57 protein-coding genes (2 of these 57 running past the window's edge) are annotated in these 55966 nt (G+C 69.9%); 29 read left to right on the top strand and 28 right to left on the bottom strand.

What is annotated here, in order from left to right; translation table 11 throughout:
* Positions 1-476: the end of a BTAD domain-containing putative transcriptional regulator gene (locus ABZU76_RS28695; RefSeq protein ID WP_354874901.1), read on the top strand. It extends 2239 nt beyond the left edge of the window; 476 of the gene's 2715 nt are visible here — the last part of the coding sequence; the start codon falls outside the window, past its left edge; its stop codon occupies positions 474-476.
* Here the strand turns inward: ABZU76_RS28695 and ABZU76_RS28690 are convergent.
* The 3 genes from ABZU76_RS28690 to ABZU76_RS28680 form a co-directional block, all read right to left on the bottom strand.
* A complete protein-coding gene (locus tag ABZU76_RS28690; protein WP_354874899.1) occupies positions 462-863 on the bottom strand; it encodes an SRPBCC family protein in 402 nt (133 codons plus the stop codon). The genes ABZU76_RS28695 and ABZU76_RS28690 overlap by 15 nt on opposite strands.
* 11 nt (positions 864-874) lie before the next feature.
* A complete protein-coding gene (locus ABZU76_RS28685; RefSeq protein WP_354874897.1) occupies positions 875-1702 on the bottom strand; it encodes an LLM class F420-dependent oxidoreductase in 828 nt (275 codons plus the stop codon).
* Between the two features lie 148 nt (positions 1703-1850).
* Positions 1851-2648 carry a CDP-alcohol phosphatidyltransferase family protein gene (locus tag ABZU76_RS28680; RefSeq protein WP_354874895.1) on the bottom strand — a complete coding sequence of 266 codons (798 nt, stop codon included), beginning with the start codon at positions 2646-2648 and terminating at the stop codon, positions 1851-1853.
* Positions 2649-2717: 69 nt separating this feature from the next.
* Between ABZU76_RS28680 and ABZU76_RS28675 the strand changes: the two genes are divergently transcribed.
* From ABZU76_RS28675 to ABZU76_RS28665, 3 genes are read left to right on the top strand one after another with little or no spacing between them, the layout of a single operon-like run.
* On the top strand, positions 2718-3692 hold the full coding sequence (locus ABZU76_RS28675) for a zinc-binding alcohol dehydrogenase (RefSeq protein WP_220244494.1): 975 nt from the start codon (positions 2718-2720) through the stop codon (positions 3690-3692).
* Positions 3693-3719: 27 nt separating this feature from the next.
* Positions 3720-4118: a 6-carboxytetrahydropterin synthase gene (locus ABZU76_RS28670; RefSeq protein WP_354874893.1), complete on the top strand. Its 399-nt coding sequence runs from the start codon at positions 3720-3722 to the stop codon at positions 4116-4118.
* 5 nt (positions 4119-4123) lie between these two features.
* Positions 4124-4858, top strand: a complete 735-nt coding sequence (locus tag ABZU76_RS28665) for a class I SAM-dependent methyltransferase (protein ID WP_354875087.1) — start codon at positions 4124-4126, stop codon at positions 4856-4858.
* A 22-nt stretch (positions 4859-4880) separates the two neighbouring features.
* On the opposite strand, the gene ligD is transcribed toward ABZU76_RS28665, so the two are convergent.
* Complete coding sequence (gene ligD, locus ABZU76_RS28660) at positions 4881-5840, bottom strand: non-homologous end-joining DNA ligase (RefSeq protein ID WP_354874891.1); 960 nt, start codon at positions 5838-5840, stop codon at positions 4881-4883.
* 41 nt (positions 5841-5881) lie between these two features.
* A complete protein-coding gene (locus ABZU76_RS28655; protein WP_354874889.1) occupies positions 5882-6679 on the bottom strand; it encodes an oxygenase MpaB family protein in 798 nt (265 codons plus the stop codon).
* A gap of 312 nt (positions 6680-6991) precedes the next feature.
* Between ABZU76_RS28655 and ABZU76_RS28650 the strand changes: the two genes are divergently transcribed.
* Positions 6992-8452 carry a SulP family inorganic anion transporter gene (locus tag ABZU76_RS28650; protein WP_354874887.1) on the top strand — a complete coding sequence of 487 codons (1461 nt, stop codon included), beginning with the start codon at positions 6992-6994 and terminating at the stop codon, positions 8450-8452.
* Here ABZU76_RS28650 and ABZU76_RS28645 read toward each other — a convergent pair.
* Positions 8449-9324, bottom strand: a complete 876-nt coding sequence (locus ABZU76_RS28645; protein ID WP_354874885.1) for a LysR family transcriptional regulator — start codon at positions 9322-9324, stop codon at positions 8449-8451. The genes ABZU76_RS28650 and ABZU76_RS28645 overlap by 4 nt on opposite strands.
* Before the next feature lie 70 nt (positions 9325-9394).
* Here ABZU76_RS28645 and ABZU76_RS28640 point away from each other — a divergent pair, with 70 nt between their 5' ends.
* The 3 genes from ABZU76_RS28640 (at position 9395) to ABZU76_RS28630 (ending at position 13406) form a co-directional block, all read left to right on the top strand.
* Positions 9395-10537: an FAD-binding oxidoreductase gene (locus tag ABZU76_RS28640; protein ID WP_354874883.1), complete on the top strand. Its 1143-nt coding sequence runs from the start codon at positions 9395-9397 to the stop codon at positions 10535-10537.
* Between the two features lie 110 nt (positions 10538-10647).
* On the top strand, positions 10648-11076 hold the full coding sequence (locus tag ABZU76_RS28635; RefSeq protein WP_354874881.1) for a hypothetical protein: 429 nt from the start codon (positions 10648-10650) through the stop codon (positions 11074-11076).
* A 290-nt stretch (positions 11077-11366) separates the two neighbouring features.
* Positions 11367-13406 (top strand): alkaline phosphatase family protein, encoded by a 2040-nt coding sequence (locus ABZU76_RS28630; protein WP_354874879.1) that lies wholly within the window; start codon positions 11367-11369, stop codon positions 13404-13406.
* A 49-nt stretch (positions 13407-13455) separates the two neighbouring features.
* On the opposite strand, the gene ABZU76_RS28625 is transcribed toward ABZU76_RS28630, so the two are convergent.
* Positions 13456-13671: a hypothetical protein gene (locus ABZU76_RS28625; RefSeq protein ID WP_354874877.1), complete on the bottom strand. Its 216-nt coding sequence runs from the start codon at positions 13669-13671 to the stop codon at positions 13456-13458.
* A 120-nt stretch (positions 13672-13791) separates the two neighbouring features.
* Between ABZU76_RS28625 and ABZU76_RS28620 the strand changes: the two genes are divergently transcribed.
* Entirely contained in the window at positions 13792-14943 is a 1152-nt protein-coding gene (locus ABZU76_RS28620) for an acyltransferase (RefSeq protein ID WP_354874875.1), read from the top strand.
* Positions 14944-14958: 15 nt separating this feature from the next.
* Here the strand turns inward: ABZU76_RS28620 and ABZU76_RS28615 are convergent, their stop codons facing one another.
* The gene (locus ABZU76_RS28615; RefSeq protein WP_354874873.1) at positions 14959-15363 is read right to left on the bottom strand and encodes a nitroreductase family deazaflavin-dependent oxidoreductase; all 405 of its coding nucleotides are present in this window, start codon (positions 15361-15363) and stop codon (positions 14959-14961) included.
* 122 nt (positions 15364-15485) lie between these two features.
* Here ABZU76_RS28615 and ABZU76_RS28610 point away from each other — a divergent pair, with 122 nt between their 5' ends.
* Complete coding sequence (locus ABZU76_RS28610) at positions 15486-15941, top strand: MarR family winged helix-turn-helix transcriptional regulator (protein WP_220244507.1); 456 nt, start codon at positions 15486-15488, stop codon at positions 15939-15941.
* Here ABZU76_RS28610 and ABZU76_RS28605 read toward each other — a convergent pair.
* Positions 15922-16485 carry an oxidoreductase gene (locus tag ABZU76_RS28605; protein ID WP_354874871.1) on the bottom strand — a complete coding sequence of 188 codons (564 nt, stop codon included), beginning with the start codon at positions 16483-16485 and terminating at the stop codon, positions 15922-15924. The genes ABZU76_RS28610 and ABZU76_RS28605 overlap by 20 nt on opposite strands.
* Positions 16486-16534: 49 nt before the next feature.
* Positions 16535-17203: a GNAT family N-acetyltransferase gene (locus ABZU76_RS28600; RefSeq protein ID WP_220247163.1), complete on the bottom strand. Its 669-nt coding sequence runs from the start codon at positions 17201-17203 to the stop codon at positions 16535-16537.
* Between the two features lie 52 nt (positions 17204-17255).
* Between ABZU76_RS28600 and ABZU76_RS28595 the strand changes: the two genes are divergently transcribed.
* The gene (locus ABZU76_RS28595; protein ID WP_220244509.1) at positions 17256-18104 is read left to right on the top strand and encodes a PaaX family transcriptional regulator C-terminal domain-containing protein; all 849 of its coding nucleotides are present in this window, start codon (positions 17256-17258) and stop codon (positions 18102-18104) included.
* Here ABZU76_RS28595 and ABZU76_RS28590 read toward each other — a convergent pair.
* Positions 18094-18486 carry a RidA family protein gene (locus tag ABZU76_RS28590; RefSeq protein ID WP_285972211.1) on the bottom strand — a complete coding sequence of 131 codons (393 nt, stop codon included), beginning with the start codon at positions 18484-18486 and terminating at the stop codon, positions 18094-18096. The genes ABZU76_RS28595 and ABZU76_RS28590 overlap by 11 nt on opposite strands.
* A 68-nt stretch (positions 18487-18554) precedes the next feature.
* On the opposite strand from ABZU76_RS28590, the gene ABZU76_RS28585 reads away from it, so the two are divergent.
* Genes ABZU76_RS28585 through ABZU76_RS28575 form a run of 3 tightly spaced genes read left to right on the top strand, consistent with a single transcriptional unit; the run spans position 18555 to position 22834 of the window.
* Positions 18555-20906, top strand: coding sequence for a bifunctional salicylyl-CoA 5-hydroxylase/oxidoreductase (locus tag ABZU76_RS28585; RefSeq protein WP_354874868.1), 2352 nt, complete (start codon positions 18555-18557; stop codon positions 20904-20906).
* On the top strand, positions 20903-22042 hold the full coding sequence (locus ABZU76_RS28580) for an acyl-CoA dehydrogenase family protein (RefSeq protein WP_354874866.1): 1140 nt from the start codon (positions 20903-20905) through the stop codon (positions 22040-22042). Before ABZU76_RS28585 ends, ABZU76_RS28580 begins: the two co-directional genes overlap by 4 nt.
* Positions 22043-22102: 60 nt before the next feature.
* Positions 22103-22834 (top strand): dienelactone hydrolase family protein, encoded by a 732-nt coding sequence (locus ABZU76_RS28575; RefSeq protein WP_354874864.1) that lies wholly within the window; start codon positions 22103-22105, stop codon positions 22832-22834.
* Positions 22835-22839: 5 nt separating this feature from the next.
* Here the strand turns inward: ABZU76_RS28575 and ABZU76_RS28570 are convergent, their stop codons facing one another.
* Positions 22840-23565, bottom strand: coding sequence for a decarboxylase (locus tag ABZU76_RS28570; RefSeq protein ID WP_354874862.1), 726 nt, complete (start codon positions 23563-23565; stop codon positions 22840-22842).
* Between the two features lie 9 nt (positions 23566-23574).
* Entirely contained in the window at positions 23575-24288 is a 714-nt protein-coding gene (locus ABZU76_RS28565) for a DUF2306 domain-containing protein (RefSeq protein WP_354874860.1), read from the bottom strand.
* Between the two features lie 339 nt (positions 24289-24627).
* Between ABZU76_RS28565 and ABZU76_RS28560 the strand changes: the two genes are divergently transcribed.
* Together ABZU76_RS28560 and ABZU76_RS28555 are read left to right on the top strand one after the other, a co-directional pair.
* Complete coding sequence (locus ABZU76_RS28560; protein WP_354874858.1) at positions 24628-25116, top strand: helix-turn-helix domain-containing protein; 489 nt, start codon at positions 24628-24630, stop codon at positions 25114-25116.
* Positions 25117-25157: 41 nt separating this feature from the next.
* A complete protein-coding gene (locus ABZU76_RS28555) occupies positions 25158-26018 on the top strand; it encodes an enoyl-CoA hydratase/isomerase family protein (RefSeq protein ID WP_354874856.1) in 861 nt (286 codons plus the stop codon).
* 99 nt (positions 26019-26117) lie between these two features.
* On the opposite strand, the gene ABZU76_RS28550 is transcribed toward ABZU76_RS28555, so the two are convergent.
* From ABZU76_RS28550 to ABZU76_RS28520, 7 genes are all read right to left on the bottom strand, one after another.
* Positions 26118-27524, bottom strand: coding sequence for a GH1 family beta-glucosidase (locus ABZU76_RS28550; protein ID WP_354874854.1), 1407 nt, complete (start codon positions 27522-27524; stop codon positions 26118-26120).
* Between the two features lie 13 nt (positions 27525-27537).
* Positions 27538-28554, bottom strand: coding sequence for an ABC transporter ATP-binding protein (locus ABZU76_RS28545; protein ID WP_354874852.1), 1017 nt, complete (start codon positions 28552-28554; stop codon positions 27538-27540).
* A complete protein-coding gene (locus ABZU76_RS28540) occupies positions 28551-29549 on the bottom strand; it encodes an ABC transporter permease (protein ID WP_354874850.1) in 999 nt (332 codons plus the stop codon). Before ABZU76_RS28540 ends, ABZU76_RS28545 begins: the two co-directional genes overlap by 4 nt.
* A gap of 3 nt (positions 29550-29552) precedes the next feature.
* Positions 29553-30533 (bottom strand): ABC transporter permease, encoded by a 981-nt coding sequence (locus tag ABZU76_RS28535; protein WP_220244519.1) that lies wholly within the window; start codon positions 30531-30533, stop codon positions 29553-29555.
* Complete coding sequence (locus ABZU76_RS28530; protein ID WP_354874848.1) at positions 30530-31633, bottom strand: ABC transporter ATP-binding protein; 1104 nt, start codon at positions 31631-31633, stop codon at positions 30530-30532. Before ABZU76_RS28530 ends, ABZU76_RS28535 begins: the two co-directional genes overlap by 4 nt.
* A 21-nt stretch (positions 31634-31654) precedes the next feature.
* On the bottom strand, positions 31655-33325 hold the full coding sequence (locus ABZU76_RS28525; RefSeq protein ID WP_354874846.1) for an ABC transporter substrate-binding protein: 1671 nt from the start codon (positions 33323-33325) through the stop codon (positions 31655-31657).
* Between the two features lie 202 nt (positions 33326-33527).
* A complete protein-coding gene (locus ABZU76_RS28520) occupies positions 33528-34724 on the bottom strand; it encodes an ROK family transcriptional regulator (RefSeq protein WP_354874844.1) in 1197 nt (398 codons plus the stop codon).
* A 121-nt stretch (positions 34725-34845) separates the two neighbouring features.
* On the opposite strand from ABZU76_RS28520, the gene ABZU76_RS28515 reads away from it, so the two are divergent.
* The 5 genes from ABZU76_RS28515 to ABZU76_RS28495 all read left to right on the top strand — a co-directional run bounded on the left by ABZU76_RS28515 (position 34846) and on the right by ABZU76_RS28495 (position 42538).
* Positions 34846-36096, top strand: a complete 1251-nt coding sequence (locus ABZU76_RS28515) for an ROK family transcriptional regulator (protein WP_354874842.1) — start codon at positions 34846-34848, stop codon at positions 36094-36096.
* 365 nt (positions 36097-36461) lie between these two features.
* Complete coding sequence (locus ABZU76_RS28510; protein WP_354874840.1) at positions 36462-37706, top strand: family 16 glycosylhydrolase; 1245 nt, start codon at positions 36462-36464, stop codon at positions 37704-37706.
* A 467-nt stretch (positions 37707-38173) separates the two neighbouring features.
* Positions 38174-39280, top strand: a complete 1107-nt coding sequence (locus ABZU76_RS28505) for a ricin-type beta-trefoil lectin domain protein (protein WP_354874838.1) — start codon at positions 38174-38176, stop codon at positions 39278-39280.
* A 2-nt stretch (positions 39281-39282) separates the two neighbouring features.
* Positions 39283-41154 carry a ricin-type beta-trefoil lectin domain protein gene (locus ABZU76_RS28500; RefSeq protein WP_354874836.1) on the top strand — a complete coding sequence of 624 codons (1872 nt, stop codon included), beginning with the start codon at positions 39283-39285 and terminating at the stop codon, positions 41152-41154.
* A 19-nt stretch (positions 41155-41173) separates the two neighbouring features.
* Positions 41174-42538 carry a ricin-type beta-trefoil lectin domain protein gene (locus ABZU76_RS28495; protein ID WP_354874834.1) on the top strand — a complete coding sequence of 455 codons (1365 nt, stop codon included), beginning with the start codon at positions 41174-41176 and terminating at the stop codon, positions 42536-42538.
* A gap of 611 nt (positions 42539-43149) precedes the next feature.
* Here the strand turns inward: ABZU76_RS28495 and ABZU76_RS28490 are convergent.
* Positions 43150-43857, bottom strand: coding sequence for a GntR family transcriptional regulator (locus tag ABZU76_RS28490; RefSeq protein WP_354874832.1), 708 nt, complete (start codon positions 43855-43857; stop codon positions 43150-43152).
* A gap of 123 nt (positions 43858-43980) precedes the next feature.
* Between ABZU76_RS28490 and ABZU76_RS28485 the strand changes: the two genes are divergently transcribed.
* From ABZU76_RS28485 to ABZU76_RS28460, 6 genes are all read left to right on the top strand, one after another.
* Positions 43981-45255 (top strand): MFS transporter, encoded by a 1275-nt coding sequence (locus ABZU76_RS28485; protein WP_354874830.1) that lies wholly within the window; start codon positions 43981-43983, stop codon positions 45253-45255.
* The gene (locus tag ABZU76_RS28480; protein ID WP_354874828.1) at positions 45252-46046 is read left to right on the top strand and encodes a putative hydro-lyase; all 795 of its coding nucleotides are present in this window, start codon (positions 45252-45254) and stop codon (positions 46044-46046) included. The genes ABZU76_RS28485 and ABZU76_RS28480 overlap by 4 nt, the downstream gene beginning before the upstream one ends.
* On the top strand, positions 46037-46786 hold the full coding sequence (locus ABZU76_RS28475; protein WP_354874827.1) for a 5-oxoprolinase subunit PxpA: 750 nt from the start codon (positions 46037-46039) through the stop codon (positions 46784-46786). Before ABZU76_RS28480 ends, ABZU76_RS28475 begins: the two co-directional genes overlap by 10 nt.
* Positions 46786-47385: a 5-oxoprolinase subunit PxpB gene (gene pxpB / locus ABZU76_RS28470; RefSeq protein ID WP_354874825.1), complete on the top strand. Its 600-nt coding sequence runs from the start codon at positions 46786-46788 to the stop codon at positions 47383-47385. Before ABZU76_RS28475 ends, pxpB begins: the two co-directional genes overlap by 1 nt.
* Complete coding sequence (locus ABZU76_RS28465; RefSeq protein ID WP_354874823.1) at positions 47385-48251, top strand: biotin-dependent carboxyltransferase family protein; 867 nt, start codon at positions 47385-47387, stop codon at positions 48249-48251. The genes pxpB and ABZU76_RS28465 overlap by 1 nt, the downstream gene beginning before the upstream one ends.
* Positions 48252-48666: 415 nt before the next feature.
* Positions 48667-49254, top strand: coding sequence for a helix-turn-helix domain-containing protein (locus ABZU76_RS28460; RefSeq protein ID WP_354874821.1), 588 nt, complete (start codon positions 48667-48669; stop codon positions 49252-49254).
* Here the strand turns inward: ABZU76_RS28460 and ABZU76_RS28455 are convergent.
* From ABZU76_RS28455 to ABZU76_RS28430, 6 genes are all read right to left on the bottom strand, one after another.
* The gene (locus tag ABZU76_RS28455) at positions 49223-49843 is read right to left on the bottom strand and encodes an alpha-ketoglutarate-dependent dioxygenase AlkB (RefSeq protein WP_354874819.1); all 621 of its coding nucleotides are present in this window, start codon (positions 49841-49843) and stop codon (positions 49223-49225) included. The genes ABZU76_RS28460 and ABZU76_RS28455 overlap by 32 nt on opposite strands.
* 216 nt (positions 49844-50059) lie before the next feature.
* Positions 50060-51115 (bottom strand): alcohol dehydrogenase catalytic domain-containing protein, encoded by a 1056-nt coding sequence (locus ABZU76_RS28450; protein WP_354874817.1) that lies wholly within the window; start codon positions 51113-51115, stop codon positions 50060-50062.
* Between the two features lie 261 nt (positions 51116-51376).
* The gene (locus tag ABZU76_RS28445; protein WP_354874815.1) at positions 51377-51706 is read right to left on the bottom strand and encodes a transcriptional regulator; all 330 of its coding nucleotides are present in this window, start codon (positions 51704-51706) and stop codon (positions 51377-51379) included.
* 74 nt (positions 51707-51780) lie between these two features.
* The gene (locus tag ABZU76_RS28440; protein ID WP_354874813.1) at positions 51781-52602 is read right to left on the bottom strand and encodes an LLM class flavin-dependent oxidoreductase; all 822 of its coding nucleotides are present in this window, start codon (positions 52600-52602) and stop codon (positions 51781-51783) included.
* Between the two features lie 88 nt (positions 52603-52690).
* Positions 52691-53374: a metal-dependent transcriptional regulator gene (locus ABZU76_RS28435; protein ID WP_354874811.1), complete on the bottom strand. Its 684-nt coding sequence runs from the start codon at positions 53372-53374 to the stop codon at positions 52691-52693.
* A gap of 110 nt (positions 53375-53484) precedes the next feature.
* Positions 53485-53925, bottom strand: a complete 441-nt coding sequence (locus ABZU76_RS28430) for a GNAT family N-acetyltransferase (protein WP_220244535.1) — start codon at positions 53923-53925, stop codon at positions 53485-53487.
* A 45-nt stretch (positions 53926-53970) separates the two neighbouring features.
* Between ABZU76_RS28430 and ABZU76_RS28425 the strand changes: the two genes are divergently transcribed.
* Complete coding sequence (locus tag ABZU76_RS28425) at positions 53971-54300, top strand: hypothetical protein (protein ID WP_354874809.1); 330 nt, start codon at positions 53971-53973, stop codon at positions 54298-54300.
* Between the two features lies 1 nt (position 54301).
* Here ABZU76_RS28425 and ABZU76_RS28420 read toward each other — a convergent pair whose 3' ends face one another.
* Positions 54302-55903, bottom strand: coding sequence for an amidohydrolase (locus tag ABZU76_RS28420; RefSeq protein ID WP_354874807.1), 1602 nt, complete (start codon positions 55901-55903; stop codon positions 54302-54304).
* Between the two features lie 47 nt (positions 55904-55950).
* Between ABZU76_RS28420 and ABZU76_RS28415 the strand changes: the two genes are divergently transcribed.
* Positions 55951-55966, top strand: the start of a protein-coding gene (locus ABZU76_RS28415) for an enoyl-CoA hydratase/isomerase family protein (protein WP_354874805.1). The gene runs 728 nt beyond the window's last position; only the first 16 of its 744 coding nucleotides appear in the window; the start codon lies at positions 55951-55953; the stop codon falls past the right edge of the window.

Here is a 55966-nt window from a genome sequence, read left to right as displayed (position 1 = left end):
GCGACTTCGACGGCGCCCTGCACCACACCGCCGTCGCGCTGGAGCACTACCGCGCCACCGACAACGGCCTGCGCCAGGCCGACGCGCTGAACACCCTCGGCTGGTACTCCGCACAGCTCGGGTTCCTGGCCGAAGCCCGCGAGCACTGCGAACAAGCGCTCGTGCTGTGCCGCAAGCACAACCACCACCGCGCGGAGACCGTGACGCTCGACAGCCTCGGGTACATCGCCTCGGCGATGGGCGAGCGCGAGGAGGCGCTGGCGCACTACACCGCCGCCCTCGCACTCGCCCGCGACACCGAAGACGCCTACGACGAGCCCGTGATCCTCGGCAACCTCGGCGACACCCACGCCGCTCTCGGTGACCTGGCCGCCGCCCGCGACGTGTGGGCCCGGGCGCGCGAGCTGTTCCAGGCCCACGGCCGCACCGGCGACGTCGAGCGCATGGCGGCGAAGCTCGCGTCAGCCGAGCAGTGACGCGAGGTTGTCCAGCGCCGCTTGGAAAGTCGTCTCGACGTACGGGCGCACGGCGTCGGGCGCGGTGAAGGTGCCCGTGTACTCCAGGACGGCGCCACCCTCCGGCGCGGCGTGGACGACGAACGTACCGACGTAGTCGCGGATCGGCCCGTTGTCGCCGAGCACGCGCCAGCGAAGGGTGCGCGTGTCGGCTGAGGACTCGATGAGCTCCTCGAACACGACGGCACCGGTTTCGGTGGTCAGGCGGCGCGTGTCGAGGAGGCCCGGCGCCGGTTCGCTGAACTCGGTGGCGGGGAACCAGGTGTGGACGTTGTGGAAGTCCGCGATCCGCTCCCACACCACGGCCGGGTCGGCGGTCATCCGCTTGCGCAGCTGCACGGTGGTCATGGCCGGCCCCTTCAGTACTTCGAGACGAACTCGGCCAGCTTGTCCAGCTCCACCAGCGACTCGTCGCGCGAGAGCGTGGGCAGGATCAGGGCGACGCGCTCCACGCCGAGGTCCTCGTAGGCGTGGATCACGCCGGCGTCGGTCGGGGTGTAGGTGACGGTGACGGGCACCGGGTGGCCCGCGCGTTCGCGCAGGTCTTGGGTGTAGGCGCGCATGGCGTCGACGGGCAGGGGCGGCGCGAGCCAGCCGTCGCCGCGCTCGACGGTGCGGCGCGCGGCCGCCTTGCTCCAGCCGCCGATGTAGATCGGCGGGTGCGGCCGCTGCACGGGCTTGGGCCAGCTGTAGATCGGGTCGAAGTCGACGTATTCGCCGTGGTACTCGGCCTTTTCCTGCGTCCACATCGCCTTCACGGCGTCAATGCGCTCGTCGAGGACCTTGCCGCGCTCGGCCGGGGTGACGCCGTGGTTCTGCAGCTCGTCGAGCACGTTGCCCGCGCCGACGCCGACGATCAGGCGGCCGCCGGACAGCTCGTCGAGCGTCGCGGCTTCCTTCGCGAAGACGATCGGTTCGCGCTGCACCAGCAGCGTCACGGCGAGGATGAGCTTGAGCCGCTCGGTCACCGCGGCCACCGCGCCGAGCGAGACGAACGGGTCGGGCATGCGGAACCACGTCGGGTCCATCTCGGCGCCGTTGCCGTCGAGCCGAGGGCCGTCGGTGACCGGAATGTGTGTGTGCTCGGGGACGAGCAGCGACTCGAAGTCCCGCTCCTCCAACGCCCGGCCGAGTTCCGGGTAGGTGATGCCGCCGGTGTTGATGACCGTCCAGATGCCGAATTTCACGCCTGACCCCTCGTGTGCCGTCGAAGATCGTTCGTGATCAACGCTGACACGAGGGGACCCCCCAGACCTGCCCCTGAGGTGGGTACCCGCAAGGCCCTGGCGCGAGGGAAAACCGGGCAACCCAGGCGCGTGATCCCCGTCTCTTCGGCTACAGGTTGCGCGTCGCCAGGGGGCGCCGGCGACGAAGGGTCGAGCGGGGCCGGACGACGCACGTCGCGGGGGCGACGCGGGGTGCCGGGCGGGCGGCGGCGCGGTGGGCGCGGTGCGCGCTGTGCAGCCACAGGACGTCGCGGCCGAAGGACCACACGAGCGTGACCAGGGCGGCCATCGTGACGGCCAGGCCCGCCAGGTGCGGCAGCAGGCCCGAGCCCGCGGCCACCAGCAGCACACCCTGTAGCGCGGCCACGACCTTGCGCGCCCGGCTGGGCGGCAGCGCGCCGTTGAGCCACGGCAGGGCCCAGGACGCCGCGACGAACGCGTAGCGCATCAGCCCGATGGCGAGGACCCAGTAGCCGAACGTCTCCGCGGCCAGCACGCTGAGCACCAGGATGAGAAACGCGTCGGACTCCATGTCGAACCGCGCGCCGAGCGCCGAGGACGTGCCGGTGCGGCGCGCGACCTGCCCGTCGACGGCGTCCAGCGCCAGTGCGACGGACGCCAGCGGCACGAGCACCGCGAGCGGCACTCCCCCGTTCAGGTGGTCTGCGACCAGCGCCGTGACGCCGCCGATGAGGATGGCGCGGGTGAGCGTGACGTGGTCGGCGGGGCCCAGTGACCGGGCTCCGGCTTTGCGCGCGGCGCCTGCGAGCAGGGCCCACAGGCCGACGGTGTACACCAGGCCCGCGGCCCAGCCGGCGGCGCCGAGGCCGACGGTCAGGGCGAGCACGCCCAGCAGCGCCACCTGGGCTCCGGCACCCGTGGCCTGCTGCCGAACGAGTGAACCCACGGTGGAACGTGATCGTGTAGTGGTGGTGACAGCCATATCGCCTCGATCTCGCGGCAGAGGAGGACGACCATGACACGTACGGGACAGGCCTTCTGGTTCAAATCCGCCGGAACCGGTGAGATCCGGGCGGCGGAGATTCCGGAGCCGGGACCGGACGAAGTGCTGGTCAGGACCCTGTTTTCCGGCATGAGCCGTGGTACCGAAAGTTTGGTGCTGCGCGGCGGCGTGCCCGAGAGCCAGCGCGAGGTGATGCGCGCGCCGTTCCAGGAGGGCGACTTCCCGTTCCCGGTGAAGTACGGCTACCTGAACGTCGGGCGCGTCGAAGCCGGGCCGGGTGAGCTGGTGGGGCGAACGGTGTTCAGCCTGTTCCCGCACCAGACCGAATTCGTGGTGCCGGCCTCGGCGGTCACAGTGGTGCCGGACGACGTGCCGGCCGCGCGGGCGATCCTCGCGGGCACCGTGGAGACGGCCGTGAACGCGCTGTGGGACGCCGCGCCGCTGGTCGGCGACCGGATCGCCGTGGTGGGGGCCGGGATGGTCGGCAGCAGCGTCGCCGGGCTGCTTTCCCGTTTCCCGGGAGTGGACGTCCAGCTCGTGGACACCGATCCGGCTCGGGAGAAGGTCGCGGCGGCGTTCGGCATCCGCTACGTGCGGCCGGAGGACGCCGAGGGCGATCTCGACCTCGTGGTGCACGCGAGCGCGACCGACGCGGGGCTCGCGCGGTCGCTGGAGCTGCTGGGCCGCGAGGCGACGGTGGTGGACCTGAGCTGGTACGGCGACCGGCGCGTGAGCGTGCCGCTGGGCGAGAACTTCCACTCGCGGCGGCTGACGATCCGCAGCAGCCAGGTGGGCACGGTCTCCCCCGCCCGCTCCGCGCGGCGCACCTACGGTGACCGCATGGCCACGGCGCTGCGGCTGCTGGCCGATCCGGCGTTCGACGTGCTCGTGACCGGCGAGACCGCGTTCGAAGATCTGCCGAACCTGATCTCCCGCCTGGCCGGCGGGGACCTGCCGGGGCTCGCGCACCGGATCGTTTATCCGTAAGTTCTTGTGATTCCTAAGGAGAAAACCTTGTTCAGCGTCACCGTCCGCGACCACATCATGGTCGCCCACAGCTTCCGCGGTGAGGTCTTCGGTCCGGCGCAGAAGCTGCACGGCGCCACGTTCGTCGTCGACGCCACGTTCCGCCGCACCGACCTCGACGCCGACAACATCGTGGTCGACATCGGCCTCGCGACGCAGAAGCTGGGCTCCGTGCTGGCCGACCTCAACTACCGCAACCTCGACGACGACCCGGCGTTCGAGGGCATCAACACTTCCACGGAGTACCTGGCGAAGGTGATCGCCGACCGGCTGGCCGACGCCGTGCACGCCGGGGAGCTCGGCGAAGGCGCACACGGGCTTTCGGGGATTTCGGTGACGCTGCACGAGTCGCACGTCGCTTCGGCCGGGTACGAGCGTTCGCTTTGACCGAGGTGGATCCGTCCGGCTACGCGCCGGAGTGGTTGCGGCTGCGGGAAGGCGCAGATTCTGTCGCGCGTGCTGCGTCCCTTGTGGACTCGCTCGCGCCGGCCGCGCCGGTCGTGGTCCGAGATCTGGGCTGTGGCACGGGTTCGATGAGCCGCTGGCTCACGGGCCGGTTGCCGCAGCCGCAGCAGTGGATCCTGCACGACCAGGATCCGGGGCTGGTGCGGCTGGCTGTCGCGGGTGTTCAGAATGCGACAGGCGAGGTTCGGGATGTCACACGGCTGACGGCTGCGGATCTTTCGGGAACGTCGCTGGTGACCGCGTCGGCGTTGCTGGACCTGTTCACGGCCGAGGAGATCCGGCGGTTGGTCGACGCTTGCGCAGGGGCGCGGGTGCCGGCGTTGCTGACGCTGTCGGTGGTCGGGCGAGTCGCGCTGACTCCGGCGGATCCGCGTGACGAGGCGGTGGGGGCGGCGTTCAACGCGCACCAGCGCCGGGAGGACCGGCTGGGGCCGGAGGCGGTGGCGTTCGCGGCGGCCGAGTTCGCTGCGCGCGGGTTCACGGTGCGGCGGGCGGCGACGCCGTGGCGGCTGGGGGCCGGGGATGCGGCGTTGATCGAGACGTGGTTCTCGGGCTGGGTTTCCGCGGCGTTGGAGGAGAACCCGTCCTTGGACTTGTCGGGGTATCGCCGGGTGCTCGACACGGTGGTTGTGGAGCACGAGGACTTGCTGGCGCTGCCTTAGCTTCCCTTGCTGTCTGGCTGCCTCAGCTGTCGGCTTCTCGGCGGGCTTTCGCTCGTCGTTTACCCTCGTGCATCGCGGCGACGCGGGCGATCGGAATGGTGTGGCCCTCGACGACGAGGTCGTCCGGAAGTGCGTGCGGTGCGGGCATTTCCTTCGCCCACGGGTCGGTGTCGCCGAGGAGGTCGAGTGCCGTGTGGACGGTGAAGTCGCGCGGGGTCACGTCGTCGGCCGCGGCCCACGGGATCGGGAACGACACCGTCAGGCCGGGCCGCACGCGCGGGCTGTAGGCGGCGACCACGGTGGCGCCGCCGGCGCGGGTGGAGTCGAGGAACACCTTGCCGTGGCGGTCTTCGCGGATGAACGCGGTGGTGGCGAGCTCCGGGTCGAGGCGTTCGGCGCGGGCGGCGATCGCGCGGGTCGCGGCGGCAACGTCTTCGTGGGCCTGGCCGGGTTTCAGGGGCACGAAGACGTGGACGCCCTTGGAACCGCTGGTTTTCAACGCTCCGGCCAGCCCGGCGTCGGCGAGGGCTTGGCGGACCAGGCGCGCACCCGCGACGGCCAGTCCGAACGGCGCGCCCTCGGGTGGGTCCAGGTCCATGATCAGGTGGGTCGGGCCTTGGGTGTGTTCGAAAAGCGTCAGCGTGGGGTGGTATTCGATCGCGCGTTGGTTGCCGAACCACAGAAGCGTGGGGCGATCGTTGCACAACGCGTAGGAAACTTCGCGCTTCGAACTCTCGGCCCACAGCTTCACGCGCGGCACCCACTCGGGCGTGTACTTCGGCAGGTTCTTCTGCATGAACGCGTCCTGCCCGCGCAGCACGCGCACCACCGACAGCGGCCGGTCGTGCAGCACCGGCAGCAGCCGCTCCGAGACGCCGTCGAGGTAGTCGAGCAGGTCGCGTTTGGTCGCACCGGCGTCGGCGAACAGCGGCTGGTCGAGATTGGTCAGTTTGACACCCTCGCGTACGTCGTCGCTGCTCATCGGCCTACCTTCGCCCACCACGCGGGCGCCGGTCAACCGCTTCACACGAGCGGACGGCCCTCGCGGCGGCGCTTGCGGAGGTCGCGCAGGTACGCGTTGTATGGGAACCGCTGCGCGCTGCGCGGGAGGCGCCGCACGACGTGTCCGATGCCGCGCATGAGACGTTCGAATGTGCGCTGATCGTGTTCGGTCCACGACAGCCGCATGTGCTCGCGGAAACACGCAGGCAGGAACCCGGTCGTCACGAACCGATGGAACCGCCCGAACACCAGCGCCAACGGCCGCGGCAGGAACCGCAGGTCGACGAGATCCCCGAGGTACGCGCGGGTGCGGTCGTCGATGGTGACGCGTTGGAGCCCCTCGGCCCAGTACTTCGCGAACGCCTCGCGGTCCTCGGGCCACATCTCCGGCCGCACCTGCAACGTCGTGCCGAGCACCACGGCCTCGGCGTACAGCTCCTCGGGCGCGGCGCCGCCGAAGAACGCCACGTGGACGTCCTCGAGTCCCTTGTAGAGACACGCGGCAACCCAGAGCTGCAGCTCCGGATCGAAGGTGTTGTACCCGACGGGGCTGTCCTTTGTGGATCTGACGTGCCGATGAGACCCGTTGACCGCCCTGCGGTACGCCTTGCGTTCATCGTCGGTCCCGAACGTCGCGACCGCCAGATAGGTCGCCGTGGTGCGCGCGCGTTTGACCGGATGCCTGAACAGGTTCCCGCTCTCGACACTGCTCTCCATCACCCCGTACCCCACCGGGGCCCGCCCGAGCTGCATGATCACGTTGGCGCTGCCGGCCATCAGCCCGATTCCGACCATGGCCTTCTTGAGCGCGTCACCCATGGCGCCTCCCGTCGGGATCAAGGAAACGCGACTGTTTACGTCGAGTCAAGAGCCGCCTGAGCCTCTTCGACGCTCCCGAGCCATCAGCCGAGGTGATCCCCGCCGCACTCGACCGGGGAGGTCGCGGCCGGGCGGTTCACGCTGATCTAACGTGAGGCCCCGAGCCGCCAGTGAGGGCGGCCCGCTCCCGGGGCCGGGTTGGGCGGCGCCCCGCGGTGGCCGCCGGGCCGGAGAAGCCGGGGGTGAAACCCCAGGCGCGTCGGCGGCGCGTCCCAGCGAGTCAGGGCGTGTGGCGTGCCGAAGGTGTTCCGAATGGCCCGGCCGGCGTGGTTGTCGCCGAAGGTGGCGCGGGTGGAGGTGCTCGGCGGGCTCGTCGTGGCGCTCGCGCTGATCCCCGAGGCGATCTCGTTCTCGATCATCGCCGGCGTCGACCCGCGGGTGGGGCTGTGCGCGTCGTTCACGATGGCCGTGGTGATCTCGATCGTGGGCGGGCGCCCGGCGATGATCTCGGCCGCGACGGGGGCGATCGCGCTGGTCGTGGCGCCGCTGGCGCGTGAGTACGGGTTCGGCTACCTCATCGCGACGGTGATCCTCGGTGGTCTGATCCAGATCCTGCTCGGCGCGCTCGGCGTGGCCAAGCTGATGCGGTTCGTGCCGCGCAGCGTGATGGTCGGGTTCGTCAACGCGCTGGCAATCCTGATCTTCCTGGCGCAGCTGCCGTCGCTGATCGACGTGCCGTGGCCGGTCTACCCGCTCTTCGCGGGCGGCCTGCTGCTGATGGTCTTCCTGCCCCGGCTCACCAAGGTCGTGCCGGCGCCGCTGATCTCGATCGTCGTCCTCACCGCGCTCACGATCGGCGCCGGCATCACCGTTCCCACCGTCGGCGACAAGGGCGCGCTGCCGTCCTCGCTGCCCGTGCCCGGGGTGCCCGACGTGCCGTTCACGATGGACACCCTCACCTTGCTCGCGCCGTACGCGATCGCGTTCGCGCTGGTCGGGCTCATGGAATCGATGATGACGGCCCAGCTCGTCGACGACATCACCGACACCCCGTCGAGCAAGACCCGCGAGGCCATCGGCCAGGGCATCGCCAACGTCGTCACCGGCATCTTCGGCGGAATGGGCGGCTGCGCGATGATCGGGCAGACCATGATCAACGTCAGGACCGCCGGCTCCCGCACGCGCCTGTCGACGTTCCTGGCCGGTACGTTCCTGATCATCCTGTGCATCGTCTTCGGCCCGCTGGTCTCGCGGATCCCGATGGCCGCGCTCGTGGCCGTGATGGTGCTCGTCGCGTTCGGCACGTTCGACTGGCACAGCATCGCCCCCGCCACGCTCAAGCGGATGCCCGCCGGCGAGATCACGGTCATGGTGATCACCGTCGCCGTCGTGGTGGCCACCAGCAACCTCGCGATCGGCGTGGTCGTCGGCACGATCACCGCGATGGTCATCTTCGCCCGCCGCGTCGCGCGGCTGCTCGACGTGACCGCCGCCGTGGACCCGGACGGCAACCAGGTCGTCTACGCGGTCACCGGCGAGCTGTTCTTCGCCTCCAGCAACGACCTCGTCTCCCGCTTCGACTACGCCGGCGACCCCGCCCACGTCGTCCTCGACCTCACCGACGCCCACATCTGGGACGCCTCCACCGTCGCCGCGCTCGACGCCATCACCACGAAGTACGCCGCACGCGGCAAAACCGTCGAGATCGTCGGCCTCAACTCCCCGAGCGCCCGCATGCACGGCCGGCTCACCGGAGAGCTGACGGCGCACTAGAGCACCGAGCGCGCGAACTCGATCAACGTGCGCGCCGCGGGACCACTCGGACCGTCGGCCCGCCACGCCAACGCGAGCTGACCGCGCAGCCGCGGCCGCAGCTGCAGCGTGTGCAGCTCGGTGGCGTAGTACCGCGCAAGGGATTCCGGCACGATCGCCACGCCGAGACCGCGTATCGCCAGCTGTGCCAGCACGTTCGGGTCGCTGGCCTCGATCGTCACGCGCGGGTGGACCCCCGCCGTCGCGAAGCCGCGGTCGAGGACGCCGCGCACGCCGGTGCCCTTCGGCAGGCAGATCAGGCCGCGGCCGGCAAGGTCGGCCAACGTGACCTCCGAACGGGCGGCCAGATCGTCGGAGACAGCGGTAACGGCGACGACGGCCTCGTCGAGCACCACCTGCGCGGCGAGACCCGCGGGCACGCCGTCGGCGAGGCCGATCACGGCGACGTCGAGGCGGCCTTCGCGCAGCGCTTCGACCATCACGTCGGAGTTGGCCTCGCCCAGGGTGATCTCGACGCCCGGGTAGCGCTCGGCGAAGCCGGCGAGGAAGTCGGGCAGCGCGACCGGCCCCGCCGACGTCACGATCCCCATCGCCACCTGACCGCGGACGAGGCCCTCGTGCTCGGCCACGGTCTCGCGTACGGCGGCCACCGCGGCGAGCGCGGCGCGGGCGTGGGGCAACGCGGCGGCGCCGACGTCGGTGAGCCGCACCGCGCGCCCCGACCGGTCGAACAACGGCTGCCCCAGCTCGCGTTCCAGGCGCCGGATCTGCGCGCTGACGCCCGGCTGCGCGACGTGCATCCGGGCCGCGGCGCGCGTGAAGTTGGCTTCTTCGGCGACGGCCACGAAGTACTCGAGCTGGTGCAGTTCCATAAGCACTGATTCTAGCTCGGGGAAGCACTATCTCTTGGACTTCTCGAAAGCCACGAGCCACGCTGGAGTCATGCAAACGTTCACCCCTGGCCAGGACGGCTACCGCGAGGAAATCGCCGGTTTCCAGACCGGCATCGAGTCGGCGCCGAAGCTGGTCGTCGCCGCCGCGACGGCCGCCGACGTCGCCGAGGCCGTGAGCAACGCCGCGGCCCGCGACCTGCCCGTGGCCGTCCAGGCGACCGGCCACGGCCTGCGCGCCCCGGCCGACGGGGTGCTGATCTCGACGCGGCGCATGACCGACGTCGAGATCGACCCGGTCGACGCCGTCGCCCGGGTCGGGGCCGGCACCACCTGGGGCAAGGTGCTCGAGGCCGCCGCCGAGCACGGGCTCGCGCCGCTCAGCGGTTCGGCTCCCGGCGTCGGCGTGGTCGGCTACACGCTCGGCGGCGGCTTCAGCCTGCTCGGGCGCCGCTACGGCCTCGCCGCCGACCACGTGCGCTCCGCCGAAGTCGTGACCGCCGGCGGCAGGATCGAACGCACCACCGACCTCGGCGCCGGAGTGATCACCGCGTTGGAATTCGGCCTCGTCCCGGTGACCAGCCTGTACGGCGGCGGCCTCTACTTCGACACCCCGAAGCTGCCGGAGGTCCTGCACACCTGGCGCGACTGGACCGCCGACCTCCCCGACACGCTCACCACGTCACTCGCCCTGATCCCCTACCCGGACCTGCCGATGGTGCCGGAACCGTTGCGCGGCAAGCACATCGCCCATGTCCGCGTCGCCCACCTCGGTGACGACGGCCCGCAGCTCGTCGCGCCGCTGCGCGCGCTGGGACCGCTCGTGGACACGCTCAAGACCATGCCGTTCACCGACTCCGGCTCCATCGCCGCCGAGCCGCCGCACCCTCACGCGTACCTCGGCGACAACCGCGTCGTCGCGCAGCTGCCCGACACCACGATCGACGCGATCCTGGAGCACGCCGGCCCTGGCGCGCCCGTGCCGACCGTGCTGATCGTCGACCTCCTCGGCGGCGCCTACGCCCACGCGAAGGCCCCGGACTTCACTCCCGACTCGCGCTACACGATCCGCGCCCTGTCCGTTTTGGACGAATCCGGCCCGGACCCGGTACGCGCGGCCCACGCCAAACTGTTTGTCCCACTCACCGCGACAGGCCGGTTGCGCAGTTTCGTGTACGGGCAGCCGCTCTCCTAAGTCGATCTTAAGTTTTCACCGGAGCTCTCGACGCCCGCCGCGCGCTGAGTACATTTGCGCCAGGCCAGTCGAATTCTGGGGGCTGGCACTACTGGGAAGGTTCACCGCGAATGGGTATTCAGGATTCTTCGCGCCGTTTTTCCCGACTCGGCGCGGTCATCGCGGCGACCGCGGTCGCCGGGGGCGTGCTGCTCACCGGCGCCACGGCCGAGGCGGCACCGCAGTCGGCCAACGCCTGTTCGGGCTCCCACCAGGCGGGAGGCGCGCCGCAGGTCTGGAGCAAGGCGTCGCACTCGGGCTGCAGCGTGTTCGGCTCGCCGGGCCGCAAGCAGGGCTACAGCTTCACCGTGACGAACAACCAGACCGCCTGCGTGCAGGGCTGGGGATTCGACTCGGCGCACCCGAAGGGCGGCTGGTTCGACATCGGCTGCGGCGTTTCCGGGCACATGACGGTGCCGTGGGAAAATGTGCTGGGCGAACCGCAGGTGCGGGTGAAGAGCGTTTCCCTGCTGCCGACACTGCTCGACTGGTACAACTGATTTTCTGAAACCGCGGCCGGCGAATTCATTTCCCCGATGAATTCGCCGTCCGCTTCTTTCACTTCTCACCCCCGGCGGTTGCCCTTTCTCCACTCGCTCCGCACGCCCGCCAACGCCTGACCGCAACTGGGCGTTTCGTGCGATTTCGGGGCACTTGACGGGGCTCGTGGGGCCGTCTGCCCTCAACCGTCGGCCGCCTGCCAGTGATCGCTCCGCAGGTGTTCACGCGGCGTTGGTGTCGGCTGGATTGGATGGACGGTCGACACCACCCCCGCGTGAGGAGTTTTGCCTTGTCCGCCGACCCCACCACCCCCACCCCCGAGCCCGACTCCGGCACCACCCGCCGCCGGTTCCTGCAGGGCGCGGGCGTCGCCGCCGGAGCGCTGATGTTCGGCGGGATCGCCGACGCGGGCACCGCGGACGCCGCCACCCTGGGCAGCAACGGCCTGCCGCGAGGGTTCAGAGGCGACCTGTCCGACCTGAGACACGTCGTGATCCTGATGCAGGAGAACCGTTCGCTCGACCACTACTTCGGCACGTTCCCCGGCGTGCGCGGGTTCAACGACAAGCAGGCGCTGAAGTTCCAGGACGGCACCACCGTCTTCCAGCAGAAGGACAAGACCGGCGCCACCGTGACGCCGAAGGTCGACGACGGCATGTGGGGCAACGACCACGGTGCCTGGGGCGACGTCGCGCACCGCAGCTGGGACCAGTGGGTGCAGCACAACGGCGCCAGCTGCATGAACTACCACAGCGACGGGTACATGAGCTTCTACCACTCGGTGGCGGCCCAGTACACGATCGCCGACCAGAACTTCTGCTCCGAGTTCGGCCCGACCGACCCGAACCGCAAGTACCTGTGGAGCGGCACGTCCAACACCGAGACCGGCAACACGGACGAGTCGAACTACAGCCGCCCGTGGATCACCGTGCCCGAGCAGCTGCAGCAGGCCGGCATCGACTGGCGCCTCTACTCCGACAACAGCGGCACCGGCCGCCAGGGCTACCTCAGCTCGTGGATCGGCGACTACGGCGACAACGAGCTCAAGTACTTCAAGGGTTTCGAACCCAATGGCCTGAGCCCGCTGGACCCGAAGCTGCAGCCCGGCACCGGCCTGATCTGGCGCGGCAACGCCACCTACTACGCCGGCAAGACCACGCCGAACGACGACTCCGACGCCAACCTGCAGGCCGTCCTCAAGGACTTCCGCGACGCCTGCCAGCCGGGCGCCGAGCACCCGCTGCCGGCCGTCTCCTGGCTCGTCGCGCCCTACGGCTGGTCCGAGCACCCGGACGCCGACACCCTGCACGGCGAGCGCTACGTCCAGGAGGTGCTCGCGATCCTGCAGGGCAACCCGGACATCTGGAACCACACGCTCTTCATCCTCAACTACGACGAGAACGACGGGAAGTTCGACCACGTGCTCCCGCCGTGGCCCGAGGCCGGCACCGCGGGCGAGTACACCGGCTCGTACCCGCTCGGCTTCGGCCCGCGCGTGCCGATGCTGCTCGTGTCGCCGTGGTCGCGCGGTGGCTACGTCGCTTCGGAGGTCTTCGACCACACGTCGACGATCAAGTTCCTGGAGAAGTGGGCGGCGCACCTCGGCAAGCCGTTCACCTGCCCCAACATCAGCGACTGGCGCCGCTCGATCGCCGGTGACCTGACGAGCGCGCTCGACTTCGCCCACCCGCAGACCGGGCCGGCGACGTTCGCGGACCCGGCGGCCGAGCAGCCGGTGAAGGTCGCGGCCGGCCACATGAAGCCGCGGCCGCTGAGCTTCCACCCGCACGCCACGGTCACGCAGGACCACAAGGGCAAGGTCACGGCGAAGATGACGCTGGCCGGTGGCGACAAGGGCAAGGCCGTGAGCTTCCAGGTGTTCCCGGACAAGCTCAAGCCGTTCACCAGCACGCCGTTCACGGTCACCGAGCACAAGTCGCAGTCCTACACCTGGGACACCTCCGCCACCGGCGGCGAGTACGCGTTCTCGATCTACGCCAACGACGGCTTCGTGCGCTCGTTCGCGGGCAAGGTCACCTCGTCCGGGCACGACCCGCGCGTGGACGCCGACCTGCTGCAGCCGACGCTGCTGGTGCGCGAGCAGCACGTGCGCTTCACGCTGCACAACGACAACCTGCTCAAGCCTATGCACTACAAGCTGACCGCGAACGACTTCAACGGCGGGACCAAGACCGTCACGGTGCTCGGCCTGCTGCCGGCGATCGTGAACTGGCCGACCGAGAACGGCTACTACGACGTGGTCATCACGGTCGAGGGCGACTCGACGTGGCAGCAGCGCTACGCCGGCCGGATCGGCGAGGACTGCTAGTCCTGGTTACCGACGGCGGCCGGTGGATCCTTCGCGGGTCCGCCGGCCGTCAGCGTTTGTTCCGGCGGACGCGGTCGAGCCAGGACAGGTCGCTGCTCTGGTATCGCGCGAGTTCGGCGGCGTGGAAATCGCGGCGCGTCTCCTTGAGCGCGTCCCAGCCGTCTTCGGCGGCGCGACGGCCGCGTCGGTGTGCCCGGATGTCGAACATCGCCGCGGTCGCCACCACGACCACCACGGCTCCCACGAGGATCACCAGCAGCGTCACAGCCCCCACCACCCAGAGTAATTCGCAGGTCACGGGCGCGAACCCACCGCGCGGGTGCCCGTGATCGTCCACCTATACTCCCACCGCAGCCAGGCGATTGGGGTCGATTTCTTGCGAACGATGAGCCATGACGAGTACCTCGGCATGCGCAGGTTCCCCGGCCTCGACGGCCTGCGCGCCATCGCCGCGACGATCGTCGTGTTCTTCCACTTCGCCGGGCCGAAGTTCGTGTGGCCGTCGGGCTGGGTGGGCGTCTACATCTTCTTCGTGCTGTCGGGGTTCCTGATCACGACGCTGCTGCTGCGCGAGCAGGACCGCACCGGGCGCATCTCGCTGAGCGGTTTCTACGTGCGGCGCGTGTTCCGGATCCTGCCGCCGTACCTGGTGATCCTCGGCGGGATCATCGCGTTCGTGCTGCTGCGCGGCGAGTTCCTCGCGCGCGACTTCCCCCACGCGCTGAAGTACTACCTGACGTTCCTCAACGAGTTCTTCCCCGGCTCGCACGGCAACGGCTCCGACAACTTCTTCTCCGGCTCGTGGACGCTGGGCATCGAGGAGAAGTTCTACCTGGTGTGGCCGTTCCTGCTGGTCGCGATCGGCATCGGCGCCGCGCGGCGCAAGCTCGCGCTGGTGCTCGCCGCCATGGCCGTGCTGCTGGCGCTCGTACCGCTGACCACGGGCGGCTGGCTGCTCGACTTCTCGCCGACGGCCATCTACCGCTCGAGCGTCCACTACGCCATCCTGCTCGGCGGCTGTCTGCTCGCGATCCTGCTGCACTACCGGCGCAGCTTCGCCGTGCTGCGGCCGTTCACGCACCCGCTGGCCGCGATCCCGATCGTCGCCGGGTTCCTCGCGCTGCACGCGAACCTCGACCCGCTGTGGCGCGAGACGCGGCAGAACCTGCTGGTGTTGCTCGGGTACGCGGTGCTCACCATGCTGCTGCTGATCGTGCTGCTGTCACCGGGCCCCGCGCGCTGGCTGCTCTCGACGGCGCCGATGCGGTTCGTCGGCGAGCGGTCGTATTCGCTGTACCTGCTGCAGGGCCCGGTGCACTTCGTGGTGGTGCAGGCCGTTCCGGGGCTGGACCGCAACCGGCTGATCACGGCCGTGACGGTGTTCCTGGTCGACCTCGCGATCGCCGACCTGATCCACCGCTGGGTCGAGCAGCCGATGATCGCGACCGGCAAGCGGCTGCTCACGCGCCGGCAGGCCCGCAAGGCCGCACGGGCCACGGTTCCTGCCGACGCGGCGCCGGTGCCGGCGAGCGTTTGAGCGGTTCGGGCGCGCTCAGCGCTCCAGCACGAAGACCGGGATCAGGCGCGTGGTCTTCTTCTCGTAATCGGCGAAGCCCGGCATGTGCGCGGCCATGCCGGCGTAGAGGCGGTCACGCTCGGCGCGGTCCTCGATCAGCTTGGCCGTGGCGTCGAACTTCTCGGTGCCGATCTCCAGCGTGACCTTCGGGTTGGCCACGAGGTTGTGGTACCAGTCCGGGTTGGTGTCCGCGCCGCCCTTGGACGCGGCGATGACGTAACGGTCGCCGTCGGTGGTGTAGACCAGGGGCGCGACGCGCTGGGTGCCGCTCTTCGCGCCGGTGTGGGTCACCAGGATCATGTTCGCGCCCTCGAACATCCCGCCGACCTTGCCTTCGTTGGCGCGGAACTCGTCGATGATCTGCTGGTTCCAGTCCGACATGGGGTGGTGTCCCTCCAGTTTGGTTTTGCGACCAAACTTACTTTGTTTGCAAAACTGATGTCAATGCGAGGTACCCTCTTGCGCGACAAGGTGTTTTGCGTGGTTCTGGTCGAAGGAGCGGGATGACCACCGGACCGAGCCTCGAGGACGGCGTGCGCGAGCTGCTGCTGCTCATGCCCCGCCTGGCCGGCCGCGGCAAGCGCACCCCGGTGCCACCCGAGCTCGCGGACCTGTCGCTCGCGCCGCGCCACCTGTGCCTGCTGTCCATCTTGTTGTTCGACGGCCCCATGACCGTCACCGAGCTCGCCGGCCGCCTCGAGATCGCCCCCACCACCGCCAGCCTCATGATCGGCGACCTCTCACGCCAGGGTGTGCTCGCCCGCGACGAAGACCCGGCCGACCGCCGCCGCACGATCGTCAGCATCAGCCCTTCCCAGCGCGCCGCCGTGGACGCCTGGCTGGCCCCGGGGGCGCGGGCTTGGGAGCGGGCGCTGGCGCCGTTGTCGCCGGTCGAGAGGGCGTTGGTGATCGACACCTTGAAGACCTATTCGGAGGAGTTCACGGACGGGTGCTGCTGATTCCTTCAGCGAGGGCCTTGGCGTGGGCTTCTCCCGGGCAGGCGTGGGGGCCGATGCCGAAGGGGAAATCCTTGAGATCGACGGTGACTTCGGCGCCGTCGACCCAGCGGCGGGTGCTGGGGACGGGTGGGCCTTGGGTGTTCTTGATCAGGCTCTCCGTGGCCGCGGCCTGGACCAGTAGGCCGACCTTGGCGGCTGTTCGCTCGTCGGGTTGTCCCAGTGCTTCGACCAGCCGCGCTACGGCTTCGTCGGCCTCGGCGTTTTGGGGGAAGTGGGGCTGGTAGGCCTTCGCCACTTTGCCGACATCTCCGGGGTCGACCTCGAACCCGAGCACCTCGGCGAGTATCTCGACCGGTCCTTGGTCAGGGTTCGCTGCTTCTCTCAGCGCTCGTGGCTCCGCCCTGGCGAGCTCCTCGATGACCAGTTCGCGTCGCCTGGCGTGATCCTCGCCGCTGCTGAACCTGGCGACCATCGCACGCAACCAGGCCATGTTCACGGCGACGGGCGGCACGGGTGCGTTGGTGAGGAGCTCGTGGGAATCCATGCTGGGGACGGTAGGGCCGGGAAGCATCGGTGCCGGCCGAAGTGTCACCTCAAAAAGCCAACCACTCCGCCTGCGGCCCCTCACACCGATGCGGCCGCGGCGCATCGTGCTGATACCACCAAGCCTCGCTCACCCGCCCGTTCGGGAGCGTGTACCGAGGCGGCCCCGCCGCCCGACGCATCCCGGCGGCCTCCAGGGACCGACCGCTCGCCACATTCCCCACCTCAGCCCCCGCCCGAACCCGCGGCAGCCCGAGATGCGAGTGCGCCAGCACCAACCCAGCCGTGAACAGATCCCGCCCCAGCGCGCGCCCGCGATACGCCGGCGCGAGGTACCCGCCCGTCTCCGGACCGCCGTTCTCCCCGGCGTGCACGCTGACCAGCCCGGCGCACCGGTTCTCCCGCAGGTCGATGGCAACGATGTCGACGGACTGCGGATCCGGATAGGTCCAAGCCGGCCCGGTGCCGGGCGTCACACGGAGGGCCTCGGACCGAAGGGGCTCGGCGATGACCGAGTCCGCGAGCCAGCCGAGCCACCGCTGGGCGGCCGGATCGCTGCCGGAGGCCACCGCGGCGGCGTATTCCCAGGCAGTGGGGGTGCGGAAGAGGAACCGGCCGATGGCGAACGCGTGGCCCCTGCGGTCGCAGGTGCGTTTCGCCATGAGCCGGCCTCGGCGGGTCAACCGGCCGAACAGCGGTGCTTCACCCAGGTTCACCATCGCGCGCCAAATGGTACCCGCAGTCACGGCCCGCGGTTGTTATGGTGACCAGGTGACGGCCGTACCGGAGTCAACCGAGCTCGACGCCGGGCGTGCCGCCCAGCCTCGGCAGCTGATCGTGTCCGTATACGGCTTCTACCACCGCATCGAGGGTGGCTGGCTGTCCGTGGCGTCGCTCATCGACCTGCTCGCGGCGCTCGGCGTCGACGAGCCGGCGGTGCGCTCGTCGATCTCGCGCCTCAAGCGCCGGAGCATCCTCGACGCCGTGCGGCGCGACGGGACCGCCGGCTACGAACTGTCGGACACCGCGCTGGCGATCCTGCGCGAAGGCGACGACCGCATCTTCCGCCGCGACCGCGCGACGCTGGCCGACGGCTGGCTGCTCGCCGTGTTCTCCGTGCCCGAGACCGAGCGCCACAAGCGCCACGTCCTGCGCACGCAGCTGGCGCGGCTCGGGTTCGGCACGGCGTCGTCCGGCGTGTGGATCGCGCCCGCGCACCTGCACCAGGTCACGGCCGAGGCGCTGACCCGCCTGGGCCTCGCGAGCTACGCCGACCTGTTCCGCGCCGAACACCTGGCGTTCGGAAACGCACAGGACAAGGTGCGCGAGTGGTGGGACCTCGACCAGCTCGACGAGCTGTACACGGCGTTCCTCGACGAGCACGCCCCCGTGCTCGACCGCTGGAAGCGCCGCCGCACGGTGCCCGGCGACGAGGCGTTCGCCGACTACGTGCGCGTGCTCACCGGGTGGCGCCGCATGCCCTACCTCGACCCGGGGCTGCCTGCCGAACTGCTGCCTGCCGACTGGTCCGGCATCCGCGCGGCCGAGGTGTTCTTCGCGCTCCACGAACGCCTGGAGGCCCCGGCCCGCGAGTACCTGTTGCAGGTCCTCAGCGGCTGAGCACCGCGAAGCCCTGCACCTCCACCAGCGCCTCGACGTCCCACAGCCGGCTCACGCCGATGCCCGCCATCGCCGGGTACTCGGTGCCGGCGAGGCTCTTCCACACCTTGCCGATCTCGCGCGCGTGGGCCTTGTAGTCGTCCATGTCGACGATGTAGATGGTCACGCTGCACAGGTCCGCGGGCTCGCCGCCGGCCGCGCGCAGGGCCGTGAGCAGGTTGCCCAGCGCCTGGGAGAACTGCTCGACCACGCCGTCGCCGACGATCTTGCCCTCGGCGTCGAGGGCGGTCTGTCCGGCGAGGAACACGAGCTGTCCGGTTGCGGACACGGCGTGGGAGAAACCGGACGGGCGGCCCAGCTCGGGCGGGTTGATGCGCTCCATGTCGCGGAAGCCTAGCTCATGTATCGCATTCTTGACGATCGTATGTCAGGCGACATATCCTTGCTCTCGTGCGGATATCGGTTCTCGGCGGCGGCCCGGCGGGCCTGTACTTCGCCGCCCTCGCGAAACAGCTCGGGCCAGGCCACGACATCACGGTGTGGGAACGCAACGCGCCGGACGACACCTTCGGGTTCGGCGTGGTGTTCTCCGACGAGACGCTCGGCGGCATCGAGACCGCCGACGCGCAGGTCCACGAGGCCATGAGCCGCGAGTTCGCGCGCTGGGACGACATCGACGTGCACTACCGCGGCGAGGTCCACACGTCCGGCGGCCACGGGTTCGCCGCGATGAGCCGCAAGCGCGTGCTCGCGATCCTGCAGGAACGCTGCCGCGAGCTGGGCGTCGACCTGCGCTTCCGCACCGAGGCCCCCGACCCGGAGCAGCTCTCGCGCGACTACGACCTCGTGATCGCCTCCGACGGCGTCAACTCGGGTGTACGCCGGCGGTTCGCCGACTCGTTCCGCCCGACCCTCGAGTCGCGCCGCTGCCGCTACATCTGGCTCGGCACCGACCTCGTCTTCGACGCCTTCAAGTTCCACGTGCTCGAGACGCCCCACGGGATCATGCAGATCCACGGCTACCCCTACGGCCGCGACGGCAGCACGTTCATCCTCGAGCTGCACGAGGACGTGTGGCAGCAGGCGTTCGCGCCGATCGCCGCCACCGATCTCGGGCCGGGCGAGAGCGACGAGAAGTCCATCGAGCTGATCCGCGAGCTGTGCGCCGACGTCCTCGGCGACCACCACGTGCTGGCCAACAACTCGAAGTGGAACACCTTCGGCACCGTCCGCTGCGAAAGCTGGGTGCACGACAACGTGGTGCTGCTCGGCGACGCCGCCCACACCGCCCACTTCTCCATCGGCTCCGGCACGAAGCTGGCGATGGAGGACGCGCTGGCGCTGGTCGCGTGCCTGCACGAGCAGGACACCGTGCCCGAGGCGCTGGCCGCGTACGAGGCCGAGCGCAAGCCGGTCGTCGAGTCGACGCAGCGCGCGGCGCAGGCGAGCCTGGAGTGGTTCGAGAACCTCGCGCAGTACACGCACCAGGAGCCAGAGCAGTTCGCGTTCAACCTGCTCACGCGCAGCCGCCGCGTCACCTACGACAACCTGAAGCTGCGCGACCCGGAGTTCGCCACGGAGCTCGACGAGTGGTTCGCGCGCTCGCTGGGCACGACACCCGCGCCGCCGATGTTCCAGCCCGTGAAGATCGGTGAGCTGGAGCTGCCCAACCGCGTGATCGTGTCGCCGATGGACATGTACATGGCCGTCGACGGGGTGCCCGGCGAGTTCCACCTCGTGCACCTGGGCGGCAAGGCGCTCGGCGGCGCCGGCCTGGTGATGACGGAGATGATCTGCGTGTCGCCCGAGGCGCGGATCACGCCGGGCTGCCCCGGGCTGTACAACGACGAGCAGGAGCAGGCCTGGAAACGCATCGTCGACTTCGTGCACGGCAGCACGCCGGCGAAGATCGGCCTGCAGCTGGGCCATTCCGGGCGCAAGGGCTCCACGAAGCTCATGTGGGAGGGCATGGACGACCCGTTGCCGGAGGGCAACTGGGAGGTCTGCGGACCGTCGCCGTTGCCGTACCGGCCGGACAGCCAGACGCCGCGTGAGCTGAGCGTCGAGGAACTGGCGGAGATCCGTGAGCAGTTCGTCGCTTCGGCGCGCTCGGCGGGGCGCGCCGGGTTCGATCTGCTGGAGCTGCACTGTGCACACGGGTATCTGCTGTCGTCGTTCATCTCGCCGCTCACGAACCAGCGGACCGACGAGTACGGCGGCTCGCTGGAGAACCGGCTGCGGTACCCCCTCGAAGTGTTCGACGCGGTGCGCGAGGTGTGGCCGGCCGAGCGGCCGATGACGGTCCGCATCTCGGCCAGCGACTGGTACGACGGCGGGATCGAGGCCGACGAGGCCGTCGCCATCGCGACGGCGTTCGCCGAGCACGGCGCCGCCGCGGTCGACGTGTCGACCGGGCAGGTGGTGAGCGAGGAGAAGCCGAAGTTCGGCCGCAGCTACCAGACGCCGTACGCCGACCGGATCCGCAACGAGGTGGGGCTCAAGTACGGCACGGCCGTGATCGCCGTCGGCGCGATCTCCTCGTACGACGACATGAACGCGCTCATCCTCGCCGGCCGCGCCGACCTGTGCGCACTCGGGCGCACGCACCTCTACGATCCACAGTGGACGTTGCACGCGGCGGCGGAGCAGGACTACGTGATGCCGTGGCCGAAGCCGTGGGCGGCCGGGAAGCGCCGACCGCAGACGGGCCGCACCGACGGGCCGGAGCCACGGCTGGAACTCGTACGCACCGGTGGGCACCAGACCGCGCACGCCCGCTGGCGACCGGAAAGGGACCGATGAACGCCTTCGCACTGACGCCGGACCAGCAGGCTTTCACTGCGTCCGTTCGCACCATCGCCACGGAACAGCTGCGACCGCTCGCCGAGGCCGGCGACGAAGGCGCGGTGAACCGGCCGCTGCTCAAGGCGATGGGCTCGCACGGTCTACTGGCGCGGCTGTTCCCCGGCGTCTCGGCGGGTAACCCGACGCGCCAGGCCGCGGCGTTCGACCTGTGCCTGCTGCGCGAAGCGCTGGCGACCGTGAACACCGAGGCCGAGACGGCGCTCGCGTTGCAGGGACTGGGAAGTTACCCCGTGCTGCAGTCCGGAAAGGACGAACAGGTCGCGCGCTGGCTGCCGGCCGTAGCAGCGGGCGACGCGGTGGCGGCGTTCGCGCTGACCGAGCCCGACGCCGGTTCCGACGCGGCCGCCCTGCAGCTGGCGGCCGAGCCCGACGGCGACGGCTGGCGGCTCACCGGACAGAAGATGTGGATCTCCAACGCACCCGAGGCCGACTTCTACACCGTCTTCGCGCGCACGACGCCGGACGCCGGCTCGCGGGGTGTGAGCGCGTTCGTCGTGCCGGGCGACCGCGCGGGCCTGTCCGGTGAGCACCTCGACCTGGTCAGCCCACACCCGATCGGCACGCTGGAGTTCGACGGTGTGCGCGTGCACCGCGACGAGCTGCTGGGAGAGGAGAACCGCGGCTTCGCCGTCGCGATGCGGACGCTGGACCTGTTCCGGCCGAGCGTGGGGGCGTTCGCGGTGGGGATGGCGCAGGCCGCTCTCGACGCGACCGTGGAGTACACGGGGTCGCGCATCGCTTTCGGTGGGCCGCTGGCGAAGCAGCAGACCGTGGCGCACACGCTCGCGGAGATGGCGACGCGGACGGAGGCGGCGCGGCTGTTGGTCTACGCCGCGGCTTCCGCGTACGACGCGGGTGAGACCGGCCTGGCCGGTCGCGCGGCGATGGCGAAGCTTTTCGCGACGGAGTCGGCGCAGTACGTCGTGGATTCCGCGGTGCAGCTGCACGGCGCGCGGGCATTGCGGCGCGGGCACCTGCTGGAGCACCTCTACCGGGAGGTCCGGGCGCCGCGGATTTACGAAGGCGCGTCGGAGATCCAGCGGACGATCATCGCGCGGTCGCTGCGCTCCTGAAGTTTCCGCTCAGCGCGATATCCGTGCCCCTGTTCTGGGGCGGCCGGTAGTTTTGGCGACATGTCGAGGATCGCGGTCACCATCACCACTCCGGACGGCCTCTGCACGGCCACACTGCACACGCCGCTGAGCGCCGGCCCCGCAGTGATCCTGTACGCCGACGCGGCCGGCGTTCGGGAGACGTTCGCCGAGATGGCGGACCGGCTCTGCACGCTCGGCTACGTCGTCCTCCTGCCGGACGGCTACTACCGCACCCCGTACGCGCCATTCGACGTCACCACGGTGTTCACCGTGCCCTCGGAACGCGAGCGGCTGACGCGGCTCGCGCGGAGCGTGACGGCGGAGATGGCGGTGCGCGACACTGGCGCGTACCTCGACTTCCTGGCCGTGCGCGGCGAAGTCGCGGGCTCGCTGGTGGGGACGACCGGGTACTGCATGGGAGGGCGGTTTTCGCTGTGGGCCGCCGCGCGTTTTCCGTCGCGCGTCGCGGCCGCCGCTTCGTTCCACGGCGGCAACCTCGCCGCCGACGATCCCGACAGCCCCCACTTGCTGGCCGACCGGATCCGCGCGTCCGTGCTGGTCGCGGCGGCGCAGGACGACGGCGCGTTCCCGCCCGAGCAGTTCGAGCGGCTGCGTGGGGCGTTCGTCGGCGAAGGTGTGCGGCACACGCTGGAGACGTATCCCGCCAAGCACGGGTTCGCGGTGCCGGACAACGACACGTACGACCATGCCGCCGCGGAACGTCACTGGGCCGCGTTGGCCGGGCTGTACGCGGAGAACTTGCCGCGCTAGGTCAGCTAGGAGCGGAAAAGCGGACCGGCGTCCTTGGCGGTGGGCTGCGCTCCGACGAGCCGGGCGGCGGCCCAGAGCGTGACCTGGGTGGCCGTGAGGACGGGACAGCCGGCGGCCCGTTCGAGGTCGGCGGTGAGGCGGTTGGCGTGCAGGGCGGTTTCCGGCAGGAGCACGACCTGCGCCGCCGGGTGCGCGGCCCGCGCGACGAGGTCGATGATCCGCTCGGCCGGCCACGCGGCGAGCTCGCGGTCGGAGCCGGCGGAGGCGTCGACGCGGTGGACGACCTCGGCACCGGCTTCCCGGATTCGCGCGATGAACCGGTCGGACAGGCTCGGGTGGTAGACCGAGGCCAAGGCGACCGAGTCGAAGCCGAGGAAACGGATCGCGTCCTGGAACGCGGCGGTGGTGCTGGTGGCCGGGGTGCCGGAGAGACGGCGCAGGGTCTCCAGCTGGTGCCGGGTGTCGGTCAGGAAGCTGGAGCTGCTGACGGCGAAGGCGACCGCGTCGAACGGTTCGAGGTCGCGCAGGGCCGTTGCCAGGTGGTCGTCCGAGCCCAGGCGGCGGACGGCGTCGGTGACTTCCGCGAGGTCCAGCTCCCCCACGTCGTCCACATCGGACGGCCACGGGAAGTAGCGGACGGCCACGTCGAGAGCCGGACGGAGCCGGCCGGCGAGGTCGAGGAAGTCGTCCTCACCGGCGTTCCTGGTCGGGTAGAGCAGGCCGAGTCGCATGGGCCGAGGCTAGGCGGCGATGGCCTTCTTCGGCTTGCGCTCCAGCCACAGCTGGGCGCCGACCAGCGCGACCGTCCAGCTCACCCAGGCGGCAATGGCCGCGATGGACTGCATGAACGCGACCTCACTGCCGCCGAAGGTGGTGGCGATCTGGGGTTCCAGGATGATCATCGCGATCGGCGAGATCAGGCGGTTGAGGATGATCGACATGGTCAGCGCGAAGCTGCGGATCATCCAGCGGCGGTGGTCACCGAAGCGGCCGTCGCGAGCGGCGCGGTAGCCGGCCCAGGTGCAGCCGATCCAGATGACCGCGAGCATGACGTCGCTGGCTCGCGTGGCGGGGCCGAAGGGGCTGGCGGCGCCGATCGTCAGGGCCATCACGCCGGAAGGCAACACGCCGCCGAACACGTAGGCGCGGCCTGCGTAGCGGTGCACCACCGGGAAGCGGCGGCGGATCCACGGCCAGATCTGGACGACCGCGCAGATCATCGCGATCGAGCCGAACACGACATGGCCCACGAGGAACCAGTAGTGCGCGCCGAAGCCGGCCGGGGCCGGGACGCGCGACTGCGCCGGGTCGAGCGCGAGGTAGGGCGGCAGCGAGTACGCCAGGAAGGCCACCACGACCAGCCCCAGCACCCCGATCCACGGGCGGCGCTTGCGCTGCGGCCGCCCCGCCGGTGGGTGCTCCACTCGCGGTGGTCGCAGGTCCGTCGCCGTCATCATCGCTCTCCCTGTCGTCGTCGCGCCTGATGCGTTCGACGTTAGGGCCGGCGAGACGCCCGAGCGATGGTGCGAACCGGCGTCGCGGGGGTGGGGGCAGCCTTACCCTCGAATGGGCCGAGCTTGTGATTCTCACAGGTCAGAACTGGTTTCCGTACCTCCTGAGTCCCGCGTCGGTGCGACTGGCCCGGCTCCCGGAGGCGGGCGCGGGTCCTGGCTGAGGTGCGCGACGGCGCCGCGCGGGAAACACCACCGGTCCGGCACCTTTGTCCCTTTTTGCGATCTGCCGTGGCGTGGGGTACGGTGCCTGTATTAGCTTTCTTAAGGGAAGGAAATCCGATGCCGCTCCGGTCGGTTTGGTCGGACAAGGCGTGCCCGATCGCCCGCGGCCTTGATGTGCTCGGAGACGCATGGACGCTGGTGATCATGCGCGAGTTGTTCACCGGCAACACCCGGTTCGAGGGCCTGCGCGTGGAGCTGGGCGTGGCCGACAAGGTGCTGTCGGCCCGGCTGACCCGCATGACCGAGGCCGGCCTGGTCACGCGCGTCCCCTACGGCGGGTCGGTCCGACCGCGCGTCGAGTACCGCTTGACGGACGCCGGGCACGACGCCCTGCCTGTGCTGCACGCCTTGGCACAGTGGGGTGCCGCGCACACCACCGCGCCGGAGTGGGCGAGGCCGATGGCGATCACCTGCACCGTGTGCGGCAACCCGGCCCGGTCCGCGGACTGGTGCACCACTTGCGACCAACCCCTGACCACCGAGAGAACCGAGTGGACCCGACCCGGCGCCGACGGTCCGCCCGTGCGGCTCGCCGACGCCGCCTGACCCACCGTTTCGAACGCTGTGTCGGCCAAAGGTCCACCACTGTGTCGGACAAGAAAGAAGGCACACCCGTGAAGCAGTGGACCCATTTCTCCGTGACCGCCGAGACCTCCCGCCTGTGGCGAGTCACCTTCGACAGCCCGCCGATCAACCTGGTCACCCCGGAGATGCTGACTGAACTGCCGGCGCTGGTCAGCCAGATGGAAGCGGCGCCCGAGTTGCGGGTGGTGGTGTTCGAGTCGGCCAACCCGGACTACTTCCTCAACCACTACGACACTTCCCGGGTCGCCGAGACGCCGAAGGACCTCGGAGCGACCGGCTACCCACTGGTCATCGACACCAGCACCCGCCTGTCACGCCTGCCCGTGGTGTCGATTGCGAAAATACGGGGGCGAGTCCGGGGCGTGGGCAGCGAGTTCGCCCTGGCGATGGACATGCGCTTCGCCAGCGAGCGGGCGCTGTTCGGGCAGCCCGAGACCGCGAACGGCAACCTGCCCGGTGGCGGCGGGCTGGAGCATCTGCCGCTGCTGCTCGCGCGAGCACGGGCGCTTGAGGTCGCGCTGTCCAGCGATGACTACTCGGGAGAGCTGGCCGAGCGGTACGGTTGGGTCAATCGCACCGTCCTCGACACCGAGCTCGACGAGCTGGTGGACGCGCTCGCCCGGCGGATCGCCTCATTCGACAAGGACTCGATCACCGCGGTGAAAAAACAGGTCAACCGCTACACACTGCCGTCGGCCGAGGACATCAAATCCTCCTACGACAGCTATTTCGCGTCCTTCGGCTGGCCCGGGTCCCAGCGCAGACTGCCGGCAGCGATCGCCGCCGGACGCAACCAGGCGGGCGACTACGAAAAGCGCCTTGGCTACCACCTCGGACGGCAGCCGGAAAGCGACATGGTGTGAAACTCGTTCAGTGCCCGGTGCTTTTCGCCTGATTCGCCCTGTGTCGAAGGGCGCCCGCGGGTAGCGCGGGCGCCCTTCGGATCCACCCCCCGGGGTGAGTCAGGAACCGCGGACCCGGCGCACCGTGTCGCGGTAGAACAGGCCGCTCTGTTTGATCGTGCGCACCTGGGTTTCGTAGTCGACGCGCACGAGGCCGAAGCGCTTGGCATAGCCATACGCCCACTCGAAGTTGTCCAGCAGAGACCACGCGAAGTAGCCCCGGATGTCCGCGCCTTCCAAACGCGCGGCGGCCACCGCGGCCAGGTGCGAAGCCAGGTAAGCCGTGCGGCCCTCGTCGCGGACGAAACCGTCGGCGTCGGGCGCGTCGTCGAACGCGGAGCCGTTTTCGGTGATGTACAGGGGCAAACCGGGGTAGTCGCGGCCGAGGCGGGTGAGCAGCTCGGTGAACTTGCCCGGCAGGATCTCCCAGCCCATGGCCGTGGTCGGCTCGCCGAACGGCACCGCGCGCTGCACCGGGAAGCCGTCCTCGCCGACCGTGCGGCCCTGCTCGTCGACGCCGGAGTACTGCTGGCCGAAGTAGTAGTTCACGCCCAGGAAGTCCAGCGGGGTCGAGATGACCGCGAGGTCACCGTCCTCAATGGGCAGTGAAGAACCGCGAACCGCCATGTCCGCAACGACATCCGCCGGGTACTCACCGCGCACCAAGGGATCGAGGTAGACGCGCACGCCCATGCCATCGGCGTTGCGCGCGGCTTCGCGGTCGAGCTCACTGCCGGACGCGGCGTCGGACGTGCCCATGTTGAGCGTGATGCCGAACTGCGTGCCCTCGGGTGCAGCCTCGCGCATGCGCTGCGTGGCAAGGCCGTGGCCGAGCAGCAAGTGGTGGATGGCCTTCATGCCGGCCGCGAAGTCGCGCCGGCCCGGGGCCATCACGCCGTGCACGTAGCCGTGCATCGCGGAGCACCACGGCTCGTTGAGCGTGGTCCAGTGCCGCACGCGGTCCTTCAGCCGGTCGAACACCAGCATCGAGTAGTCGGCGAAGCGGTACGCGGTATCGCGCGCCGGCCAGCCGCCCGCGTCTTCGAGCTCCTGCGGCAGGTCCCAGTGGTACAGCGTGAGCCACGGCGCGAGGTCCTTGGCCAGCAACTCGTCCACGAGCCGGTCGTAGAACCCGATCCCGGCCTCGTTGACCGGGCCCTTGCCGCGCGGCTGCACGCGCGGCCACGCGACGGAGAAGCGGTAGGTGTCGGCGCCGAGCTCCTTGACGAGCCCCACGTCCTCGGGCATGCGGTGGTAGTGGTCGCACGCGACGTCGCCGTTGTCATTGTTGTCGATCGCCCACGGGACCTGGCAAAAGGTATCCCAGATGGACGGTGTACGCCCGTCTTCGGCCACCGCGCCCTCGATCTGGTACGCGGCCGTCGCCACGCCCCACCGGAAGTCCGGCGGCAGCGAGTCGATCAGCGCCTGCTGCTCGCGGGTCGCAGCGTCGGTGGTCTCGGTCAAGGGGTCTCCTTATCTACGACTTGACGGCGGCGACGGGGTCGGCCGGGTGCAGCCAGCACGCCACGGTGCGCGCGGAATCGTCACGATCGGCGGGCACGCCGAGCACCGGCACCTCGGTGGTGCAGCGGTCGAACGCGTGCGGGCACCGCGGTGAGAACGCGCACCCGACCGGCAGCGACCGCGGGTCGGGCGGCGAACCGGGGATGCCGGTGAGCTCACGCCGTGGCCCGCGCAGCGCGGGGAACGAGTGCAGCAGGCCGTCGCTGTACGGGTGCAGCGAATCGCGGTACAGGTCCACGCCGCGCGCCTGCTCCACGATCCGGCCGCCGTACATGATCGCGATGCGGTCGGAGAACTCCACCAGCAGCGACAGGTCGTGGGTGATGAACAGGACCGAGAAGCCCAGCCGCTCGCGCAGTTCCACGAGCTGCGCCAGGATCTGGCGCTGCATCACCACGTCGAGCGCCGTGGTGGGCTCGTCCATGATCACCACGCGCGGCTCCAGCGCCAGCGCCATCGCGATCATCACGCGCTGGCGCATGCCGCCGGAAAGCTGGTGCGGGTACGCGTCGAGCCGGTCGGCCGCGATGCCCACCAAGCGCAGCAGCTCACGGGCCCGGGCGAGCCGGGCCGCCTTGGTGCTGCGCGGATCGTGGGCCTTGATCACGTCCATCAGCTGCACCGACACCTTGTGCACCGGGTTGAGCGAGTTCATCGCGCCCTGGAACACAATGGACGTTTCGGCCCAGCGGAAGTCGCGCAGCTGCTTGGGAGTCAGCTTCAGCACGTCGTACGGCTCGCCGTCACCGGGGTGGTAGACCACGCTGCCACCGCGGATCACCCCCGGCGGCGGGAGCAGCCGGGTCAGGCCGTAGGCCAAAGTGGACTTTCCGCTGCCGCTTTCGCCGGCCAGACCGAGCACCTCGCCGCGGTGCAGCGTCAGGTTCACGTCTTGCACCGCGTGCACGGCGTCGGCGCCGAGGCCGTAGTCGACGTCCAGGCCCTTGATCTCGAGTACGGGTTCGATCACTGTTTCTCCCGGCCGAGCACGGGCGTGAAGCCGACGCGCAGGCGCACCGTCTTGCCCTCGGCGTTCTTCGCCTTGGTCTTGCCGCTCGACCGCAGCCGCGGGCTCACGAACTCGTCGATGCCGAAGTTCAGCAGCGACAACGCGGTGCCGAGGATCGCGATCGCGAGCCCCGCCGGCACGAACCACCACCACGCGCCCTGCGCCAGCGCCTGCTGGCTCTGCGCCCAGAACAGGATCGTGCCCCAGTTCCACTCCGAGAAGCTCGAGACGCCGACGAACGCCAGCGTGATCTCGGACATCACCGCGAACACCACCGTGCCCACGAAGCTCGACGCGATCACGGCGGTGAGGTTCGGCAGGATCTCGAAGAAGATGATCCGCCACGTCGACTCACCGCTCGCGCGGGATGCCTCGACGTATTCGCGACGGCGCAACGAAAGTGTCTGCGCTCGCAGGATCCGCGCGCCCCAAGCCCACGAGGTGAGGCCGATGATCACGGCCACCAGGTAATCGCCACCACTGGGCAGCGCCGTGCCGATGATGATGATCAGCGGCAGCGCGGGGATCACGAGGAACACATTGGACAGTGCCGACAGGCCCTCACCCGGCGTCCCGCCGAGATACCCGGACGTGACACCGACGATCACGGCGAGGATCGTCGCCACGATGCCGGCCGTGAGTCCCACGAGCATCACGCTGCGCGTGCCCACGATGACCTGGCTGAAGATGTCCTGGCCGAGGTGCGTGGTACCGAACCAGTGTTTGCCCGAAGGAGATTCGAGCAGGTCGTTGCTGCGCGCGGACGGGTCGAACGGCGCGATCCACGGCCCGATGAACGCGATGACCACGAAGAAGACCAGCACCACGAGCCCGGTGATCGTCTTGCCGCCGGTCAGGAACCGGAAGCGACGGCGTTTCGCCGCGGGCCCGGCGATCGCGTCGGCCGGGAGCGGCTCGGGCGCGGCGGCCTTGAGGTCGGCTACGGGAATTGCCACGGCTCAGCCCTCCTTCCGGGTGCGCGGGTCGAGCACGAGGTAGGCGACGTCGGCGAGGAGGTTCGCCACCAGCACCGAGAGCGTGATGATGAGGAAGATGCCCTGCATCAGCGGGTAGTCCTGGGAACCGACGGCCTGGAACAGCTCGTAGCCGACGCCTGGGTAGGAGAACACGATCTCCACCAGCAGCGTGCCGCCCACGATGAAACCCAGCGCCAGCGCGAAACCCGACACGCTCGGCAGCAGCGCGTTGCGGGCGGCGTAGCTCACCATCACGCGGCGTTCCTTGAGGCCCTTGGCGTGCGCGACGGTGATGTAGTCCTCCGACGCGACGGTGACCATCATGTTGCGCATGCCGAGGATCCAGCTGCCCATGGAGCTGATGAGGATCGTGATCGCCGGCAGCAGGCTGTGCTGGATCGCGCTGCCGATGAAGTCGCCGCCCCACCCGGGCACCAGGCCCGGGTCGTAGCCGCCGGACGCCGGGAAGAAGCTGCCCGGGCCGGCCAGCAGCGTGATCGCGATCAGGCCGAGCCAGAAGTACGGGATGGACGACAGGAACGTGGTGACGGGCAGCAGACCGTCCACCCAGGACCCGCGCCGCCAGCCGGCGACGACGCCGAGGCCGGTGCCGATCAGGAAGCCCACCACTGTCGTGAACCCGACGAGGATGATCGTCCACGGCAGACTGTCGCCGATCACCTCGGACACGGGCGAGGGGAAGAACGTGAACGACAGTCCGAGGTCGCCGCGGAAGAGCTGTGCCCAGTAGTGGAAGTACTGGGTGATCAGGCTTTCGTTCTTGTCGAGTCCGAACAGGACGTACAGCGACTGGATCGCGTCCGCGCTGAGCGTGCCCTGGTTCTTCGTGATGAGCGACTGCACCGGGTCACCCGGGATCAGCCGCGGGATGAAGAAGTTGATCGTGACGGCGGCCCAGGCGGTGAACAGGTAGAAGCCGAGCCGTTGGAGCAGGTACCTCACGGGCGCACCGCCGAGTCGTACAGCCAGCACGCGGCCCAGTGGCCGGGGGCGTCGTCCACCTCGAACCGCGGCGGCAGGTCGGTTTTGCAGCGTTCCATTGCCACGGGACACCGCGGGTGGAACCGGCAGCCCGACGGCGGCGCGATCAGGCTCGGCGGCTCGCCGGAGCCCTTCTCCTTCGGCGCTTCACCCGGTGTGGCTTCGGTGCCGGGGTCGAGCCGGTCGGGGTCGGGTGCGGATTCGATCAGCAGCCGCGTGTACGGGTGCGCGGGCTGCTGCGTCACGGTCTCGGAGTCGCCGCCCTCGACCATGCGCCCGGCGTACATCACCAGCGTCTCGTCGGCGAAGTAGCGCGCCGACGCGATGTCGTGCGTGATGTAGAGGATCGCGAGGTGCAGGCGTTCCTTCAGGTCCCGCAACAGGTTCAGCACGCCGAGGCGGATGGAGACGTCCAACATGGACACCGGCTCGTCGGCCAGCAGTGCCTCGGGGTCGGCGCCGAGCGCCCGCGCGATCGCGACGCGCTGGCGCTGGCCGCCGGAAAGCTCATGGGGGAACTTGTCGACGTAGCGCTCCGGCGGGGTCAGCTGCACCCGCGTGAGCAGCTCGTGCAGCGCCTGCTCCAGGTCGGCGCCCGCACGGTCGTGGATTTTCAACGCCCGCGTGAGGTGGTAGCGCACGGTGTGCACGGGGTTCAGCGACGCGAACGGGTCCTGGAAGATCATCTGGACCTTGCGGCAGTAAGCCCGGAAAGCCTTGCCGCCCTTCACGGTCGTGGACTTGCCGTGCAGCCGGATGTCGCCGCTCGTGCGCGGGTAGAGCTGGGCGAGCAGCCGCGCCACGGTCGACTTGCCCGAGCCGGACTCGCCCACCAGCGCGGTCACGCGGCCGCGCCGCAGCACCACGTCGACGTCGTCGACAGCCTGGACGCTGCGGCGCCCCTTCGTGAGCACCTCGCGCCCGCGCTTGCGCACGGGGAAGTGCTTGGTCAGCCCGGAGGCCTCGAGCACGATCGTGTCCGAGGCCCCGGTTTCGATCTCGCCGGCCGGGGAGGCCACCCCCGCCTCGAGCGAGGCGGAGGTGGCTTCCCGGGTGGCCACTGCGTTGTCCTCGGCCATAGATCAGGCCGCGGGCTTCAGGTGCATGACGATGTCCAGCGCGTTGCGCAGGGTCGGCTGCGCGGGGCCGTACGGGTTGGCTTCGTCGGGCCAGCCCGTCCAGTTCTTCGTGCTGTACTCGCCGCCGGAGTTGGCCGCCATGAGCGGAACCATCGGCTGCTGGTCGATCATGATCTGCTGCAACGTGTTCATCGCGGTGGCGCGGCTCGCGTCGTCGGCGGCGTTGGCGTAGGTCTCGAGTGCCTGGGTCGCCTGGTCGTTCTTGAAGCGGCCGTAGTTGCCGTTGATGCCGCCCTGGCCGGTCGGCTTGTAGCGGTTGCCGTCCATCACGTCGCGGTACAGGTCGTACGGCGTGGCACCGTCGTTGGTCCAGTGCAGCACGCCTTCGAAGTCACCGGTGTCGACGGACTTCGTCCACGCGTCCTGGTTCATCTTCTCGACCGTGGCGGTGATGCCGATCTGCGACAGGTTGTCCTTGATGATCTCGAGATCGGTGATGTAGTCCGACCAGCCCGAGGGCACGGTCAGCTTGAGGGTCACCGGCTTGCCGCTCGGATCCACGAGCTGGTTGCCGTTGTACTTGAAGCCCGCGCCGGTGAGCAGCGCCTTGGCGCCCGGCACGTCGACCTTCACGGTCTGACCCTTGTACTGCGGCGCGATGAACGAGTCGCCCGCCGGCGTCGGAATACCGGTGACCTGGTCGGCCTTCGGGTAGAAGTAGCCGGCCTCGCCCTGGTTGAAGACGTCGTCGCGGTTGATGACCTTGTTGATCGCCTGGCGCAGCTTCGCGTTGTTCCACGGCGCCTTCTCCGTGTTGAACCACAGGCCGTGCACCGCGAGCTGGGCCGGGAACCACAGCTTGTAGTGCTGCGGGTCCTTGTTCACGTAGACGGTCTTGTAGTTCGGGATGAAGACGAAGCTCCACTCGGCCGCACCGCTGGTGAGAGCGGCGACCTGCGCGTTGTTGTCGTTGTAGGAGGTGTAACGGATCTCCTTGACCGCCGGCGCCTGCTGCCAATAGCCGGTGCGCTGGCTCACGGTGATCGTCTGCGGGGTGAACGACTTCAGCGTGAACGGGCCGGTGCCCACCGGGTTCTTCACGGTGTCGGTGGACGGGTCCTTGATCTGCGACCAGATGTGCTTGGGCACCACGATCGTCTGCAGGATCTTGACCTGGTTCACGAACTGCGAGGTGTCGAAGCCCAGGGTGACCTGGTTTCCGCTCGCGGTGATGTCCTTATAGGGCACCGAGTCGATGTTCAGGGCCTTGTTGTCGCGCAGCAGCTGGAACGTGTAGGCCACGTCGTCGCCGGTCATCGGCGTGCCGTCGGAGAACTTGACTCCGTCGCGGATGGTCAGGACCAGCTTCTTGTAGTTGTCCGACCAGTCCCACTTCGTGGCCAGCCACGGCTTGCCGGCTTCCTGCGGCTTCACGCGGTTGAGCATCACGAGAGGCTCGTAGATCACGTAGCGGTACCCGAGCGACGCAGCCGCCGAGGTCTCCAGGAACGGGTTGTTGTTCTCGGCCTGCGGGCCGTTCGGCATGCCGACGTTCAGCACGGCCGCGGCGTTGCCGCCGCCACCCGCACTGCTCGAGCCGCCGCCACAAGCGGCGAGCACCGCGGCTGCCACCACGGCGACGAGCGCTGCGACGACGGAGCGCTTCACTCGCATTCGTCCTCCTAGGTCCTGGTGCTACGGATTCCGCCCGCGCTCTTCGCCAGCTCGGTCCGGCCGCGCGACAGGAGGGAGTCAACCCGGGTGACTCGGGTCACGTCAATAACACGGCGGTAACATTTTGTGCCTAAGTTTAAGTACTGAAAGAAAGGCTCACGCTCGGTGTCCGCCTGTCGATCTCCTTGCGGGGCAAGGAGATTCAGCCGGCTGAACGCCCGCCCGACGCAAGCAGCGCCGCGATCGGCAACGTCGCCGCACCCAGCGCGACGGCCTCCGGGCCCAGCTCCCCGAGCTCGACCACGGTCGCCTCGGCGAGGTAGCCGAGCGCGTGCCGGGCGGCGGCGTCGCGGACGTGCGGCAGGATCGCCGGGCCCATGATCGCTCCCGCCGAGCCTGCCAGCACAACCCGGTCGGGCGCCAGGAGGTTGATCAGATTGGCGATACCGATGCCCAGGTATTCACCCGTCGCGGCGAGTGTTTCAGCAGCTGGACCAGACCTTTCGGCCAGCGCGACGAGCTGGGCGAGCCGGCTCTCGCTGTCCGCGCCGGGCAGCGGCTGGGCGCCCGTGGTCTCGGCGTAGTGGCGGACCACGGCCTCGGTACCGACGTACGCCTCCAGGCACCCGCGCGAGCCGCAGCGGCAAGCGGCGCCCGCGGCCTGCACCACGGTGTGGCCCCACTCACTGGTCGTGATGCCGGGAAAAGACCCACCGTCGGTGACGAAGGCGGCGCCGACGCCCACGCCGAGGAGGGCGATCACGGCGCGGTCGGCTCCGCGGCCGGCGCCGAGCCACATCTCGGCCTGGCCGAGCGTTCGGGCGCGGTTGTCGAGGTGCAGGGGCGCGTCGGCGAACTGTGCGTGAGCGCGCAGCAGGTCGGCGAAGGCGACCCCGGCCCACCCGAGCGTGGGGGCGTGCACGATGCCGCCGTCACGCACCGCGCCCGGCACGCCGACGCCCACGCCGAGCACACGAGACGCACCGGCCGAAAGCACCTCGGCGACGCCGGCCCGCGCGAGCTCCACCACTTCCGCCGGGTCGGGGTTGCTGCCCGCGAGCGGATGCTGCACGGTCGCGAGCGTCCCCAGCGCGCAGTCGAAGAGCCCGGCACGCACGTGGGTCTCGCCGACGTCGACGCCCACGACCTGCCCGTACTCGGGCCGGACGCGCAGCAGCGTGCGCGGCCTGCCACCATCGGACTCGACGGAACCGGCCTCGGCCACCACACCGTCGCCGATGAGCTCCGCGACCACGTTCGTCACGGTCGCGGGACTGAGCCCGGACTCGGCGACGAGTTCGAGCCGGCTGACCGGCCCCCTCAGGTAGAGCGACGACAGGAGCGCCGCGCGGTTGTGCCGCCTCAGATCACGGGTTGTCTGCCGGAGCACCCTCGTCACCTGGGGGATTCTGCCAGACGTCCATATGTTCGGGACTTAGTTCACTAGTTAATACATGGCCACAACTTACGGTGATCAGGCATCCTGGTGTCGGGAGAGTTCGAGGCCAGATGGGTGTCACATGGCGACCAAGCGCACGACCGTCCGAGATCTGCGGCGGCACAACCGTTCCCTGCTGCTGTCGAAACTGTACTTCGACGGCCCGCTGTCGCGGCACGAACTGAGCCAGCTCACCGGCCTTTCGGCGGCGACGGTCAGCAACGTGACCGCCGAGCTCGGCGAGGAACGGCTCATCACCGAGGCCGGCCTGGTCGAATCCGACGGCGGACGACCGCGCGTGCTGCTGCGCGTGGACCCGGCGTACGGCTACGTCGCGGGCGTCGACATCGGCGAGACGGGCGTGCGCGTGGAGCTGTTCGACCTCGCGATGCAGCGGCTGGCCACGGTCGAACACGAGCTGTCACCGGCGCGTACCGAACCGGCCGCGGTCGTCGCGGCCGTCGTCTCCGGGTTGCGCGAGGTGATCGCGTCCGCCGGGGCCGAGGAGTCGGCCGTGATCGGCGTGGGCGTCGGTGTGCCCGGCACGGTCGAACAGGGCGAACGCGTGCTGGTGCACGCGCCCACCGTCGGCTGGGACTCCGTCGCGCTGGCCGACGACCTGCGCGCGGCCGGCATCGAGCTGCCCGTGTTCGTCGACAACGGTGCCAAAACCCAGGGCCAGGCCGAGATGTGGTTCGGCGCCGGGCGCGGCGCGCGCCACGCGGTGATCGTGCTCATCGGCTCGGGCGTCGGCGCGGCCGTGATCGCCGACGGCGCCACCTACCGCGGCTCCACCAGCAGCGCCGGCGAGTGGGGCCACACCACCATCGTCTACGGCGGGCAGGCCTGCCGCTGCGGTTCGCACGGCTGCCTCGAGGCCTACATCGGTGCCGAGGCCGTGCTCGCGCGTTACCGCCGCGCCCGCGGCAAGCCCGTGCCCGGCGAGACCGAGCAGGACCAGTTCGCCGCGCTCCTCGCGTCGGCCGACCGCTCGAAGTCGGCCCAGAAGGTCCTCGAGGAGACGGCCGGCTACCTCGGCGCCGGCATCGCGAACCTGATCAACCTGTTCAACCCCGAACGCATCGTCGTCGGCGGCTGGGCCGGCCTCGCCCTCGGCGAGCGCCTGCTGCCGCTGATCCGCTCCACCGCGTCGGCCCACGCGCTGAGCCACCCGTTCGGCGAGACCACGATCCAGCTCGGGTACCTCGGTCTCGACGCCGTCGCGACGGGCGCCGCCACCCTGCCCGTCGCCGACCTGCTGGAACAGGGCGCCGATCCGCGGCTTCTGGTCAAGCCGGCCCCCGTGATCCGCTCGGGCGCCGGCGCGGCCTAGGACCCCGCTGTCACCCAGCGAACACTTCCGAGAACCCCAGGTGACCGGCCGGTGATCACCGTCCGCGCCCCCGTCGATCACCTGGGCGGTAACCGGCGCCCCTTAATTCGGGTTGAAAAAATTCTCACATCCGCCATTGCCGCAGTGGTACGGACCATGCATACTGCTTTTACTTTGTTGCCAGGCACAACAAAGTAGTCCGATTAGTCCGACCCCCTGCCGCCCGCCTGCGGTCCACCTCCGGAGTGGACACGAAGCGCTCGGCTGAGAACCGCACGGTCCCTCCGCCGTGCTCTCCTCCGCCCCACCGCGTTTTCGTGCTGCGCGTGAAAGCGCGGTCCCCTCCGCAAGAAGAGGTGACAATGATGTCCATCTCACGTTCTCTGAGACGTTCCCGCTGGGCCGGGCTCTTCGCGGCCGCTTCGCTCCTGGCCGTCGGAGTGCAGGCGACGCCCGCCATCTTCGCGCCCACAGAAGCCGCGGCGGCGGCCAGCTTCACCGACGACTTCAACGGGTCCGCAGGCAGCCCCGCCGACGGTTCGAAGTGGAACTACGAAACCGGCGACAACGTCAACAACCACGAGCGCCAGTACTACACGTCCGGCACGAACAACGCCGCACTCGACGGCCAGGGCCACCTCGTGATCACGGCCAAGCGCGAGAACCCGGGCAACTACAACTGCTGGTACGGCCGCTGCGAGTACACGTCCGCGCGCCTCAACACCTCCGGCAAGTTCAGCCAGGCCTACGGCCACTTCGAGACCCGCATGAAGCTCCCTCGCGGCCAGGGCATGTGGCCCGCGTTCTGGATGCTCGGCGGCGGCAACTGGCCGACCGACGGCGAGATCGACGTGATGGAGAACGTCGGCTTCGAGCCCAACACCGTGCACGGCACCATCCACGGCCCCGGCTACTCGGGCGCGGGCGGCATCGGCGCCGGCTACAGCGGCCCCAACTTCTCCGACGACTTCCACACCTACGCCGTGGACTGGTCGCCCAACAAGATCGTCTGGACGGTCGACGGCAACGTCTACCAGACGCGCACGCCGGCCGACCTCAACGGCAACCGCTGGGTCTACGACCACAACTTCTTCATCATCATGAACCTCGCCGTGGGCGGCTACTGGCCCGGTGACCCCAACGGCAGCACGCAGTTCCCGCAGCAGCTGGTCGTCGACTACGTGCACGTGACCACGAGCACCGGCGGCGGCACCACGCCACCGAGCGGGCGCACCGGCACGATCACCGGCATCGGCGGCAAGTGCGTCGACGTCGCGGGCGCCAGCAGCGCCAACAGCACGCCGATCCAGATCACCGACTGCAACGGCAACGCGGCCCAGAACTGGACCGTCGGCAGCGACGGCACCCTGCGGGCGCTGGGCAAGTGCATGGACGTCACCGCGGCCGGCACGAACGACGGCACTCCCGTGCAGCTCTACGACTGCAACGGTTCCGGCGCCCAGCAATGGGTGGTCACCGCGGCGCACGACATCGTGAACCCGGCCGCGAACAAGTGCCTCGACGCCACGGGCAACAGCTCGGCCAATGGCACCCGCCTGCAGATCTGGACCTGCACGGGCACGGCCAACCAGAAGTGGACCGCACCCTGATCCACTGACACCGGCGATACGCGTTGCGCCACAACGAGTTCCCGGTGCTTTGAAAGCCGCCGCGCGGGGCTGCTCGCCTCCTCTCCCTCCTCCGGCAGCCTCGCGCGGTGTTCCACTCCGGTCCCCACCGGTTCCCCGTTCGCCCGGGTGGCGTGATCCCGACCGGATCGCGTCACCCGGAGCCCCGGATCCCCACCGGCCCGCCTCCACCCGAGGCACCGCCGGGGCTTCCGCGAACGCGCTCGATCCGCCCGTTCCCCACCGGCCTGGTCCCCACCGGGCTTTTCTCCCGTCCCCAAAACCGCCCGACAGACAGCCCCCGCCCTCCCAAGGAGGGCGTCCCCATCCCATTCTACCGGCGAGGTCTGACAAGAAGTGGCCAAGCGGTCACACAGGGCCAAGTTATCCACAACTCGCCTCGCCTGTGGACAACCGAAATCTCCCTTCCCCCCAAGGAGAATCCCACCGTGCGGCGTTTCCTCGTCGCGTTGGCAGGCTGTTTCCTGCTGACGCTTTCCTTCCTGTCCGCAACCTCAGCCTCAGCGGCACCGGCGGCACCCGCGACACCGGCCGCGCCGGCGCCCGCGGCACCGGCCGCCGCGCCCACCGCGGCCCAGCTGCTCGCGAAGACCAACTCGTGCCAGCAGATCTCCAACGGCAAGTACAGCTACGACGAAGGCGGCGCGGCCACCGTGCCCGTCTGTCAGTCCAGTGGTGCGGTGTTCTTCAAGGCCGACATGGACATCGACTGCGACGGCCAGCGCACGACGCAGTGCAACGAGAACACCGACTGCTGCTTCTACCCGGACACGGCGTTCCACACGTCCACCGACCAGCCGTTGAACGCGGCGCAGCTGCCCTACATCGTGCTGCCGCAGCCAACGTCCACTTGGGACTACCGCCAGTACGGGATCGACGGTGGCTCGGTGGTCGCCGTCATCTACAACAACAAAGTCACCTACGCGGTCGTCGGTGACACCGGCCCGACGAGCATCATCGGCGAAGCGTCCTACGCCACGGCCGTGAGCCTCGGCATCGACCCCGACCCGAGCACCGGCGGCACCGAGGGCCCGGTCACCTACGTCGTGTTCCCGAACACGCACGTGAACCCGATCGAGAACCACAACACCGCGGTGAGCGTCGGCGAGTCGTCGGCGAGCACCTGGGTCGGCGGCGGCCAGACCGACCCGCCGACGGGCGGCGCCGGCCAGATCACCGGCCTCGGCGGCAAGTGCGTGGACGTCGCGGCGGCCAACAGCGCCAACGGCACGGCCGTGCAGCTGTATGACTGCAACGGCACCACCGCGCAGCAGTGGACCGTCGGCTCCGACGGCACGATCCGCGCGCTCGGCAAGTGCCTCGACGCCGCCGGCACCGCCAACGGCACCAAGGCTCAGATCTGGGACTGCACCGGCGGCGCGGTCCAGCACTGGAGCCGGAACTCGACCGGCAACCTCGTGAACGCCGCCTCCGGCAAGTGCCTCGACGCCACGGACAACAGCTCCGCCAACGGCACCCGCCTGCAGATCTGGACCTGCGCCGCCACCGCCAACCAGAAGTGGACGGTGTCGTAGGCATGCGCAAACGCCACCTGCTCCCACTGCTCGGCGCAGCAGCCCTGGCACTGTCCACAATGGCCGTGCCGGTCGCGCAAGCGGCCAACGAGACCGTGAACGTCTGGCTCACCACGACCGACGACTCCCGGGGCGTGAACGTGACCCGTGGCCTGCAGCAGCAGGCGCCGGTCTCGTTCTCGGCCGGCACAGGCAGCGGTCAGCAGACGATCAACGTCAACGAGAACACCACATACCAGCAGTTCGAAGGCGGCGGCGCGTCGTTCACCGACACCGCGGCGTGGCTGATGAACTCCTCCGGCGCGCTGTCGGCGAGCACCCGCAGCTCGGTGATGCAGAAACTCTTCGACCCGGACAACGGGATCGGCCTGAGCTTCCTGCGCAACCCGATCGGCGCGTCGGACCTCGCCCGGTTCAGCTACACGTTCGACGACATGCCCGCCGGGCAGACCGACCCGAACCTCACCCACTTCTCGATCGCCCACGACCAGGCCGATGTGCTACCGCTGACGCAGCAGGCCAAGCAGCTCAACCCGCAGATGAAAATCATGGCGTCGCCGTGGAGCGCGCCGCCCTGGATGAAGGACAACGACAGCTACAACCTCGGCTGGGTGGAATCCCAGTACTACAACGCCTACGCCCAGTACTTCGTCAAGTACCTCCAGGCCTACCGCAGCGCCGGCGTGCCGATCGACTACCTCTCCGTGTCGAATGAACCGACGTGCTGCAACGGCTACCCGTCCACGAACTGGAACGGCTCCGGCCTGGCCTTCTTCACGAAGAACAACCTGCTGCCGGCACTGCACACCGCGGGGCTGCCCACGAAGGTCCTCGCGCTCGACTGGAACTGGGACCAGTACCAGGCGTACGCGGCACCGACCATGGACGACGCCGCGATCCGCAACGATCCGAACTTCGGCGGCATGGCGTGGCACGGATACGGCGGCAACGTCGCGCAGCAGACGACCGTGCACAACCAGTACCCGAACGTGAACGCGTACTCGACCGAGCACTCCGGCGGCACCTGGATCGCCAACCAGCAGGCCGAGGACATGAACAACATCATCGACTACACCCGCAACTGGAGCCGGTCGGTCACCAAGTGGAGCCTTGCCGTGGACCAGAACATGGGTCCGCACAACGGCGGCTGCGGCACATGCACCGGGCTCATCACCGTCCACAACGGAGACTCGCGCAGTGGGCAGGTCGACTACACCGTCGAGTACTACACGATGGGCCACCTCACCAAGTTCGTGAAGCCGGGCGCGGTGCGGATCGACTCGAACGACAACGCCACCGTGCGCAACGTCGCGTGGAAGAACCCGGACGGGTCCAAGGCGCTCATCGCGTACAACTCGGGCACGGGCAACCAGAGCGTGCGCGTGAACTGGGGCGGGCAGTCGTTCACCTACACGCTGCCGGGCCACACCTCGGCGACGTTCACGTGGAACGGCACGCAGGCGGGCGGGGGCACCACCACGCCGCCGACCGGCCGCACCGGCCAGATCACCGGGCTGGGCGGCAAGTGCCTCGACGTCGCGGGCGCCAACAGTGCCAACGGCACTGCCGTCGACCTCTACGACTGCAACGGCACGGGCGCCCAGCAGTGGACCATCGGCTCCGACGGCACGGTCCGCGCGCTCGGCAAGTGCCTCGACGTCAGCGCAGCGTCCACAACGGACGGTTCGAAAGTCCAGCTGTACGACTGCAACGGCACCGGCGCACAGCAATGGACGGCCAACTCGTCCCGCGACATCGTGAACACCGCCGCCAACAAGTGCCTCGACGTCACCGGAAACACCTCGGCCAACGGCACCCGCACGCAGATCTGGACGTGCACCGGCGCGGCCAACCAGAAGTGGACCGCACCGTAACCCTCCCCAGGAGTCCCCGATGAGAAGAAGAGTCCTCGCGGCGATCGGCGGCCTGCTCGCCGCCTCCGCCGTCACCCTGATCCCGGCCGACGCACAGGCGGCGACCGGACAGATCACCGGCCTCGGCGGCAAGTGCGTCGACGTCGCCGGCGCGAACAGCGCCAACGGTTCCGCCGTACAGCTCTACGGCTGCAACGGAACCACGGCACAGCAGTGGAACGTCGGCTCCGACGGCACGATCCGGGCCCTCGGCAAATGCCTCGACGTAGCCTCGGCGGCCACCACCGACGGGGCCAAAGTGCAGCTGTACGACTGCAACGGCACCGGCGCGCAGCAGTGGACGGTCAGCGCCGCCCACGACATCGTGAACACCGCGGCCAATAAGTGCCTTGATGCCACCGGCAACAGCTCCGCCGATGGCACCCGGCTGCAGATCTGGACGTGCTCCGGCACCGCCAACCAGAAGTGGACCGCGCCGTCCGGCGGCGGCGACACGACCCCGCCGCCTTCGGCCGGCGCGATGGCCGTGGCCCCGTACATCTACAACGGCTGGGGCGCGCCGCCGAATCCGACCACGATCATGAACGCGACGGGAGTGAAGTGGTTCACGCTGGCGTTCGTGCTGTCGAACGGCTACTGCAACCCGCAGTGGGACGGCGCGCGTGCCCTCACCGGCGGCGTGGACCAGGGCACGATCAACACCGTGCGCGGCGCGGGCGGCGACGTGATCCCGTCGTTCGGCGGTTACAGCGGCAACAAACTGGAGTCCTCGTGCGGCAGCGCGGGTGAGCTCGCGTCGGCGTACCAGAAGGTGATCAACGCCTACGGCCTCAAGGCGATCGACATCGACATCGAGGCTGACGCCTACAGCAACCCGACGGTGCAGCAGCGCACCGTCGACGCGCTGAAGACCGTGCGCGCCAACAACCCGGGCATCAAGATCTACGTCACGTTCGGCACGGGCACCAGCGGCCCGGACTCGAGCCTCGTCAACCGCGCGGCGCAGTCCGGCTTCGCGGCCGACGGCTGGGTCATCATGCCGTTCGACTTCGGCGGCGCCGGGCAGAACATGGGCACCCTCACCACGCGTGCGGCCGAGGGCCTGAAGAACGTCGTCAAGAACGCCTTCGGCTACACCGACGACAACGCCTACCGGCACATGGGCATCTCGTCCATGAACGGCATCACCGACCAGAACGAGACGGTGACTGTGGCGGACTTCACCACCATCCTGGGTTACGCGAACCAGCACCACCTGTCGCGACTGACGTTCTGGTCGGCCAACCGCGACCGGCCGTGCACGGGTGGTCCGGACGACAGCTGCTCGAAGGTCTCGCAGCAGCCGTGGGACTACACCAAGGTGTTCGCCCGGTACGCGGGCTGAGGATCCGAAGTGGACTGACCCGCGGTACTGATCCGGCCAAAAGTGGGCCGACCCCCCGCGCGCCACGTAGCCGTTGCTACGAAGGCATTCGGCCGTGGCTGTGGTCGGATTTGCAACGATCGGCGCAGTACGCAACGGCGGACCGTGATCTCCCCCCGGGGACCACGGTTCGCCGTTGCTCCACCATCTCCACCATCTCCTGGCCACGCACGCCGGATCGGGCCTGGGGGCGACCATCCCGATTCGGTCTTCGCGAAGGCGCCCACACCCCGTCTGGGGGTTCCGGGGCCTGGGGTGCCATCGCTTCACGCGACCTGCTGAAGACGTTAATCAGGTGTCCGCGATCTTGACACCACCCAGACTACGGACGACCCGAACGGCCACAATCGGGTGCCCATCCGCACGAAAGCACGCTATGTAAGCAAGTGCTTCATCCCTTTTCCGACGGAAGTAGTGCCGTTCCTGCGTCGCGGACGCGCAACCCATGGCAAACGTTTTCCATGGCGCAGCACACACTTTTCCGTTGGGTCACGGCGATTTTCGGGCCCCTGACACGGATCCCGCCCCGGGCGCGAAACCGCGGGCAGTCCGGTTTGGACCACCACAGTGAGCTACCGACTCGCGCCGTCCGCCGAACGCTCCGAGTACGCCTCGACGAGCTGCGCTTCGGCGTCGGAGAGGTAAGCCGCGAGCAGTTTCTCCGCGCGCCGGCCGTCCCCTTCCCCGAGCGGCCCGAGCAGTTCGCGGTTGCGCGGCAGGTAGCGCTCGTGGAACCGCCGCGGGTCGGCCATCACGTGGAACACCAGCCGCAGCTCGGCCGTGAGGCCCTGCATCAGCTCGACCACGCGCTCGCTCCCGGTCAACGCGACGAGCTCGCTGTGGAACCGGATGTTCGCCGTGCCGAGGTCCTGCCAACGGCCGGTTTCGGCCGCTTCGTCACCCTCGGCGACCGTGGCCGTGATCTTGTCGTAGGACGCCGGCCGCTCGGTGATCCCGCGGACCGCGGCGCACTCGACGAGCTTGCGGACGCGGTAGATGTCGCGCACATCGTCGACCGTCGGCACGCGGACGAAGACGCCGCGGTTGAGCTCGTGGGTGAGCAGCCGCTCATGCGTGAGCAGGCGGAATGACTCGCGCAGCGTGTTGCGCGAGACGCCCAGCGCGTTGCCGATGTCCTGCTCCGACAGCCGGCTGCCGGGCAGGAAGAAGCCTTCGGCGATGCGCGTGCGCAGCACTCCGGCGACCCGCTCCGCTGTGCTCGTGCGGCTCAGCAGACCGCGGTCGGCTTCCAGGCCCAGCGGGCTCTCGTCGGTGACCACGTCGCCCAGCGTAGCCGCAGGGTTGAGAACAATAAAATGAGAGACTTGTGGAATTGTTGAACGATCCGTACGGTGACTGCCATGTGACTCGTGCCACTATGAGACTCTCCCTGCGAGGTACCCATGAACACGAACGTGACAGCAGGCACCACGAGTGCGGCCCGGCCGTTCGAGTGGTTCCGCTCCCTCGGACCCAAGGGCAAGCGCGCCTTCTTCGCCGCCTTCGGCGGTTACGGGCTCGACTCCTTCGACTACCAGACCCTGCCGTTCGGTCTGGCCGCCATCACGGCGTACTTCGGCATCTCCTCGGGCGAGGCCGGCCTGCTCAGCACGACCACACTGGTCGTCTCCGCGATCGGCGGCATCGGCGCCGGCGTGCTGGCCGACCGCATCGGCCGTGTCCGCACCCTGCAGCTGACCATCGCGCTGTACACGGTCTTCACGGTGCTCTGCGGTTTCGCACCGAACTTCGAGACGCTGCTGGTGTTCCGCGGCCTGCAGGGCCTCGGCTTCGGTGGCGAGTGGGCCGTCGGCGCCGCGCTGGTCGCCGAGTACTGCTCCGCGCGCTACCGCGGCCGGACCGTCGCGTTCGTGCAGAGCGCATGGGCCGTGGGCTGGGGCCTGCTGGTGATCGTCTACACCGTGCTGTTCAGCGTGCTCGACGACGCCGTCGCGTGGCGCGTGCTGTTCTGGGTCGGTGTGCTGCCGGCGCTGCTCGTGCTGTGGGTGCGCCGCCGCGTGACCGACGCCGAGCATGTGACCGAACGCCGCCTGACGACTCTCAAGATCAAGGCGAGCAGTTCGCTCGCGGGCATCTTCCGCCCCGGCTTGCTGCGCACCACGCTCTTCGCGGCGCTGCTCGCGACCGGTGTCCAGGGCGGGTACTACACGCTGTTCACGTGGATGCCCCAGTACCTCAAGACCTCCCGCGGCCTGTCCGTGGTCGGCACCGGCGGGTACTTCGCGCTGCTGATCCCCGGCGCGTTCATCGGCTACGTCTGCGGCGGGTACCTCGCGGACCTGTTGGGGCGCAAGCGAACCTTCCTGCTGTTCTCCGTGCTGTCGGCGGCGCTGATCGTGCTGTTCGTACAGCTGCCCTACGGCGCCAACGGCCTCATGCTGCTGATCAGCTTCCCGCTGGGCTTCTCGACGTCGGCGATCTTCAGCGGCTTCGGCGCGTACCTCGCGGAGCTGTACCCGACGGAGGTCCGGGCGACGGGCCAGGGCTTCACGTACAACTTCGGGCGCGCGGTGGGCGCCGCGTTCCCCGCGGTGGTCGGGTTCATGGGCGCGGGCGGCGCGATCGCGCTCGGCGCCGTCGGGTACGCGATCGCCGCGCTCGCGTTGCTGGGCCTGCCCGAAACCCGCGGACGGGAACTGACCGGGATCGGGTCATGACCACGTTCCGCGACCCCGCCACGCTGACGCCCGCCGAGGCCCGCGCGCTCTTCCGCGCGGGCACCGAGCGGCCGACCGAGGGCTGGGCGCGGGGCTACGCGCAGGCCAACCTGATCGCCGTGCCGCAGGACTGGGCCGACGACGTGCTGCTGTTCTGCGCGCGCAACCCGCGCGCGTGCCCGGTGCTCGACGTCAGCCGGCCCGGCGACCCGGGCTCGCGGCTTGCGCCGGGCGCCGACCTGCGTACCGATCTGCCGCGCTACCGCGTGTGGCACAACGGGGTGCTGACCGGCGAGGTCGGCGACGCGACGGGCCTGTGGCGCAGCGACATGGTGGCGTTCTCGATCGGCTGCACCTACTCGTTCGAGGCGCCGCTGGTCGCGGGCGGCGTGCCCCTGCGGAACCTGACGCAGGGGCGCGGCGTGGCGATGTACGTGACCGACCGGCCGTGCACGCCGGCCGGGCGGCTGCACGGACCGCTGGTGGTGACGATGCGGCCGGTCCCGGCCGAACTGCTCGACGAGGCCGTGCGGATCACCTCCGCGTCGCCCTCGCTGCCCGGCACCCCGGTGCACGTCGGCGATCCGGGCGCACTGGGCATCGCGGACCTGGCGCGGCCCGACTTCGGCGACGCCGTGGACCTGGAACCCGGTGACGTGCCGGTGTTCTGGGCCTGCGGCGTCACCCCCCAGGCGGCGGTGATGGCTTCGCGGCCACCGTTCGCCATCACGCACGCGCCGGGGTACATGTTCTTGACAGACCAACGCGAGACGGGAGAGACATGGATCTGAACAGTGATCTCGGCGAAGGCTTCGGCGCGTGGCGGATGGGCGACGACGAGGCGATGCTCGACATCGTGACCAGCGCGAACATCGCGTGCGGCTTCCACGCGGGCGACCCCGGCGTGATGCGGCGGGTGTGCGCCCGCGCGGCCGAGCGGGGCGTGACGATCGGGGCGCACGTGGGATACCGCGACCTCGCCGGCTTCGGCCGCCGGGCGCTGGACATCTCGCCCGCGGACCTCACGGACGACGTGCTGTACCAAATCGGCGCGTTGGACGCTTTCGCGCGGGCTGCGGGGTCTTCGGTGAAGTACGTGAAGGCGCACGGTGCGCTGTACAACACAGCGGCGGTGGATCCGGCGCAGGCGGCGGCGCTCGTGGAGGGCGTGCGGCAGTTCGGCACCGGGTTGGCGCTGTTGTGTCCGCCGGACTCGGAGATGCTGCGCGCGGCTTCGGCGGCCGGGGTGACGGGGTACGCGGAGGCGTTCGCGGACCGGGCTTACACGCCGGAGGGGCAGCTCGTGTCGCGCAAGCTGCCGGGTGCGGTGCTGCACGACGCCGACCAGGTCGCCGCACGGGCCACGGCCATGGCGACGACGGGTTCGGTGCTCGATGTGGCCGGCGGGAAGCTCGACCTGCAGGCGGTTTCCCTTTGTGTGCACGGTGATACGCCGGGGGCCGTGGACATCGCGCGGCGGATTCGCGCTTCGTTGGCGGAGGCGGGGGTCGCGGTGGAGTCGTTCGTGTGATGGCCGTGTTGCCGTACGGCGGTTCCGCGGTTCTCGTCGAGGCTCAGGACGTGCTCGGGTTGCAGGCGGCGTTGGAGGCGGATCTGCCGGCCGGGGTGGTGGAGCTGGTGCCGGCCGCGCGGACGCTGTTGGTGCGGTTCGATCCCGCGGTGGTGGAGGTGGCTTCGTTGACGCGGTTGTTGTCTTCGGTGTCCACAGTGGATGTTGTCACCGGCTCTTCGGGTGCTGTCACCGTGCCGGTGCGGTACGACGGGGCGGATCTCGCCGATGTCGCGGAGGCTTCGGGGTTGTCGGTGCGGGAGGTCGTGTCCTTGCACAGCTCGGCTTCGTACGTGGTGTCGTTCTGCGGCTTCGCGCCGGGCTTCGCTTACATGACGGGCCTGGATCCCGCACTGCACCTGCCGCGCCGTTCCGTGCCGCGCACCCGCGTGCCCGCCGGTTCGGTCGCCATCGCGGGCGAGTACTCGGCCGTCTACCCCCGCCCGTCGCCCGGCGGCTGGCACCTGGTGGGAACGACTTCGCTGCCGGTCTGGGACGTCGAGCGCGACCCGCCCAACCGGCTCACGCCGGGCACGCGCGTGCGGTTCGAGGCGGTGTGATGACCGGGAAGGTGGAAGTGCTCGCGACCGGTCCCTTCGCGACCGTTCAAGACCTGGGCCGGCCCGGTCTCGCCGCCGTCGGGGTCGGGCGGTCGGGGGCGGCGGACCGTTCGTCGTTGCGGCTGGCGAACCGGCTGGTCGGCAATCCCGAGACGCACGCGGCCCTGGAAGTGACGCTCGGCGGGTTGCGGCTGAGGGTCTCCGAAGCCGCGTTGGTCGCCGTCACAGGGGCGGAGGTCGAGGTGCGGGCCGGGCGGCGGGCGGCTGCTCCGAACGGACCCATCGTGCTGCAGGCGGGCGAGGAGCTGGTGCTGGGCACGGCCACCCGCGGCCTGCGCTGCTACGTCGCCGTCCGCGGCGGTTTCGACGTGCAGCCTGTGCTCGGCGCGCGGGCCACCGACACCATGGGCGGGCTCGGGCCGCCGCCCCTGGCTCCGGGCATGACCCTTCCGGTCGGGGACGTCGTCGCCGGGCAGCCGGTCGTCGACCTGGCTCCGCTGGCCCGGCTTTCGGAAGAACCGGTCCTGCGCGTCACCCCCGGGCCGCGCCTCGACTGGTTCACCCGGACCGCACTGTCCACTTTGGTCACCTCCCGCTACACGGTGACCGCCGACCTCGACCGCGTCGGCGTCCGCCTCGACGGGCCGCCGCTCGACCGCGCTCGCTCCGGCGAGCTGCCGCCGGAAGCCGCCGTGCCGGGCGCACTGCAGGTGCCGCCCTCGGGCGTGCCGATCCTGTTCCTCGCCGACCACCCCGTGACCGGCGGTTATCCCGTGCCCGCCGTCGTCCGCGAGCCCGACCTCGACGTCGCCGCACAGCTGCGGCCTGGTCAGCGCGTGCGCTTCGCGCTGAGCCGCGAAGGCTGACACCAGGCAGAACACCGCCAGTGGCACCTCGAGCACCGCCATCGCCACCGACGCCGCGACGTCCGGCCCGGCCGTGGTCACGTCGAACCACGCATCGACCAGCAGGAGCGCCCCCGTGGCGGCCGCGGGGGCCGGCGCGCGGCGATCGCCGCGCAGCAGCCACCAGCCCGTGAGCAGCAGGCCGACCGACTCCAGCACGTCGAGCCCCACCCACGCGAGCCGCCAGTGCTGCGCCGCATACGTGTCGGGCAGAGTCGCGGCCAAGATTCCCAGCCACGGCAGCAATCCCGCTCCGGCGAGCGCCGGCACCCAACCCCTCTTCATGACTTCCCCCTTCGTCCCGGCCAGGCTAGCCAATTGCAGAGACTTTTTGCAAACTTTTTCTGCAATGGTTCTCTGCACTACGCTGAGTGGCATGGCGGAACCACCGGAACAGCGGGTCCTCACCGGCCCCGACCTCAAGGCCCTCCAGAAGGCACTGGCCAACCCGGTGCGCCGCGACATCCTCGGCTACCTGGGCAAACACGGCGAAGCGAATTCGACGAGCGTCGCCAAGGCGCTCGGCGAGAGCACCGGCACCACGAGCTACCACCTGCGCAAGCTCGCCGAGCAGAAGCTGATCGCCGAGATCGAGGAGCGCTCGGCGGGCCGCGAACGGTGGTGGCGCTCGATGATGACCAACATCTACACGCCGCCCGGCCTCGAACTGACCGACGACGAGCGCACGGCCGCCACGCAGATCGGCGCGCTGAAGATGAGCCACGACCTCGACCTCGTCGTCCGCGCGTACGCCGGCTACGACAGTTCGGAAGGCTGGAACCAGATCTACCGGGCCGGACTCACGCTCACCAAAGACCAGGTGGAAGCGTTTGCGACCGACTTCCGGGCGCTGCTGTGGAAGTACACGACCGAAGCGGAGCCAGGCGCGCGGGACATGGCCATCCGGCTCGTCGTACTCCCGGAGGACAACCTCACAAACCCGACACCCGCAACGTCAGATTGAGCCGCCCCGTCAGGCCCAGCGCCGGGTCGGCCGTACCGGGCAGGGTGCGTGGCACGCCGTGGTACGCCAGCCGCGAGGGGCCGCCGAAGACGAACAGGTCACCGGAGCGCAGCTCGATGTCCGTATAGGGCCGGTTGCGGTTCTCGGTGTTGCCGAAGCGGAAGACGCACGTGTCGCCGAGGCTCAGAGACACGACCGGCTCCAGGGAGCGCTCGTCCTTGTCCTGGTGCTGGCCCATTTTGGCCGCGGCGTCGTAGTAGTTCACAAGGGCGACGTCGGGGTCATAGCCGGCGTGGTCGCCGTACGCCGAGGCCACCGCGCGCCGGCCGAGGTCGCCGAGCCAGGGCGGGAACAGTTCCACCGGCGAGCCGTCCTCACGGGCGCGGGAATAGCGGTACGGGAGCCAGTGCCAGCCGAGGCAGACCATGCGGACGGACATCACGCCGCCGCTGGGCAGGCGGGTCTGGCGGTAGCCGCGCCAGCCACGGCAGGCCTCGACGAGCGAGCGCTGTTCGTCGAGGTCGAGCCAGTCGGGGACGTGGACCGCGCCAGGCGCGAGTTCGACCCGGGGACGTGGCAGCAGTTCCATCGCGAGCATTGTCGCAAACTGTTCGGCCAGAGGAGAGCGGCAGACCGCAGGAGCCACCCGAAGGTTCCTGGGGGGCTCCTGCGGCGGCACCCCTCGCCGTAACCGCCGCTTTGACACTCCCACACTCGTGTGTCACAGACCAGGTGTCGATCAGCTACAAGATGGACACGTGACGCGACGACCAAGAACTATCACGCTGCGTCACCCGAAAGCGGCCTACACGAACTCGACCACAGTCACGCCGGCGCGCGCGGGCACGGGGTCGTTCATCGCGGCCAGCGCGGCCGGCACGTCGTCGAGGCCGATCCGGGTGCCGATCAGGCCCGCGAGGTCGATGCCCGACCGCTCGACCACGCTCAGCAGCTCCGGGTACTCGTGCGCCTGAAGGCCGTGGATGCCCACGATCTCCAGCTCACCGCCGATCACGCGGTGCATCGGGATCGGCGCGACGCCCTGCGCGGGCGGCATCAGGCCCGCCTGCACGTGCCGGCCGCGTTTGCGCAGGCTGCCGACTGACGCGGCGCACGTGGCCGGCGAGCCCAGGCAGTCGAGCGACACGTGGGTACCGCCGCCGGTCAGCGACCGGACGTGCTCGGCGAGCGCCTCCGGCCCCTCGAACGCGCCCGCGTCCACGCTCAGCACCGCGCCCGAACGCTCGGCGAGCGCCCGCGCGGCCGGCGAGACGTCCACGGCCACGACCTTCGCGCCCACCGCCGCGGCCAGCAGCACGGCGGAGATCCCGACACCGCCGCAGCCGTAGACCGAAACCCACTGGCCGGCGCGCACGCCGCCCTGCCGCAGCACCGCGCGGAACGCTGTGCCGAAGCGGCAGCCGAGCGCGGCCGCCTCCGCCGCCGACATCGCTTCCGGCAGCGCGACGAGGTTGGCCTGCGCGTGCTCGATCGCGACGAGCTCCGCGAACGACCCCCAATGGGTGGCGCCCGGCTGGAACTCGTCGTCGCAGATCTGCTGGTCACCGCGCGCACACTGCGCACAGCTACCGCACGCGCACACGAACGGCACCGTCACGCGCGCGCCGATCTCCCAGCCGCGCACGCCCGCACCGACCGCCGCGATCCGCCCCGCCAGCTCGTGGCCGGCGACGTGCGGCAGCTTCACGGCCTCGTCGTGGCCCTGCCACGTGTGCCAGTCGCTGCGGCACACCCCCGTGGCGTCCACCGCGATCACCACCCCACCGGGCGGCGCCACCGGATCCGGCACCTCGACCACCTGGGGCAGCACCCCGAATTGCTCAATCACGACCGCACGCATGGGATTGATCGTAAGAGAGGCAGCAGTCCCTCTCGCGCCCCGCTCGGCTCGCTCCAGCCGCGCGCTCGCGCCCTGCTCGGGTTGCTCCAGCCGCGCGCTTCCGCCCTGCCCAAGCCATCAAACCCAGCCCCGGCGCGAGATCGCGCCGGTTTCTGGATTGGGTGGCGCGATCGGCCGCCAGGCCGATCCGGCCGTTCGATCCAGGAGCCGGCTCAAAGGCGATCTCGCACGCCTCGGCGAAGCCGAGGCAGACAACACGGCTTATCGGTGCTGAGCGCGCGAGCGCGAAGGACCGAGAAGCCGCCTCAGGGAATTCGGCGGGACACCCAGGATGTCTTCCAGATTCCTTAGGGCCTGCAACGATTCCGGCCGCTCCGGGCGGCACCGCCCCGACTGCCAGTGGCTCAATGTCGCGAGACTCAGGGAAGTTCCCCTGCCACGCAAGCGATATCTGATCCTGTCCAGTCCCAGCCCCCTCGCCCTGATTGCCGCTCGCAGGGCGTCTGCGAACGGACCGGCCTCGAGCAGCCGCCCGAGATCCCGTTCCGCCGTTTCCGCCCTGTCCATCGTCGACGTTCGCTGACCGGTCATCGCACACGCTCCGAACCATGTCGCTTCCCGAAACTTCGGAGCGTAGGCCGGAGTCCGCATGATCGGAAGGGCACTCACCCGCCTGCGGGGAGAGAACGAGCGATCTCCGCAAAGGGTTCTGCGTAGCCGGAATTGACGGTGACGTAGGAAATCCCCCACCGTTCGCGCCACCGGAGAAGAGTTTCCTGTGCTGCAGATGGGTTTTCCGGCAGAACCGTGACTGCGCCGGCAGCGGCGAGCTCGGGCACGTCGGCACCGGTGTACTTCGCGATCTGCGGCGCCGGCGCATTTCCGACGGCAATCAAGTTCACCGAAAGTTCGATGTCGGCGAATCGCGTGCCCGCCATTTCGCGGAAGTTGTCCACAATAGAATCGGCTTCGGATTCCGTGGTCCGGGGTGCCCAGGACAGAGTGACCACATCGGCCTCGCGCGCGGCGAGCGCGAGCATCTTCGGCCCGCCGCCGGCGAGCAGCAGCCGCGGCCGCTCGGGCGTCTCCTTCAGGAACGCGATGGTGTCGGCCAGGCGCGCGATGCGCTCACCCGGCGAGGCGAACTCCCGGCCGAGGCCGCGTGCGAACGCACCGGCACCGGGCCGCCCGACGCCAAGGCCGAGCTCGAACCGGCCGCCCGTCACGCGGTGCAACGTGGACACCTGCCAGCCGAGCTGGCGGGCGTCGCGGAACGGGTCGGCGAGCACGAAGGTGCCCAGCGTGAGGCGGCTGGTGACCGCGGCAGCCGCGGGCACGAGCGTGAGCGGGTCGGCGTCGCCGACGGGGTCGGTGGCGAGCAGGGTGTCGAGGCCGAGCTCCTCGATCCGGCGGGCCTGGTCGGTCCAGGCCTTGAGGTCGGGGGCGTATCCGGCGACGATCCCGAAGCGGAACGGTTTGATGGTCATGGCGACCATGGTCGGCGCCGGCGGGGGTAGCCCACATCCGCCGAGGAGCGACACCGGCGCGTACGCCCGTCAGCGCAGCGGCTCAGCCTCAGCGCACGGCGACAGACAGCGCTTGCGCGATCTCCTTGCCGATCGCGTGCGTCGCCGCGTCCGGCGGCTGGCCCACCTTCACGACCATCGGCCCGCCGAACGGCTGGCGCTCCACCACCTCGATGCGCTCACCCAGGCCGATGGCGTGCTCGGTGAGGTAGCGCAGCAGCTCCGGGTCCGTGTCCCACACGCGCACGATCTCGCCGACGGCGCCGGGCGGCAGGTCGTCCAGGATGCGCATCGGCACCTCCTCGACGCTGCCGTCGGGGGCCGGGATGGGGTCGCCGTGCGGGTCGCGCAGGGGGTTGCCGAGCTTGGCGGCGATGCGCTCGACCAGCCGATCGGACACCGCGTGCTCCAGCGCGTCGGCCTCCGAGTGGACCTCGTCCCAGGTGTAGCCCAGCTCGGAGACGAGGTAAGTCTCGATCAGCCGGTGCCGGCGCAGCACCGAGCGTGCCAGCAGTCGCCCCTCGGCGGTCAGCTCGATACCCCGGTAGGGCACGTGGGCCACCAGCCCGAGCTGCGAAAGCTTCGTGACCATGCCCGACGCCGACGACGGGCTCACCTCGAGCCGTCCCGCCAGCGTCGCATTGGTCACGGCCTCACCGCGCTCGACGAGCCCGTAGATCACGCGCACGTAGTCCTCGACCGACGACGACCTCCGGACGGAACCATCTTCCATACCGCATACGATACGGGCTCACCCCTCACCGTCCGGACGCCGTGGGGCGCCCGAATGTGGTTCAACGCTGAACGACTCGGTCCGGACCAGCGTGGTCCGGACAGCGGCACTCACGGCCGCCAGCGGTACCGGATCCAGCCTGGCACGGGCTCCGCGCCCAGCTGCGTGTAGAAGGCCTCGGCCTTCTCGTTGCTCGCCTGCATGTCCCACTCGACGCGGCCGGTGGTGCGCGAACGCAGCTCGTCGAGCAGCTCGCGGCCCAGCCCGTGGCGGCGGTGTTCGGGGCGGATGAACAGGTCGTCGAGCCAGATCCCCGGCCGCGCTTCCCACGTCGAGAAGTTCCAGCTGCAGAACGCGAAGCCCGCGACCACGTCCGGGCGGTCCGGCAGCGTCGCGAGGACGACCCACGCCTTGGGCTCGGGCCCGAACAGGTACCCGCTCATCTCGGCGCGGTCGAGTTTCAGGTCGTGCTTGTCCTCGTACACGGCGTGCTCTTCGATGAGCGCGCAGATCTCTTCGGCGTCTTCGAAGACGGCGTCGCGGACGGGCATGCGAGGAACCCCAATCTTGTCGGTGGTGGCGGTTACGGTGCGGGCATGAGCCCCGAGGACCGGTTCGAGGACCTGATCGACGAGCTGCTGGGCGGCGAAGACGCCGAGGGCGTCGAGCCGCCGCGGCCCGGAAGCGGGTTCGGGTCGAGTGCCCTGCGCGTGGACAACCGCATCTTCGCCATGCTCGTACGCGGGCACCTCGTGGTGAAGCTGCCGAAGCCCCGCGTCGACGCGCTGGTGACCGAGGGCCACGGCGTGCGGTTCGACGCGAACAAGGGCACGCCGATGAAGGAGTGGTTCACGCTCGACGAGGAGTCGTCGCTCGGCTGGCCCGCGCTGGCGCGCGAAGCGTGTGCGTTCGTCGGCAAGCGATAGGTCACGATGCCTCGTAGCGCAGTTCGCCGCCCACGGCGGTGGCGAGCACGCGGAGATCGTCCACAGCGTCCACAGTGGACAGCGGGTCACCCGAAAGGACTACGAAGTCCGCCAGCTTGCCCAGCTCCAGCGTGCCGAGGTCTTGTTCGGCGAAGGTCGCGTACGCCGAGCCGTAGGTGTAGGCGCGCAGCGCTTCCTGCGGGGTGAGCGCTTCCTCGGGCGAGAACGGCGCGCCCGACGCCGTGCGCCGGTGCACCATGTCGGCCAGGCCCAGCAGCGGCGCGCCGTCGACGACCGGCCGGTCCGAGCTCGCGGGCAGCACGCACCCGGCGTCGAGCACACTGCGCAGGCGGTAGCACCACGGCACCCGTGACTCGCCGAGCGCCGCGCGCATGCCGTCACCCAGCTCGTTCACGAACCGGCCCTGCGGCGACGCGATGAGCCCCAGCCGAGCCAGCCGAGTGAGCTCCGCCGGCTGAAGCACCGCGCAGTGCTCGATGCGGTGCCGGTGGTCCTCGCGCGGCGAAGCGGCCAACGCGGCTTCGTACGCGTCGAGCACCACGGTGATGGCGCGGTCGCCGATGGCGTGCGTCGCGATCTGCCAGCCGGCGTCGTGCGCGAGGCGGATCGTGCGGGCCAGCTCGTCGGCCGGTACCTGGAAGTAGCCGCGGTTGCCCGGCTCGCCGGCGAACGGCTCGTGCATCGCGCAGGTGCGCCCGACCAGGGAACCGTCGGCGAAGAGCTTCATCGGCCCGACGCGCAGCCACTCGTCGCCGAAGCCCGTGCGCAGGCCCAGGTCGAGGCCGAACCCGGCGCCGTCGGGCAGGTCGTGGAGCACGCTCGCGGCCACCATCACCGTGCTCCGCACGCGCAGCACCCCGCGTTCGCGCGCCAGCTGGTACGCGGCCAGCTCGGCGGGCGTCTCCCCGACCAGCCCGCCGCCGATGCCGGCCTCCTGCACGCTCGTGATGCCCTCGGCCAGGAACTGCTCGCTCGCGCGGTCGAGGCCGCGGACCACGGCATCGATCGGCGCCGGGTAAATCAGCGGTCGCAGCAGCAGCTGGGCCTGCTCGCGCAACAGCCCGGTCGGCGACCCGGAAGCGTCGAGCACCACGTCGCCGCCCACCGGCACGTGCGCGAGGTCGAGCTGGTGCAGCACGGCGGAGTTGACCACGGTCATGTGCCCGGATGTGTGCTTGAGCCGCACGAGCATCCCGGGAGCGGCGCGGTCGAGGCCGTGGCGGTCGGGGTGCGCGCCGCCGGCCAGCTTGTTCTGGTCGTAACCGCTGCCGACGACCCAGCTGCCGGCGGGCAGCTCGGCGGCCCGGCGCGCCACGGCGTCGTAGACCTCCTCGACGGTGCGGCAGTCGCTCAGCGCCACGTCGTCCAGGCCCATGCCGAACCACGCCATGTGGTTGTGCGCGTCGTGGAACCCGGGCACCACGTACGCGCCGCCGAGGTCGATCCGCCGGCGCGCCGACAGCGCCTCGGCGTCCTCGCCCAGCGCCACGACCCGGCCGTGCAGCACGGCGAGCGCACCGTCCCCGGTGGCGCTGTCCCCGGTGAGCAGCCGGGCGTTCTCGTACACCGCGTCGACCCGCATGAACGAGACCCTATCGATCGATCGATCGAACGTCTAGGCTCGCTGCCATGAGCACCGTGGACC

Origin of the sequence: Amycolatopsis sp. NPDC005232 (genome assembly GCF_040607795.1) — a bacterium.
GTDB lineage: Bacteria > Actinomycetota > Actinomycetes > Mycobacteriales > Pseudonocardiaceae > Amycolatopsis.
This window is presented reverse-complemented; position numbering and strand designations above follow the sequence as displayed.

Bases quoted from the DNA above. Each gene is read 5' to 3' on its own strand.
- ABZU76_RS28690 (WP_354874899.1), bottom strand. From the start codon at position 863: ATGACCACCGTGCAGCTGCGCAAGCGGATGACCGCCGACCCGGCCGTG.
- ABZU76_RS28500 (WP_354874836.1), top strand. From the start codon at position 39,283: ATGCGCAAACGCCACCTGCTCCCACTGCTCGGCGCAGCAGCCCTGGCA.
- ABZU76_RS28515 (WP_354874842.1), top strand. From the start codon at position 34,846: ATGGCGACCAAGCGCACGACCGTCCGAGATCTGCGGCGGCACAACCGT.
- ABZU76_RS28495 (WP_354874834.1), top strand. From the start codon at position 41,174: ATGAGAAGAAGAGTCCTCGCGGCGATCGGCGGCCTGCTCGCCGCCTCC.
- ABZU76_RS28645 (WP_354874885.1), bottom strand. From the start codon at position 9,324: ATGGAACTGCACCAGCTCGAGTACTTCGTGGCCGTCGCCGAAGAAGCC.
- ABZU76_RS28650 (WP_354874887.1), top strand. From the start codon at position 6,992: ATGGCCCGGCCGGCGTGGTTGTCGCCGAAGGTGGCGCGGGTGGAGGTG.
- ABZU76_RS28445 (WP_354874815.1), bottom strand. From the start codon at position 51,706: ATGACCGGTCAGCGAACGTCGACGATGGACAGGGCGGAAACGGCGGAA.
- ABZU76_RS28640 (WP_354874883.1), top strand. From the start codon at position 9,395: ATGCAAACGTTCACCCCTGGCCAGGACGGCTACCGCGAGGAAATCGCC.
- ABZU76_RS28485 (WP_354874830.1), top strand. From the start codon at position 43,981: ATGAACACGAACGTGACAGCAGGCACCACGAGTGCGGCCCGGCCGTTC.
- ABZU76_RS28565 (WP_354874860.1), bottom strand. From the start codon at position 24,288: ATGACGGCGACGGACCTGCGACCACCGCGAGTGGAGCACCCACCGGCG.
- ABZU76_RS28420 (WP_354874807.1), bottom strand. From the start codon at position 55,903: ATGCGGGTCGACGCGGTGTACGAGAACGCCCGGCTGCTCACCGGGGAC.
- ligD (WP_354874891.1), bottom strand. From the start codon at position 5,840: ATGAGCAGCGACGACGTACGCGAGGGTGTCAAACTGACCAATCTCGAC.
- ABZU76_RS28465 (WP_354874823.1), top strand. From the start codon at position 47,385: ATGACCGGGAAGGTGGAAGTGCTCGCGACCGGTCCCTTCGCGACCGTT.
- ABZU76_RS28655 (WP_354874889.1), bottom strand. From the start codon at position 6,679: ATGGGTGACGCGCTCAAGAAGGCCATGGTCGGAATCGGGCTGATGGCC.
- ABZU76_RS28480 (WP_354874828.1), top strand. From the start codon at position 45,252: ATGACCACGTTCCGCGACCCCGCCACGCTGACGCCCGCCGAGGCCCGC.
- ABZU76_RS28580 (WP_354874866.1), top strand. From the start codon at position 20,903: ATGAACGCCTTCGCACTGACGCCGGACCAGCAGGCTTTCACTGCGTCC.
- ABZU76_RS28435 (WP_354874811.1), bottom strand. From the start codon at position 53,374: ATGGAAGATGGTTCCGTCCGGAGGTCGTCGTCGGTCGAGGACTACGTG.
- ABZU76_RS28615 (WP_354874873.1), bottom strand. From the start codon at position 15,363: ATGTCGGACTGGAACCAGCAGATCATCGACGAGTTCCGCGCCAACGAA.
- ABZU76_RS28675 (WP_220244494.1), top strand. From the start codon at position 2,718: ATGACACGTACGGGACAGGCCTTCTGGTTCAAATCCGCCGGAACCGGT.
- ABZU76_RS28610 (WP_220244507.1), top strand. From the start codon at position 15,486: ATGACCACCGGACCGAGCCTCGAGGACGGCGTGCGCGAGCTGCTGCTG.
- ABZU76_RS28510 (WP_354874840.1), top strand. From the start codon at position 36,462: ATGTCCATCTCACGTTCTCTGAGACGTTCCCGCTGGGCCGGGCTCTTC.
- ABZU76_RS28440 (WP_354874813.1), bottom strand. From the start codon at position 52,602: ATGACCATCAAACCGTTCCGCTTCGGGATCGTCGCCGGATACGCCCCC.
- ABZU76_RS28450 (WP_354874817.1), bottom strand. From the start codon at position 51,115: ATGCGTGCGGTCGTGATTGAGCAATTCGGGGTGCTGCCCCAGGTGGTC.
- ABZU76_RS28635 (WP_354874881.1), top strand. From the start codon at position 10,648: ATGGGTATTCAGGATTCTTCGCGCCGTTTTTCCCGACTCGGCGCGGTC.
- ABZU76_RS28575 (WP_354874864.1), top strand. From the start codon at position 22,103: ATGTCGAGGATCGCGGTCACCATCACCACTCCGGACGGCCTCTGCACG.
- ABZU76_RS28430 (WP_220244535.1), bottom strand. From the start codon at position 53,925: ATGCCCGTCCGCGACGCCGTCTTCGAAGACGCCGAAGAGATCTGCGCG.
- ABZU76_RS28620 (WP_354874875.1), top strand. From the start codon at position 13,792: ATGAGCCATGACGAGTACCTCGGCATGCGCAGGTTCCCCGGCCTCGAC.
- ABZU76_RS28590 (WP_285972211.1), bottom strand. From the start codon at position 18,486: ATGGAGCGCATCAACCCGCCCGAGCTGGGCCGCCCGTCCGGTTTCTCC.
- ABZU76_RS28600 (WP_220247163.1), bottom strand. From the start codon at position 17,203: ATGGTGAACCTGGGTGAAGCACCGCTGTTCGGCCGGTTGACCCGCCGA.
- ABZU76_RS28475 (WP_354874827.1), top strand. From the start codon at position 46,037: ATGGATCTGAACAGTGATCTCGGCGAAGGCTTCGGCGCGTGGCGGATG.
- pxpB (WP_354874825.1), top strand. From the start codon at position 46,786: ATGGCCGTGTTGCCGTACGGCGGTTCCGCGGTTCTCGTCGAGGCTCAG.
- ABZU76_RS28525 (WP_354874846.1), bottom strand. From the start codon at position 33,325: ATGCGAGTGAAGCGCTCCGTCGTCGCAGCGCTCGTCGCCGTGGTGGCA.
- ABZU76_RS28425 (WP_354874809.1), top strand. From the start codon at position 53,971: ATGAGCCCCGAGGACCGGTTCGAGGACCTGATCGACGAGCTGCTGGGC.
- ABZU76_RS28460 (WP_354874821.1), top strand. From the start codon at position 48,667: ATGGCGGAACCACCGGAACAGCGGGTCCTCACCGGCCCCGACCTCAAG.
- ABZU76_RS28570 (WP_354874862.1), bottom strand. From the start codon at position 23,565: ATGCGACTCGGCCTGCTCTACCCGACCAGGAACGCCGGTGAGGACGAC.
- ABZU76_RS28560 (WP_354874858.1), top strand. From the start codon at position 24,628: ATGCCGCTCCGGTCGGTTTGGTCGGACAAGGCGTGCCCGATCGCCCGC.
- ABZU76_RS28455 (WP_354874819.1), bottom strand. From the start codon at position 49,843: ATGGAACTGCTGCCACGTCCCCGGGTCGAACTCGCGCCTGGCGCGGTC.
- ABZU76_RS28605 (WP_354874871.1), bottom strand. From the start codon at position 16,485: ATGGATTCCCACGAGCTCCTCACCAACGCACCCGTGCCGCCCGTCGCC.